Origin of the sequence: Shewanella sp. Isolate7 (assembly GCF_022398425.1) — a bacterium.
GTDB lineage: Bacteria > Pseudomonadota > Gammaproteobacteria > Enterobacterales > Shewanellaceae > Shewanella.
Genome location: NZ_JAKEVJ010000008.1, coordinates 1 through 57671 on the forward strand (window position 1 = coordinate 1; position 57671 = coordinate 57671).

56 protein-coding genes (1 of these 56 running past the window's edge) are annotated in these 57671 nt (G+C 55.0%); 14 read left to right on the forward strand and 42 right to left on the reverse strand.

Annotation, left to right across the window (positions count from 1 at the left end; genetic code table 11):
- The first annotated feature begins 72 nt into the window (after positions 1-72).
- The gene (locus L1D47_RS02920) at positions 73-963 is read left to right on the forward strand and encodes an aldo/keto reductase (protein ID WP_239882494.1); all 891 of its coding nucleotides are present in this window, start codon (positions 73-75) and stop codon (positions 961-963) included.
- Between the two features lie 121 nt (positions 964-1084).
- Here the strand turns inward: L1D47_RS02920 and L1D47_RS02925 are convergent, their stop codons facing one another.
- Positions 1085-1924, reverse strand: coding sequence for a MaoC/PaaZ C-terminal domain-containing protein (locus L1D47_RS02925; protein ID WP_239882564.1), 840 nt, complete (start codon positions 1922-1924; stop codon positions 1085-1087).
- A gap of 202 nt (positions 1925-2126) precedes the next feature.
- Between L1D47_RS02925 and L1D47_RS02930 the strand changes: the two genes are divergently transcribed.
- Positions 2127-2909, forward strand: coding sequence for a methyltransferase (locus tag L1D47_RS02930; RefSeq protein WP_239882495.1), 783 nt, complete (start codon positions 2127-2129; stop codon positions 2907-2909).
- Positions 2910-2917: 8 nt separating this feature from the next.
- On the opposite strand, the gene L1D47_RS02935 is transcribed toward L1D47_RS02930, so the two are convergent.
- Complete coding sequence (locus tag L1D47_RS02935; protein ID WP_239882496.1) at positions 2918-3550, reverse strand: chemoreceptor glutamine deamidase CheD; 633 nt, start codon at positions 3548-3550, stop codon at positions 2918-2920.
- A gap of 289 nt (positions 3551-3839) precedes the next feature.
- The gene (locus L1D47_RS02940; RefSeq protein ID WP_239882497.1) at positions 3840-4724 is read right to left on the reverse strand and encodes a TraB/GumN family protein; all 885 of its coding nucleotides are present in this window, start codon (positions 4722-4724) and stop codon (positions 3840-3842) included.
- A gap of 48 nt (positions 4725-4772) precedes the next feature.
- Between L1D47_RS02940 and L1D47_RS02945 the strand changes: the two genes are divergently transcribed.
- Positions 4773-5084 carry a hypothetical protein gene (locus L1D47_RS02945; protein ID WP_041510853.1) on the forward strand — a complete coding sequence of 104 codons (312 nt, stop codon included), beginning with the start codon at positions 4773-4775 and terminating at the stop codon, positions 5082-5084.
- A gap of 369 nt (positions 5085-5453) precedes the next feature.
- Complete coding sequence (locus L1D47_RS02950; RefSeq protein WP_239882498.1) at positions 5454-7226, forward strand: bifunctional diguanylate cyclase/phosphodiesterase; 1773 nt, start codon at positions 5454-5456, stop codon at positions 7224-7226.
- 14 nt (positions 7227-7240) lie between these two features.
- Here the strand turns inward: L1D47_RS02950 and L1D47_RS02955 are convergent, their stop codons facing one another.
- Entirely contained in the window at positions 7241-7762 is a 522-nt protein-coding gene (locus L1D47_RS02955) for a DUF3016 domain-containing protein (protein ID WP_041510851.1), read from the reverse strand.
- Between the two features lie 248 nt (positions 7763-8010).
- Between L1D47_RS02955 and L1D47_RS02960 the strand changes: the two genes are divergently transcribed.
- A complete protein-coding gene (locus L1D47_RS02960; protein ID WP_239882499.1) occupies positions 8011-8319 on the forward strand; it encodes a hypothetical protein in 309 nt (102 codons plus the stop codon).
- Between the two features lie 191 nt (positions 8320-8510).
- Positions 8511-8810: a hypothetical protein gene (locus tag L1D47_RS02965; RefSeq protein WP_239882500.1), complete on the forward strand. Its 300-nt coding sequence runs from the start codon at positions 8511-8513 to the stop codon at positions 8808-8810.
- Between the two features lie 21 nt (positions 8811-8831).
- Here L1D47_RS02965 and L1D47_RS02970 read toward each other — a convergent pair whose 3' ends face one another.
- Positions 8832-9341, reverse strand: a complete 510-nt coding sequence (locus L1D47_RS02970) for a DUF4240 domain-containing protein (protein ID WP_239882501.1) — start codon at positions 9339-9341, stop codon at positions 8832-8834.
- 144 nt (positions 9342-9485) lie between these two features.
- Here L1D47_RS02970 and L1D47_RS02975 point away from each other — a divergent pair, with 144 nt between their 5' ends.
- The 4 genes from L1D47_RS02975 to L1D47_RS02990 all read left to right on the forward strand — a co-directional run bounded on the left by L1D47_RS02975 (position 9486) and on the right by L1D47_RS02990 (position 11853).
- A complete protein-coding gene (locus L1D47_RS02975) occupies positions 9486-9896 on the forward strand; it encodes a hypothetical protein (protein ID WP_239882502.1) in 411 nt (136 codons plus the stop codon).
- Between the two features lie 251 nt (positions 9897-10147).
- The gene (locus L1D47_RS02980) at positions 10148-10420 is read left to right on the forward strand and encodes an HU family DNA-binding protein (protein ID WP_011864236.1); all 273 of its coding nucleotides are present in this window, start codon (positions 10148-10150) and stop codon (positions 10418-10420) included.
- 238 nt (positions 10421-10658) lie between these two features.
- Entirely contained in the window at positions 10659-11351 is a 693-nt protein-coding gene (locus tag L1D47_RS02985; RefSeq protein WP_239882503.1) for a TorF family putative porin, read from the forward strand.
- 328 nt (positions 11352-11679) lie between these two features.
- Positions 11680-11853 carry a hypothetical protein gene (locus L1D47_RS02990; RefSeq protein WP_011864234.1) on the forward strand — a complete coding sequence of 58 codons (174 nt, stop codon included), beginning with the start codon at positions 11680-11682 and terminating at the stop codon, positions 11851-11853.
- 39 nt (positions 11854-11892) lie between these two features.
- Here L1D47_RS02990 and L1D47_RS02995 read toward each other — a convergent pair whose 3' ends face one another.
- From L1D47_RS02995 to L1D47_RS03020, 6 genes are all read right to left on the reverse strand, one after another.
- Positions 11893-12840 (reverse strand): methyl-accepting chemotaxis protein, encoded by a 948-nt coding sequence (locus L1D47_RS02995; RefSeq protein WP_239882504.1) that lies wholly within the window; start codon positions 12838-12840, stop codon positions 11893-11895.
- Between the two features lie 6 nt (positions 12841-12846).
- On the reverse strand, positions 12847-13350 hold the full coding sequence (locus tag L1D47_RS03000; protein WP_239882505.1) for a hypothetical protein: 504 nt from the start codon (positions 13348-13350) through the stop codon (positions 12847-12849).
- 413 nt (positions 13351-13763) lie between these two features.
- Positions 13764-14363 carry a chalcone isomerase family protein gene (locus L1D47_RS03005; protein WP_239882506.1) on the reverse strand — a complete coding sequence of 200 codons (600 nt, stop codon included), beginning with the start codon at positions 14361-14363 and terminating at the stop codon, positions 13764-13766.
- A 129-nt stretch (positions 14364-14492) separates the two neighbouring features.
- Positions 14493-15353, reverse strand: coding sequence for a hypothetical protein (locus tag L1D47_RS03010; RefSeq protein ID WP_239882507.1), 861 nt, complete (start codon positions 15351-15353; stop codon positions 14493-14495).
- 73 nt (positions 15354-15426) lie between these two features.
- Entirely contained in the window at positions 15427-16608 is a 1182-nt protein-coding gene (locus L1D47_RS03015) for a DUF5692 family protein (RefSeq protein ID WP_239882508.1), read from the reverse strand.
- Between the two features lie 62 nt (positions 16609-16670).
- Positions 16671-17576, reverse strand: coding sequence for a hypothetical protein (locus tag L1D47_RS03020; RefSeq protein WP_239882509.1), 906 nt, complete (start codon positions 17574-17576; stop codon positions 16671-16673).
- 998 nt (positions 17577-18574) lie between these two features.
- On the opposite strand from L1D47_RS03020, the gene L1D47_RS03025 reads away from it, so the two are divergent.
- Genes L1D47_RS03025 through L1D47_RS03035 form a run of 3 tightly spaced genes read left to right on the forward strand, consistent with a single transcriptional unit; the run spans position 18575 to position 21589 of the window.
- On the forward strand, positions 18575-19528 hold the full coding sequence (locus tag L1D47_RS03025) for an HlyD family efflux transporter periplasmic adaptor subunit (RefSeq protein WP_239882510.1): 954 nt from the start codon (positions 18575-18577) through the stop codon (positions 19526-19528).
- Positions 19528-20505, forward strand: coding sequence for an ABC transporter ATP-binding protein (locus tag L1D47_RS03030; RefSeq protein ID WP_239882511.1), 978 nt, complete (start codon positions 19528-19530; stop codon positions 20503-20505). The genes L1D47_RS03025 and L1D47_RS03030 overlap by 1 nt, the downstream gene beginning before the upstream one ends.
- The gene (locus tag L1D47_RS03035; RefSeq protein ID WP_239882512.1) at positions 20492-21589 is read left to right on the forward strand and encodes an ABC transporter permease; all 1098 of its coding nucleotides are present in this window, start codon (positions 20492-20494) and stop codon (positions 21587-21589) included. The genes L1D47_RS03030 and L1D47_RS03035 overlap by 14 nt, the downstream gene beginning before the upstream one ends.
- Before the next feature lie 57 nt (positions 21590-21646).
- On the opposite strand, the gene L1D47_RS03040 is transcribed toward L1D47_RS03035, so the two are convergent.
- The 8 genes from L1D47_RS03040 to pmbA form a co-directional block, all read right to left on the reverse strand.
- Positions 21647-23020, reverse strand: coding sequence for a sodium:alanine symporter family protein (locus L1D47_RS03040; RefSeq protein ID WP_041510838.1), 1374 nt, complete (start codon positions 23018-23020; stop codon positions 21647-21649).
- A gap of 267 nt (positions 23021-23287) precedes the next feature.
- Positions 23288-23743: a CopD family protein gene (locus L1D47_RS03045; protein ID WP_041510837.1), complete on the reverse strand. Its 456-nt coding sequence runs from the start codon at positions 23741-23743 to the stop codon at positions 23288-23290.
- Between the two features lie 598 nt (positions 23744-24341).
- Positions 24342-24611, reverse strand: coding sequence for a PspC domain-containing protein (locus tag L1D47_RS03050; protein ID WP_239882513.1), 270 nt, complete (start codon positions 24609-24611; stop codon positions 24342-24344).
- 167 nt (positions 24612-24778) lie between these two features.
- The gene (gene arsJ / locus L1D47_RS03055; protein ID WP_239882514.1) at positions 24779-26026 is read right to left on the reverse strand and encodes an organoarsenical effux MFS transporter ArsJ; all 1248 of its coding nucleotides are present in this window, start codon (positions 26024-26026) and stop codon (positions 24779-24781) included.
- Positions 26027-26037: 11 nt separating this feature from the next.
- A complete protein-coding gene (locus L1D47_RS03060; protein ID WP_239882515.1) occupies positions 26038-27048 on the reverse strand; it encodes an ArsJ-associated glyceraldehyde-3-phosphate dehydrogenase in 1011 nt (336 codons plus the stop codon).
- A 41-nt stretch (positions 27049-27089) separates the two neighbouring features.
- Positions 27090-28124 carry an ACR3 family arsenite efflux transporter gene (arsB, locus tag L1D47_RS03065; RefSeq protein WP_239882516.1) on the reverse strand — a complete coding sequence of 345 codons (1035 nt, stop codon included), beginning with the start codon at positions 28122-28124 and terminating at the stop codon, positions 27090-27092.
- Between the two features lie 4 nt (positions 28125-28128).
- Positions 28129-28476, reverse strand: coding sequence for a metalloregulator ArsR/SmtB family transcription factor (locus tag L1D47_RS03070; RefSeq protein WP_239882517.1), 348 nt, complete (start codon positions 28474-28476; stop codon positions 28129-28131).
- 183 nt (positions 28477-28659) lie between these two features.
- The gene (gene pmbA / locus L1D47_RS03075; RefSeq protein ID WP_345778747.1) at positions 28660-30000 is read right to left on the reverse strand and encodes a metalloprotease PmbA; all 1341 of its coding nucleotides are present in this window, start codon (positions 29998-30000) and stop codon (positions 28660-28662) included.
- A gap of 145 nt (positions 30001-30145) precedes the next feature.
- Here pmbA and yjgA point away from each other — a divergent pair, with 145 nt between their 5' ends.
- The gene (yjgA, locus tag L1D47_RS03080; protein ID WP_239882518.1) at positions 30146-30688 is read left to right on the forward strand and encodes a ribosome biogenesis factor YjgA; all 543 of its coding nucleotides are present in this window, start codon (positions 30146-30148) and stop codon (positions 30686-30688) included.
- Between the two features lie 104 nt (positions 30689-30792).
- On the opposite strand, the gene L1D47_RS03085 is transcribed toward yjgA, so the two are convergent.
- From L1D47_RS03085 to L1D47_RS03195, 23 genes are all read right to left on the reverse strand, one after another.
- The gene (locus L1D47_RS03085; RefSeq protein ID WP_239882519.1) at positions 30793-31926 is read right to left on the reverse strand and encodes an ABC transporter permease; all 1134 of its coding nucleotides are present in this window, start codon (positions 31924-31926) and stop codon (positions 30793-30795) included.
- Between the two features lies 1 nt (position 31927).
- Positions 31928-33094 (reverse strand): ABC transporter permease, encoded by a 1167-nt coding sequence (locus tag L1D47_RS03090; protein WP_239882520.1) that lies wholly within the window; start codon positions 33092-33094, stop codon positions 31928-31930.
- Positions 33095-33106: 12 nt separating this feature from the next.
- On the reverse strand, positions 33107-34078 hold the full coding sequence (locus tag L1D47_RS03095) for a biotin/lipoyl-binding protein (protein ID WP_239882521.1): 972 nt from the start codon (positions 34076-34078) through the stop codon (positions 33107-33109).
- Entirely contained in the window at positions 34068-35471 is a 1404-nt protein-coding gene (locus tag L1D47_RS03100) for a TolC family protein (protein ID WP_239882522.1), read from the reverse strand. The genes L1D47_RS03095 and L1D47_RS03100 overlap by 11 nt, the downstream gene beginning before the upstream one ends.
- A gap of 160 nt (positions 35472-35631) precedes the next feature.
- Complete coding sequence (gene tldD / locus L1D47_RS03105; protein WP_239882523.1) at positions 35632-37080, reverse strand: metalloprotease TldD; 1449 nt, start codon at positions 37078-37080, stop codon at positions 35632-35634.
- Positions 37081-37121: 41 nt separating this feature from the next.
- Entirely contained in the window at positions 37122-37952 is an 831-nt protein-coding gene (locus L1D47_RS03110; protein ID WP_239882524.1) for a carbon-nitrogen hydrolase family protein, read from the reverse strand.
- Positions 37876-42252, reverse strand: a complete 4377-nt coding sequence (locus L1D47_RS03115; protein WP_345778748.1) for a YhdP family protein — start codon at positions 42250-42252, stop codon at positions 37876-37878. Before L1D47_RS03115 ends, L1D47_RS03110 begins: the two co-directional genes overlap by 77 nt.
- On the reverse strand, positions 42252-43754 hold the full coding sequence (rng, locus tag L1D47_RS03120) for a ribonuclease G (RefSeq protein ID WP_052813792.1): 1503 nt from the start codon (positions 43752-43754) through the stop codon (positions 42252-42254). Before rng ends, L1D47_RS03115 begins: the two co-directional genes overlap by 1 nt.
- A gap of 99 nt (positions 43755-43853) precedes the next feature.
- Entirely contained in the window at positions 43854-44441 is a 588-nt protein-coding gene (locus L1D47_RS03125) for a Maf family protein (RefSeq protein WP_275661365.1), read from the reverse strand.
- A gap of 2 nt (positions 44442-44443) precedes the next feature.
- A complete protein-coding gene (mreD, locus tag L1D47_RS03130) occupies positions 44444-44932 on the reverse strand; it encodes a rod shape-determining protein MreD (protein ID WP_041510821.1) in 489 nt (162 codons plus the stop codon).
- Positions 44929-45810, reverse strand: coding sequence for a rod shape-determining protein MreC (mreC, locus tag L1D47_RS03135; RefSeq protein WP_239882526.1), 882 nt, complete (start codon positions 45808-45810; stop codon positions 44929-44931). Before mreC ends, mreD begins: the two co-directional genes overlap by 4 nt.
- A gap of 134 nt (positions 45811-45944) precedes the next feature.
- Entirely contained in the window at positions 45945-46994 is a 1050-nt protein-coding gene (locus L1D47_RS03140) for a rod shape-determining protein (RefSeq protein WP_011864209.1), read from the reverse strand.
- A 502-nt stretch (positions 46995-47496) separates the two neighbouring features.
- The gene (locus L1D47_RS03145) at positions 47497-49671 is read right to left on the reverse strand and encodes a DUF6701 domain-containing protein (RefSeq protein ID WP_239882527.1); all 2175 of its coding nucleotides are present in this window, start codon (positions 49669-49671) and stop codon (positions 47497-47499) included.
- Between the two features lie 535 nt (positions 49672-50206).
- Positions 50207-50644: an MSHA biogenesis protein MshP gene (locus L1D47_RS03150; protein ID WP_239882528.1), complete on the reverse strand. Its 438-nt coding sequence runs from the start codon at positions 50642-50644 to the stop codon at positions 50207-50209.
- Positions 50634-51431, reverse strand: a complete 798-nt coding sequence (locus tag L1D47_RS03155; RefSeq protein WP_239882529.1) for a type II secretion system protein — start codon at positions 51429-51431, stop codon at positions 50634-50636. The genes L1D47_RS03150 and L1D47_RS03155 overlap by 11 nt, the downstream gene beginning before the upstream one ends.
- On the reverse strand, positions 51431-51982 hold the full coding sequence (locus L1D47_RS03160; protein ID WP_239852881.1) for a type II secretion system protein: 552 nt from the start codon (positions 51980-51982) through the stop codon (positions 51431-51433). Before L1D47_RS03160 ends, L1D47_RS03155 begins: the two co-directional genes overlap by 1 nt.
- Entirely contained in the window at positions 51972-52421 is a 450-nt protein-coding gene (locus L1D47_RS03165; protein ID WP_239882530.1) for a type II secretion system protein, read from the reverse strand. The genes L1D47_RS03160 and L1D47_RS03165 overlap by 11 nt, the downstream gene beginning before the upstream one ends.
- Positions 52422-52564: 143 nt before the next feature.
- The gene (locus L1D47_RS03170; RefSeq protein ID WP_239882531.1) at positions 52565-53047 is read right to left on the reverse strand and encodes a type II secretion system protein; all 483 of its coding nucleotides are present in this window, start codon (positions 53045-53047) and stop codon (positions 52565-52567) included.
- Between the two features lie 16 nt (positions 53048-53063).
- Positions 53064-53570 carry a type II secretion system protein gene (locus L1D47_RS03175; protein WP_239882532.1) on the reverse strand — a complete coding sequence of 169 codons (507 nt, stop codon included), beginning with the start codon at positions 53568-53570 and terminating at the stop codon, positions 53064-53066.
- 86 nt (positions 53571-53656) lie between these two features.
- Positions 53657-54283 (reverse strand): type II secretion system protein, encoded by a 627-nt coding sequence (locus tag L1D47_RS03180; protein ID WP_239882533.1) that lies wholly within the window; start codon positions 54281-54283, stop codon positions 53657-53659.
- A 73-nt stretch (positions 54284-54356) separates the two neighbouring features.
- The gene (locus tag L1D47_RS03185; RefSeq protein ID WP_239882534.1) at positions 54357-54848 is read right to left on the reverse strand and encodes a hypothetical protein; all 492 of its coding nucleotides are present in this window, start codon (positions 54846-54848) and stop codon (positions 54357-54359) included.
- Between the two features lie 44 nt (positions 54849-54892).
- Positions 54893-56110: a type II secretion system F family protein gene (locus L1D47_RS03190; RefSeq protein ID WP_239882535.1), complete on the reverse strand. Its 1218-nt coding sequence runs from the start codon at positions 56108-56110 to the stop codon at positions 54893-54895.
- A gap of 2 nt (positions 56111-56112) precedes the next feature.
- Positions 56113-57671, reverse strand: partial view of a type II/IV secretion system protein gene (locus L1D47_RS03195; protein WP_239882536.1) — the 3' portion only. 202 nt of this gene lie beyond the right edge of the window; 1559 of the gene's 1761 nt are visible here — the last part of the coding sequence; its start codon lies off the right edge, out of view — the gene reads right to left on this strand; it ends in the stop codon at positions 56113-56115.

The following is a 57671-nucleotide window of genomic DNA, read 5'->3' on the forward strand; positions in this document are numbered from 1 at the left end:
AATTAAGGATTTATGAATCTAAATCAATAAAATGATTATTAATGGAAAAAATTAATCCAAACGGAGCGGCCCATGAGTCAGCAAAGCTTTACATTCTCTCCCTTTATTGCCGGCTTCTGGCGCCTCGATAGTTGGCAACAGACGCCGCAGCAAACCCTGGCGTTAATCCAGCACTATCTCAGCCTGGGCGTGACCTGTATGGATCATGCCGACATCTACGGCGAGTACAGCTGCGAGACGTTATTTGGCCGCGCCCTGGCCCTCGAGCCCTCGCTTCGACAGCAGATCCAGATAGTCACTAAGTGCGGTATCAAGCCCGCCTTTGGCTCCACGCCTGAGCGCTACGTCAATCACTATGACACCGGCTACCAACACATTCTCACCAGCGTCGACAACTCGCTTAAGGCGCTGCAGATAGAGGAGATAGACCTGCTGCTCATTCACAGGCCCGATCCCCTGATGAATGCCGATGAGGTCGCCCAGGCCTTCGAACAGCTCTATCAGACCGGCAAGGTGCGCCACTTTGGCGTCTCTAACTTCACCCCGGCCCAGTTCGACCTGCTGCAGTCCCGCCTGGATCGCCCCTTGGTGACCAACCAGCTAGAGATCTCTCCCATGGCCATGCATACCCTGAGTGATGGCAGCCTAGATCAGGCGCAGCAGTATCGCTGTCCTCCCATGGCCTGGTCTTGTCTCGGGGGCGGTGAGATCTTCCACAGCCAGAGCGAGCAAGCCGTTAGGCTACGTAAGACCCTGAGCCAGATAGCCGCCAACCATGGCACGGACGATATCAGCCAGATCATCTATGCCTGGGTGATGGCCCTCCCCAGCCAGCCAAAGCCCATCATAGGCAGCGGCAATCCGGCGCGCATCAGCGCCGCCGTGGCTTCTAGCGAGATCACACTGGACAGACAAGAGTGGTTTAGCATCTGGCAGGCCGCCACCGGCCACAGCGTGCCCTAGGGCCTATTGACAGCAACAAAAAAGCCAGCAATCCGCTGGCTTTATCATTTCTAACTCAATGCATGAGGCTCAGGTTTGAGACTTGAGCAAAAGACTTAGTCGTAAAACTTGGTCCTGACACTTAGTCGTGAAACTTCACCTGTCCCGTCAGATGAGGTCTGCGTCCCTTGACGTCGCGCAGTTCGAACATCAGGCCTTCGGCACTCTCGGTGTCGAAATCGAAGCTCACCTGAGCCGGCATCAAGAGGGGTAACTTAAAGGCCACCTCTATGGTACAAGGCTTGTCGCCGATCTCTGGCATCAGCTGGGCGACACTTCTCGCCTTAGACCACATGCCGTGGGCCAACACGCGGTCGAAACCGAAACGCTTGGACAGCACAGGATGTAGGTGGATCAGATTATAGTCGCCCGACGCCTTGGCATAGCGACGGCCGAGATCTTCACTCAGCTCCCAGCTTACCGGATTAGACCAGCTCATTGGGGTCGCCTTAGGTGGACGGGCGCGCTTACCGCTGCCCTCGATACGATAGAGATAGGTCGATAGCGACTCCCACACCAGCTCGCCGCCGACGAAGGCGCGAGACACCAGCTCAAACTCCAGCCCAGAGTCGGTCATCTGGCTGCTGGTCAACTCACACTCGAGATCGTAACGTTCATCGACACCCGTGGTGCGATAACGGGTAATGCTGTTCTTGAGGTGGATCATCCCCAGCAAGGGGAAGGTAATTGCATCTAAGGTAAAGATGCTGGCATGCAGACGAAACACCATGACATAGAGATAGGTCAGGGGCAGCTGCTGGCCATCGAACTCGAAGCCACACACCTTGGCATATTGGGCGACCTTGTCACTGCGCACGGTCACCTGTGGACAGGTCACCTTAACATGGGGCAATGGCTGCTCATCCCAGCCTGGCTTTCGGCCAAAAAAGATCTTGCGATAAAGCGATAACAGCGACGGCATCGCCTTAAGTTCAACACAAATTTCTTTATTCACGCTATCCAAACCCTTCACACTTTACTCAGCCTAAAAATTGCAAGCCCGCGAGTATACCCCAAATTCACGCTTTTTACCTAAACCTTAAGTCTGTTTAATGCGCGCCGCCCGTGCCTATGGCAAAATAGCCCTCCTAATTTCAGTCAGCTTTTCCCATGGGCTTCACTCAGTGCAAGACAAAAACTTCGATGCATTAGCCGGTAAATTTGCCAAAAACATCTACGGTACCCCTAAGGGCGAGGTTCGCGCCGCCGTGCTATGGCGAGATCTCTCCCAGGCCCTGACTCAGCTGCCCGAGGGGCCTCTGCGTATTTTGGATGCCGGCGGCGGCTTCGGCTTCTTCAGCCAGAAGCTGGCAAAGATGGGTCACAGCGTCACCCTGTGCGATATCTCCAGCGAGATGTTAGCTCTGGGTAAGGCGCAGATTGCAGTCTATGAGGAGAGCAGCGGCGAGAAACTGGATATCACACTGCTGCACGCGCCGATCCAATCTCTGACCCGAGACGGTCTTGGCCAGTTCGACCTCATCCTCTGCCACGCGGTCGCCGAGTGGCTCAGCGATGCCAGGCAGACGCTGGCCGATCTCACTCAGCTGTTAAAACCACAGGGCCTGTTCTCCCTCATGTTTTACAACAAGGAGGCGATGCGCTTTCACAGCCTGATCTCCGGCAACTTCGACTATGTGGCGGCGGATTTTAAGGTGAAGAAGAAGGTGGGGCTGACCCCTAGTTATCCCCTGTATATAGAGGATGTGCGGGCCTGGGTGACAGATTGGCAGATGCAGCTGGTATCGGAGTCGGGCGTTAGAGTGATCCACGATTATCTCAAGACCCACCAGCCCCCCAATGCCGATTTTAGCCAACTGCTTGAGATGGAGCTGCAATACTCGACTCACCCCGCCTACATAGGCCTGGGGCGATACGTTCACTTCATTACCCGTTGGCAAAGATAGCTAGCTCACTAATCGAACAGCTCCACCTGGCTCTCGCCCTGAGCGGTGACTATCTGTTTCAGATAGCGCTGCTCTTCGCTCATCATCTTAGTGATCCGCTCCGGCGACAGACGCATCAGCTTGACCTTGCCGCTATTGGGATGAAACAACACCTTACGCGGCCAGGGGCCACCGAGATCTTCACTCACTATCTCTATCTCCTCTGTCTTGAGGTAGTTTTTTACGAAGCTGATGTTGGACTCGCCCACGTTCAGCACGCTGGACGTGGTCATCTGAGCACCGCCAAACACCTTGGCCTTTAGACGACTGCGCATGCCACCCAGGTTCAATATGCTGTTGATCAGCTGCTCCATGGCCCAGTTACCATAGCGGCAGGTATAGCTGGTTAGCTGGTGCCAATCTTCATGGAGTTGCCGCTCGGGCAGCAGGAAATGATTGAGACCGCCTATCCCCAACAGAGGGTCCCAGATGCAGGCCGCGACGCAAGAACCCAGGCGGGTGAAGATCAGCTCATCGTGGGCGGTGACATAGAAGTTACCAGGATCGACACGGGCGACCACGGCGTCGTGGCGGGTATCCCACTGACGGGGGATAGCCTCAAACTCGGGTCGAACGGGGTAAAGGGGCGCCTCTGCCTGCATCTTGCCTCCCTGCATCGATGGACTTTGCGCCCATCGATATTTTGGCCAATATTTATACCAATCGTAATAAATAATTGATCATTCTAGCTTGTTAAAACGCTCGATAACTGTATTAGTATTTTTAATTGTAGAATAACTACTTATCTAAAAATCCTGCTTTGTTCTCAAGCGTTTTTCCTGCGCTATTTCTGATCACATGTTTACTGTGATTGGTATTATCCTGCCTAACAGTATAGCTAAACGGCAGACATTGATGCCCTAAGGCGTGGCGCCGAGTTTAAAAAGGTAATTAGTTGCAGGCCGTCTGCCAGCAGTTTTGAACCTTGGCCCCTTCAATGGCGGCAAACTTGGCGGGTATCCCCTTGTCGCCCACCACATGGCCGGCACCCACCACCACAAACAGCGGCGATGGGCCGTCTTGCTGCATCATCAAGGCGCGGATCTTGGCGGTCATCTGCTCGTTGCGCTGCCAGAGCATCTTGTCGATAAGCTCCTTATCGCCATCATGCAGCATCTGTCCCTGCATCAAGTCATCCAGGGCGGCCTCATCGCCGCTGCGCCAGGCGCTTACCAGCTGCTCCATCTCCTCGTCAGGGGCATCGATCGCCTCGAGCACCATCTCCCACTGGAGCTTAGGACTGAACGAGGCCATCAGCTCAAACTGAAATTCGGTACTCTCCAGTTCAATCACGGGACGCTCACCATTCTTGCTCTGCAGCACCTGGTCTACGCCCCACTGCGCCTGGTAGCCCAGGGACGCAAAACGCATCACGCTAAACTGCATCGCCTGCATCCAGGGCGCATAGGCTTGCATTGGGGTGCAGATCTCGCTGCGGCTACGGCAATATTCAGCCAGGCGTGCCTGGGTCTTGGCATCTGCCGCCATCTGAGTCAGGCCATATTTGCGGATCAATCCCATGATGTCTGCCTTGCTGGTATCGGCCTCGACCGCCAGGGCTCCCGACTTGGCGAAGGCCGTTTCTATCTGCTCAGCCATGGGATAAAAATCGGCCTGACCGATGTGAATGGATCCCAACAGATAGGTCTGTTTGCCTTGATAACTGAGCTTATAGAAGGGCGGTTTGTCGTCGCTCGCGGCCATCGCGCCGAGTGACATGATCCCTGTCAGTAATAAAATCCCTATGGTGAATAAACGCGGTCGACTTGTTGCCATCAGGCTTGCCCCTTATAATTCGGCTAAATTTTTCAACACGAGGCAGTTATGCCACATAGTCACCTCATTGAGCAACTTAAAGAGAACTTGCAGCTGGCCTATCGCCAGGCCATCGACGCCGATGCCAAACTGGATGAGTTAAAGAAGGCCGGCCACGGCAAGTTCACCACCATCTTCACCCAGGAAGAAGGCTTTAGCGCGCGCAGCAACCGCTTCGGCCCCTATGTACAGGAGCTGGCCGACGACATGACCAAGCTGCCTAGCCAAGGCGATGGCCTGGCGCCGGCGCTTGAAACTTTCGTGCGTAAACTCGGGGTGCTGCTGCAGACCCTGCAGGCGTTTAAAAGCCAGGCCAAGTAACTAAAGCAACTGAATGAGCGGGTAACCTCATACTTTAGTGTCATATTGCTGTCATGGGCTGGTCCTAGAATCGCCCTACTTTTCGTAGGAGGCGGACTTAGGGAAGGTGCGAATAAGTCCCGTGCTTGCTCTGCGTGTGCTAAAAGTGGATAGATGCAAGGCACAGTTTGCAGCGAATGGCCCTAGTCCTTCGCAAGAACTGTAACCTAGAAAATACCGCTGTAAGCCTCGCCCTGCGGGGCTTTGATAGCAACACCATTTCGGCGTTATTCAACTTCATCAGGCCTCGGCATGCCTCAGTTGAATGCCTTGAACTGTCGCTGCTGTCAAAGCCAGAGCTGTGCGACGACTTGTTCGCACCTTCCTTAGATGACAGCAATCGACCTGAGCAGTGAACTGGATAAAATCATCGAGCATGAGAAGATCCATGTACTGTTTCAGCCCATCTTCAACATCGCAAGCAATAAGCTGCACGGCTTCGAGGCCCTGAGTCGAGGTCCAGAGCATAGCGCCCTCTTCTCTCCTGTGCCCCTGTTTCAGACCGCTGCCCATGAGGGGCGTCTGTCACAGCTGGAAGAGATCTGCCGTCGTCACTCCATCAGGCAATTTGACGCCCGCGAATTGCCGGGCAAGCTGTTTATCAACATCTCGCCAAAGGCCCTGTTGGAACCCAGCCACGCCAAGGGACTCACCTTAAGTTTGGTGCAGGAGCTTGGGCTGTCGCCGGATCAGATAGTGATAGAGCTGTCGGAGCAATACCCCGCCGATGATATCGACCTGCTCAAGGAGTGCCTCAACCACTACCGCAGCCAGGGCTTCCTGACCGCCATCGACGATCTGGGTACAGGCTATTCGGGATTGAGGCTCTGGTCAGAACTGGCGCCAGACTATGTCAAAATCGACCGCCACTTCATCCACCAAATCGACCAATCGCCGGTGAAGCAGGAGTTTGTCCGCTCCATCATAGATCTCTGTCAGAGTCTGAGTTGTAAGGTGATCGCCGAAGGCATAGAGACACAGGCCGAGTTGGCCCTGCTGACCCAATTGGGGATAGTCTATTGCCAGGGCTACCTTTTGGGGCGTCCCCAGACACAACCGACGCAGACCCTGGCGGCGATGGCGCCCCAGGACACCCGCCAACGCCAGACCCGCTACGCCGAATCGGCCGAAAGCCTGTCCACCCGTACCATATGCGTCTCCCCACAGACCAAGCTAAAGGCGCTGAGCGCCCGCTTCGCCCGCTCGCCTCATCTGCAGGTAGTCGCCATCGTCGATGCCAAGCAGCTGCCACTGGGCGTGGTCGACAGGGCGCAGTTGATGGAGCTGTTCAGCACGCCTTATGGCCGCGCCCTACACGAGAACAGCCCTGTGGCTGAGGTAATGAACGACAAGGTGCTGAAAGTACCCGCCTGCATGCCGATCTCCGAGGTGAGTCAATGCCTGACCGCCGAACATGGCACTGTGGCGCAACATTTCTTGGTGATGCGCGGCCAGCAACTGCTGGGGATAGGCCACACCAAAGATCTGCTGCAACAGATCACCGAGCAGCGGATCAAGATGGCCCGCCACGCCAATCCACTGAGCGGCTTACCTGGTAACATCCCCATCCAGGAGGAGCTGCAACGCCTACGCCAGCAAGGCAGAGCCTTCTACCTGGCCTACTTCGATCTGTGCCACTTCAAGCCTTATAACGATCTCTACGGCTTCTGCCGGGGAGATGAGGTGATCCAATCCCTGGCAAAGCGTTTGCAGCAGCAACTGGGCGCCGACCATTTTGTCGGTCATGTCGGCGGCGATGATTTTGTGGTGATAGACACTAGCCAGGCGATCGTCGATGAGTGTCGTCGCCTGCTCCTCAGCTTCAACCAAGCTAGGGAGGCCTTCTACAGTCCCGACGACTGGCTGGCCCAGAGTGTGATGGCCGAAGACAGACAGGGACAGAGGGTGACTCATCCCCTGATCAGCCTATGTGTCGGCCTGCTACCGCCAGAGGTGACGCGTTACTGCGACGAGCAGGAGCTGTCGGCCTATAGCGCGGCGGCAAAAAAACAGGCCAAAGCCGCATTGAATGGCTTTAGCCTGTTTACGCCCGCGCCCAATGGCGGGGCAATTGCTATGTATCGGCCGCTTAAGTTAGCTTAAGGGACAGCCCAGCCTTAAAGCTTGGGCTCCACCGTCTTCTTCAACCAATCGCTGAGCATCTTAGACTCATATCTCAGCGGCTTGTCATTCATGGTACCCGTGGTGTGCATGAAACTCATGTCTCTGAGTTTCTCGTCGCCGGCAATCACCACCTGCTCACCGTCGAGTACCTGATAACTAAAGGTCATGCGCGGCGGATAGATGTCTTTGACCACTCGGATATCGTTTGGGGTCGCACCAAAGGTAGGACGCACGTCGCCGGCCAGATCCACATCTGTCACCACCAGCTCCAGTTTCTGGTTGGGCTTGAGCGTCTTCTCGGCCGCCTTGTTGAGATTCTTCGTCAGGGTCTCGAACACACGCAGTTCGTAGCGAGATTGAATATCGCCTACCGCCTTCACGTCACGATAGCTGTCCACATCCTGCCAAGAGATCTTCACCACTCCGGCCTCGGTGACCGGGTTCTCCTTGGCTTCTTCGGCGGCAAGGTTTAGCGACACCAGCGCCCCCACCAGGAGTAGAGATTGAAACTTCATATTTTGCCTCCTTAATCGCCCAAGCTTGGGACACCTATTGAGTCTTGTTACAACACTGAGTGTACAAAAGCTAACCTGAATATAGGCTTAATGTAAAACACTGGCGAACCTTTTCGCCGCCTTTTTACCTATTGGACAATCACGATTAACCCTTTTCTCCCGGGCCCACAGTTTTTGGCAGCCTTTGTATCAATTTGCTGCACCCCTGAGGTAGACTCTCAGACTCGGCAAGTCTACTAAGGTAAATCATGCAAAATCGATCCGCTCTGCTGTTCGTCGTCATTATCTTCTCGCTGTTGGCAAGCGCCCTCTATTGGATCACCGCAGAAGAGACCCAGCAAACGCCAGAGACCTGGTCGGCCTTCGTCTATGCCCACGGTTACAACTCGGGCCGCTACAAGAAAACCGATGACTTCGAGGACTATGAAAGCTGTAAGACCTTCGCCACCGAACAGGCTAAGGCGCTTGGCGATGTCTTGTGGGAGTGTGGACTAAGGTGCCGCTTCGACAACAGCCGTCAGGGCTTTCAGTGCGAGACCATGAAGAATCAGGAGTAAGTCGGCTCCCTTTTCTCCAGAGATCCGCAGACCAACTACAGCTGTTGGTTTTTTATTCAGTTCCTGTTCAAGCAATTGTCATTAACATAGGCATCAATTAAACCGCAGGGCCAGTCTGCAAACGCACAACAGGGCGCAGCATGGCCCGGTCAGCGGCAATCGAATTTAAGATACTGACAGGAGCTATGACAATGAGCCAACCCACCCGCACAAGATTCTCAGGGAAATTCGCCCTATTGGCCTCGCTAATCCTTGGTTTCGCCTTTATCTCGGGCGTTAACGCCAATGAACTGACCGACAGCGAACGCGCCGCGGTAGCAAAACACTTCCAGATTCTGGATAAACAGCAAGAAGCGAGCGACAACCAGAGGCTCGACAGCTTCCAGGCAGAGCTGGACAACCAGCTTGACCAGGCCGAGGAAGCCTTTATGGAAGACGCCTGCGCCGAACATGAGCTACAGTTCGACAACGACAGCCAGGTCTGCTTCTAAACCTGACTCGCCGAGACGCCGCTAAAAGGGAAACAACTGAAACAGCTGGGGGTAAGTCGCCTTCAGCTGTTTTTTCTTGTGCGAAAACTTCTTCCCCTGAGGCGTCGCCTGGCCAGAAGGCACAAAGGGCAACTCCTCGCCGGTGCGATCCTCATAGATCTGCCCGGCAAGCAGATCGTAATCTTCCACGAAGGGATAGGCATAGCCGTCCTTCTCCGGCCAGGCTGGCAGCTGCGCCAAGGCATCTGGCTCCAGCAGTATCCGCTCGAACCACTGCTGGCCCAGTGAGATTAAGAAAGCACGAAACTCGGCAAAACCATACTCGCTGTCGCAGCCCGTGACGATATAAGCCGCCCCCCAGAGCGACCAGAGATAGGCCCTGCGCATCTGCTGGGAAAACAGCTTATCGAAGGCCGCCAGCTCCTGGTTACTCAACTCGGTCAGCTTGGCCTTAAGCTCGGCTGCCAGGCTTTCCTGATCCTGCAGAGGTTCGCTGCGGGTCACTAACTGCCAAAATTCACTCTCTGTCATGGGGTTCTCACGCTATCTAAGTCCGCCACATCTTACCCTAACCGGCAACGCTGAGCAGCATAGACAGGCAAATTAGGCAAAGCATTGGACTAAGTTGCACCATTTTTCTACACTGCGGGGCAAATCATTCACCCAAGAGCCAAGATGAACCGACCGACTCCCAGCATACTGCTACTGATCGCCCTCTATATCGTTATCGCCATTCTCGCCGGCTGGCGCGCGTTAGACAGCCAGAAACTGGATCTCTTTACCCTGGGCGTGATCCCTGTGCTGATCGGGCTGATCGCACGCACCAACTGGGCTAGCCTGGTGCTGAAGATCTATATTGGCATACAAACCCTGGGGTTCACGGCGCTTGGAGCCACGGCGGTGATCGCCTATCAGATCACCCCTGAAGACGTTAAGGTGGTGGTGCATGGACAGGAGCTGCCTATCTGGGCTATCGCCCTGGTGGTCACCATACTCTTGAGTTTTCAGTGGTATATGGCTTTCTCTAAGAGCATGAAACAGTATCTGCCACAAGCGGCGCAAACGAGCGATAAGCGCGAGGCTTAAATAATCCCCCAGGCAAATCGGCCAAATAAGGCCCAAGCCTTGTCTGGTGAGCCTTTCAAGCCAAGAGTGGGAAATATCGGCCGCTTTTTGCTGCCACTAAGGTAAATTTTTACTGAATTTGACTGAAAGCACCCTTTGGGCGCATAAAACCGCTTTCATTATAGGGATGCTTGTGGCATGTTAAGTCCAGCAATTGCAAGTATCTAATGTAATTGGTATTACTAAATCTACGGAAAGAAGAGACTATCCAAATGAATAAAACTGAACTTGTTGCAAAAATAGCGGAAAGCGCTGAACTCACTAAAGCTGAAGCTGCTCGCGCCTTAAAGTCTTTCGAAGAAACGGTAGCGGAAGCGATGAAGAACGGCGAAAAAATCTCTATTGTAGGTTTTGGTTCTTTCGAGACCACTAGCCGTGCAGCACGTACAGGCCGCAACCCACAGACGGGCAAAGAAATTCAGATCCCAGCGGCTGTAGTACCTAAGTTTAAAGCCGGTAAGACGCTAAAAGACAGCGTAAACTAAATCGGTATTTAATCCGTCGAAAAACCTCCGCCATGGAGGTTTTTTTATGCACCTTCCTAGTGCATGCTCTGCCTCATTTTTAATCAACCGCTTGCCTACCTCTGACGCAAATATAATAACCAATTGAAAAATAACCAATAAATATTTGGCACACTCTTCGCTATAGCTTGTACGCGGCCTGACAATACTCATAACAACAGGCAAGGCCGCTCCCATAGACCAATAAGAAGGAATGAGTATGAAACAAGCATTGCGAACCCTAAGCCTACTCGCGGGCACCTTGATGGTGGCCTTACCTGCCAGCGCTAGTGTCACGGGCAACATTGGTGCGACCTCCAACTACTTGTGGCGCGGTGCCACCCAGACAGGAGACGCACCTGCGGTTCAAGGCGGCATAGACTTCGAACACGATAGCGGCCTCTACTTAGGCACATGGGCTTCTAATGTGGATTTCGGTGACGACACCAGCTACGAGATCGACTTCTACGGCGGCTATGCGGGCAGCGTGGGGGAAGATTTTGGCTATGACATCAGCTATCTCTACTACGCCTATCCCGACAGCGGTTCGAGCATAGACTTCGGTGAAGTCACCCTGGCCCTAAGCTGGAAGTGGTTTAGCCTCGCCTATTCACAGGTAGTCAATGCCGATAGCGATGTGGCAGCCGATCCTTTCGATGAGAAAGATCTCAGCTACATCAACGCAGGTGTCAGCTTTCCGCTGTCGGAAACCCTGTCATTCTCGGCGCACTATGGCTACTCCAGCGGCGATGTGGTCAACGCCTGGTTCGATACCGACAACTATGCCGACTACTCCCTCTCTCTGGATAAGGAGACCGACTTTGGTACCATCTCCTTCTTGGTCAGCGATACCGACCTCGACGGTGACGATCCGAAAGTGGTGGTAGGCTACAGCTATAGTTTCGATTTGTGATCTAAATTTAAATGAGTTGCCGCTAATTTAGCTGGCAACTCACTATTGCTCTGCCATTATTCCGTTTAAAAACAATAAATTAAAATCCACACATTCACCAAGCCTCTCAGCTTTTGTCGAGAAAGTCGACAAATACAAATGTGTTAACTCGATCAAACAAAAATTGAAAATCCCCTGCTATTTTTCTCATTAGCGCTCGCTAATGTGCCCAGGCCTTAGGACGCTAAACTAGCTAACGCTTTGACTCAGTTAACTTTATGTTAAAGCGGCTCAGTGCTAAGCAGCACCAAATGAGTGCTCAAGCACTTTATTTGACGAGGATTTCAATATGGCTCAGTTACTCGATGTTATTCCGAACGATGCTGAAATCGAAGCGATCACAGCACCCAAAAACCCTAAGGCCGCCTGTGAGCTGCAACACAGACGCGAAGTCAAACGTCGCCTGGAAGAGTTACTCGAAGAGGCGGCCCTCAAACGCGCCATGGGGGGCGATTTCTACTGAAAGTTAGCGATTAGGGTAGGTCATCCCTACCCTTAGATGCTAATCCGCCTGGCAGTGAACAACCTTAGTCAGGCTATTGGCTAACGCCTGCAGCTGCTCAACCCGCCTGGCCAACTGCTCGCCCTCAATAGCAACCGATTCGGATACTTGGTTAGTGCCCACCACACTGCTGGCCACTTCGCTACTGGCACTGTTTAGCTGCGTAAGCGCCTCTCCTTGCAGGGTCATTAACCCCGCCAGTTGATTAACGTCATGGACCACACTGGCAATCTGGTCGATGATCTGCGTCAGCTCCTCCGCACTCTGCTCTATCACTCTTTGTCCTTGAATCACCTCGTCACGGCTGTTGCCGAGCAGCTGACGTATCTCTATCGCAGAGCGGTTACTCTTAGCCGACAGCTCCCTGACTTGTTCCGCCACCACGGCAAAGCCTCGTCCATACTCGCCGGCCCTGGCCGCCTCAATTGCCGCGTTTAGCGCCAGTAGATTCGTTTGCTCCGCCACTGAGGTAATGAGATCGGCGACCGAGACGATCTCCTGATTGCTTTTCAGTATCGCCGCAATCGCATTGGTCGACGCCTCTAAGGATTGGGCGCTATTGGCCGCCCGGCGATCGATAGATTGGCAGCGCCCCTTTAGCTCCTCCATAAACTGTTCAGATTGACGCATGTCTTGGGTCATCTGCGATACTTGCTGACTCATCTGCTCGGCCGCACTGGCCTGAGATTCACAGTTCACATTAAGCTGAGTCACCTGCCGATGAAGTGTCAACGCCTGGGTGTCCAGCGCGGTGGCGACGCCCGACAGGGCCGAGGCATCCTCACTGGCCTGAGTCAGCACCTGCCCGAGGCGCTGCTCGCCCGCCTGCGCCTTGGCGGCGCTCGACTGCATATTTTGCTGGGCTTCGGCCTGCGCCTGATTGGCCTTAAATCGTGCCGCGCAGCTATAACCCTGTGCGACGACTATGACCACAAGCGGGAGTATCATGCCACTCTAGGCATCTATGGCCTCCCCGGCTTCAGACAAAGCTATGGTCACCACTATCTGCTGCTGCAATCCCTGCTGCACCATCACGGCCGACAGGGCGATAACGACCAGACTCCAAAGGGTCGCCATGACTAAATTGCCGGTGAGATAGAAGGCGATAATCAACACCGCGACCCAGAGGCTCTGGCTGGAGGTGAGTATGCCACCTCCCTGATAAATAACATTGAGGGCATGCAACACCATGCCAAAGAAGCCCAGGTTTAACGCCAGATTTATCTGCCGCAGAAAGCGAATCGTCGCGGCGGCGATCACCTCGACGGAGATTAAGATCATCGAGGTGATCATCAACAGGGTATGGGGCTGCTGGGCCCACTTCATCAGGCTATATAACCCGGTAAATAGGCAAAGCAGCGTGAAGAACAACAGGGTGTCGACTAAACGAACTTGATCATCATTCCAGCAATGGCGCTTTGGGAAAAACAACTTGCGCCAGATAGCGAGAGGGGTCATAGGCTTTGCGCTCCTGCCACGTTAGGACTCAGGCTCGAGTTAAGCCAGCCTGTCGCTAATCAGCATGACGTTGCATTGCAACCACCGGGTGAACAGGAGTGGCTCATCGACACTGGCTCTTTTGCTAGAGGCAAGTCTGATGGCACATCAAATGCTGACCGCAACAGGCCGACTTAAAACTTACCCTTTAAGCATCTCTTTCTTTAGGGAAGGTGCGAACAAGTCGTCGCACAGCTCTGGCTTTGATAGCAGCGACAGTTCAAGGCATTCAACTGAGGGCATGCCGAGGCCTGCTGAAGTTGAATAACGCCGATATGGTGTTGCTATCAAAGCCCCGCAGGGCGAGGCTTACAGCGGTATTTGCTGCGTTACAGTTCTTGCGAAGGACTAGGGCCATTCGCTGCAAACTGTGCCTAGCATCTATCCACTTTAAGCACACGCAGAGCAAGCACGGGACTTATTCGCACCTTCCCTAGCCCTTTATCCGTCGGATTGTCACCCAACCAAATCGCGAGCACGGCCTTACGGAAATCTTCACCACTGGTCACCGACAGCTGCTGACCATTTTTATAGCTAACAATCCCAGTACCCGGCACGCTCACCAAGGTAAATTGATCACCCTCTTTGATCGGCTCGGCAAAGGTTGCAATAAAGGACTTGATGCTATCGGCAATGGCGCTGGTGTCTCCATCGGTCGCGCGATCGAAGCCATCATGCATCGCCTCGGTCATCTTCTCTGAGGTGATCATGCCCGAGGTGATGTTGAGTCGAATCGCGGAAATTTGTTCGCCATCGACCACATTGGCGGCCTGCTCGGTAGGAGCAACCGTATAGAGGGACCCCACATAGAGATCCATGAAGAACTTACTGCGAACACCTGCACCATTAAGTTGCAGCACCTGCTCCTGAGAGGTCATGGTGTCGGCAACATCGACCCCCGCCACCTCGACTGCCGACACTGCTGAGGTGCTCAACAACAGCACACTCGCCAATAATAAACTCTGTTTTTTCATTTGTGACCCCATCGAATTCCAAGCCGTGGCGGGCGGCTAGGCCGCTCATAGCGAGCCTTCCGCACACGACATAATAAAAAGGCACTAGCGCCGAACTGGGGAGCAAAACGCTAGCGCAAAGGGCACCAGCTAGAATGCGTGGTTGTACTCGATCCAGTAGCTGTCATCCGTGCTGTCGCTATTGTCCGTCTTAAAGTTCACACGAATGTTTTGACGCTTATTCATCTGATAGGCCACCGAAATTTCACCATTGAAACTGGCCATTTGTAATCCGCCATCCATGATGTCATCGCTCCAGCCCTTACCCTGAATCTCATCGGTATAAGAGGCGCTCACCAGGGTCCACCAGTGATCGTTAAAGGCATAACGGGCGTAAACCATGCCGGTCAGAATGAGTGACGGCACATCGATGCCACTGCTCGATACCGCGGTGCTAGCGGCCATATCAGGCGGCAAGATCTGCGACATGTTATCTTCAACTACCACGGCGCCGGCATAGAGAATCGGCCAGATATAGAAGCTGTCTGTCACTGGAATCGTCATCACGGGACCCGCCTGGATCACCGCCATGTTGCCGTAGAAGGGATGATCCGCCAGGATGGCATCGCTCGACCAGCCTGTGCCGTTGGTCGTGTTAATGGTGCCGTAGCGCATACGATATGAACGCTTGCTGGTCTCGTCGTTAAAGGTTGGGATCATGCCGTAATCAGGGTGAGCCACCATGCCTGTAAACTGCAGCGTCTTGTCTCCCTCATTGAAGATGTTTTTCGCCTCGAAGATCACCCCTGTTTTTTGTCCCGAGGTGGCCGTCTTTTCAGACAGCATCAACTGCGCCTTAAAATTTGCACCTTCACTACCATAGGAAGCCCCCAGGGAGGTATACACATCCGTTGGGTTAGACATATCGATATCGGCATCATCTGCCGCCATCGCGCTGAAACCACAAGTCATTGACGCTACAACCGCAACACTTAAAAGATGCTTTTTCATAATTGACTCCATCGTCATCATTTGATCTATTTGTTATAAAAATCGGTTTTAATCACTTGTCGCATTACGGCGGTTAACTTGCCGCAGCTAGTGCCTGACGACGCTTCCACTTGCCAGTAAAGAAGACATAGGCATATGCACTGTTAATCACGAAACTTGCCAGCCCGGCGGCGAGCATGAGTTCATCGTTACGTAGCATTGGCACCACATTGCTCTCGTACATGAATGGGCAGCTGAAGTAATACATGAAGGAGCCAGCCAGCGTGAAAGCACGCGCCTGCAACCAGGTACCCTTCTTGATGAACAGCGCGGGCAGTGTCGCGGCGATCAACACCATCATCTGCGCCGTAGCTGAACCCGGGAAGTTGAGGTAAACGAAGACGATGTTCCAAACGTCGTAGGCAATGATCCAGAAGGTGGTCATGGCGGGCCAGATCATGTCTTGCTGCTTAGACTTGTCGGCAAAGATTTGCGCCCAGCCCGCCAGCGTGATGATGGACAACACACCGCCAATGGCGTTGAGGATGTTAGCGAGGTTACCCATACTAAAATCCTGCATAACGGCTTCTGAAATGTTGATGGCGAGGAAGGCGGCCGCGCCAAACTTGGCCCACTTCATATCCCCTATCTTGGTAAAGCGGATCAAGGTAAATAGCGCGGCGGCGCCCACCACAGAATAGAGCTTGACCCACTTGAACCAATAGGTCACACCATAGCTGGACCATAATGGAATCAATACGATGGGCAGAATAAACCACAGCAGGTAGTTGCTGTACTTGAAGCGGCGGCATAGCTCGTTGAGCAGCATCAAACCAATCAGCACCAAAAGCACGTGTCCGAAGGCGCGGTTTTGATACCACTTGTGGATGTTAAAGCCATCGCCATCCAGGCTAAAACGCATGGTCTCGGCTTCTACGAAGCTGATCTTTGCGCCATCGAAGTCGGTGATCAAGGCGCCTGGCTGACTGGTGATCGTCAGGTCATGACCCGACAATGCCCAGTGCTGAATTTCGCTATGGTTAAAGCCACCCGACTGCTTAATGACCTGAACCGTATCATCGCTGCCAAATTCGAGGCGATAGAACAGGCTGCCTTCACCCGGCTTACCGTCTCGCGTTCCCTGCCAAACCTGCCCCTGAATATTGTCCAGATGCGATGTCGCATCTAACGCGTCGTCTGCGTAGCTAACTGAGCTGCATAGCATCAGTAACATGGCAAACATAGTGCTAAATATCTGTTTCACCCTGAGTTTCATAATTTCACTCTCTCAATCGTGATGCTTAGATGAGGGGCGCCACCTTGCGGCGCCCTAAGGTCTTAAGCCGTGGTTAGTTGTTGCTGTTTTTCCGGCGTATCTTTGTAGTACTCATTCAGCATCGGCGGCTCGTTGTTCCCGGTAGGCGGCTCGCCTGTTGGGCTAGTGCGTTGCTTATTGAAGTACCAGATGGCAAATGGAACGTGCAGACACAGGTTGATCGCGCCCCACACCCAGAGCATTGTGTCGTTGGCCCAGCTGGTCGAATCCATCACAGGCGTGAAGATGTCGGCATTGGCGCGAACCAGAATGTGGAAGGCTAAGGTGTACACTCGAGCGATGATGTAGAGCTCGGGGCGCCCCTTGATGATGGGATACAGCTCTGCCGCCATTAAGATACAGAAGGAGCTGGCGAAGTAGCCTGGGTTCTCACCAAACACGAAGGCCAGGTTCCATGTGGTGTAGAGGAAGTTCCATGCCGCAGTCGAATAGAACAAGAGATCATTGGGCTTGTCTCGACCAATCACCCAATACATGCGCTGGCCGTTCTTGTAGCGAGGGAACGGAATGGTGATACACAGAATCACACCACAGATAGCATTGAAGTAATTAGCGGTCACAAAGTCTTTAGCCGTTGCCTCGGCAATGTTGAGGAACAACACGGCGTACAACACCTTGAGTACCCAGTCACCCCTGAAGAACGCCAGCACCCTATTAGGATTGTCGTAGTAGAGATAAGCGATGCGAGCGCCGCCCACCACGATAGCGGTAGGGATCAGCACACTCACGGTTTTCGCCCAACGGAACCAGCCGTCGAGGTTATCCGCCCATAAGGGCGCGGTCAGTAATGACAACAGCCAAAAGGCTGCCGTTAATCGAGGTGTACGGCGCATGCCCTCCACCAACACGAGCAAGAACACTATGTATCCGCTCATCGAAACAACATATTGCCAGACAGGTATGTCCATAACGCCTCCTGAGTTAACTTGATTCAGGCTGACGCTTACATCGACGCTAACCTGAACAACTTATAGAGCAACTACCCCAAACTAGAGTCTTTGCTCTAATTTTTCTTTTTCGCACTTAATGAGAGCGGCCTCACATTGCGATCAAGTTCAGGGGGCTAAATGTGAACATTTTGCAACAAGATGTGATCCCGATAACAAAGTCGATAAGATTTAATTAATGGATAACAGGCAAACGCAAACGAACACCCGCCTTAGAAAGCGACAAAGAGGAAAACTCAAAACAGATAGCAATGAGGCGACATACAAACAAAACAAAATACATTTAAAATCAATTGTTTACACTACAAACAGATTGACAAACAATAAGATACACGCTAATTGCGCCAACCTCTCACAGGAAAGTGTGGCGCTCACATTACTTTTACACACTCTTGGCGAAATGCGGTCAACCTAGAGGAGAAACCAAAAGAAACGCCTTGATATCACCCACCAAGACACTGAGATGTTAACAAACCGGTAAGTGACAGCCTTGCACCAAAGGCGCCTAACCAAGGACTCAAACCACTTAAATACATTACAAAAGGCTCGCCACCAAGCCTAATCACAACCTGGATAGCGAGGTTATCGCCCATCTATTGTTGTCATCTCTCCTGCAAAAATTGTTCGATACAAAGAAAAACAGCCTAGCGCCATAGGTCGAAGGCACTCACCACTTAGCCCCTGCAAGCCTAGCAACTAGCTCCAAGAATCATCTATCTCAAACACAAAAAATAGCGCCCTCTTAGGATGCTCTTTGTTGTTCTGCACAGGACTTGCCGTCTGGCTTAGGCTCAAGCTTAGGCTTAATCTTGCTACGTCTTAAAGTGGCTTCGCAGGTCGAGCCGAGGGCTTGTTAAGATTCCCCTTCTCCACTGGCTAAATTGGTGTAAGATTAAATTCAGCACATAACTTATTGATAGTCATAATTCTTCCGAGCAGTTTATCTGCAAGAGGTCATCATGACGCTAAGCAAATCCTTACGCCTTATCGCCCCACTTCTCCTGCTGCTAAGCGGCTGTCAGGGATCCGAGCCGCCCCAGGCTCTAGGCACGTTAGAGCGCGACCGGGTACTCCTGCGCGCCACCACCTCTGAGATCATCACGGCGTTACCTAAACGCGAAGGCAGCCTGGTCACCGAGGGCGACTTGCTACTGCAATTCGACACCCGCAAACAGACTGCACGCGTTGCCAACGCCCAGGCCCAGTGGCAGAAGGCGCAGGCCTACCTGCTCAGGCTCACCAACGGCGAACGCCCAGAGGATATCGCCAGCGCTCAGGCCAATCTGGAGCGTGCCACCGCCGCCATGGTGCAGGCGGAGAAGACCTACAGGCGCATCGACAAGCTCAAGCGACAGAACCTGGTGAGCCAGCAGGAGCTGGATCAGGCCATTGCTAGCCGGGATCAGACCATCGCCGAACATAACGCCGCGAACGAGGCCTTGAGTAAGCTGATTGTCGGTGTGCGTCAGGAAGATATTCAGCAGGCCCAGGCGGCACTGGATGCGGCGGCCGCCGAGCTGGATCTGGCGCGCCAGCTGTTGGACGATCTCAGCATCACGGCGACCCGCAGCGGTCGCCTCGACAGCCTGCCCTTTAACCTCGGCGAACGAGTGCCTGCTAACGCCGTAGTGGTGGCGATTCAGGCCGACAAGGCCGCCTATGCCAGGGTCTATATCCCCGCCCCGGCCATGGCCAAACTCACCATAGGAATGCAGCTTCAGGTGCATATAGACGGTCAGGATACCCCCTTTACCGGCACGCTACGCTGGCTCAGCAGGGAGCCGGCCTTCACGCCATATTACGCTTTGAATCAACAGGATAGATCTCGTCTCGTCTATCTGGCCGAGTTCGATCTCGACGAGACGGCCCAGCCTCTGCCCACGGGCATCCCCGCCCAGGTGGAGCTGCCCTGATGTCTCTAGGTGCGGAGCTGGCCATAGATGCCCGCGGCGTCGATAAGCGGTTTGGCGACCTCTTGGCGGTTGCCGAGCTGGATCTGCAGGTGCAGAAGGGGCACATCTACGGCTTTCTCGGCCCCAACGGCTGTGGCAAATCTACGACCATCCGCATGCTCACCGGCCTGTTAACCCCGACTCGGGGTGAGATAAATGTCCTGGGCATGGCGATCCCCAAGCAGGCCGAGGCTCTCAGGCGACACATTGGCTATATGACACAGAAGTTTTCCCTCTACGAAGATCTGAGTGTCAGGGAGAACCTGCAATTTATCGCCGACATCTATGGGCTGGGCGCCAGGGAGAGCAAACGTAAGATAGATGAACTGACGGCCACCTATCATCTCGACGCCCAGCGCCAGCAGCTCGCAGGCACCCTTAGCGGCGGACAGAAACAGCGCCTAGGACTAGCCTGCGCCTGTATCAACGAGCCGGAGCTGCTGTTTCTCGACGAGCCCACCTCGGCGGTGGATCCCCAGAATCGCCGCGACTTCTGGGAGCAACTGTTCGATATCTCCGAGCGCGGCACCAGCATCTTAGTCACCACCCATTACATGGATGAGGCGCAGCGATGCCACCAGCTGGCGATCATGGAAAGCGGCCACATTCGCGCCAAGGGGAATCCTCAGGCGCTGCTCGAGGAGATGCCACTGCACGTCATCGAGATCGCCGGACACAGGCTGCGACAGCTAAAGTCACACCTTAGCCAATTCGGCGAGATCCCCTCCACCGCCCAGCTAGGCGATCGCCTACGGGTCCTAGTCGACAAGCAGATAGCGGCGCCTATTCCCTGGCTGCTGGAGAAGAGCCGCGCCGTGGCAGGCCAACTGACGCCACAGCAACTGACTCAGGTCGCCCCCAATCTGGAAGATCTCTTCGTGTCGGTCACCGGTAAGGGGCTCAGCCCATCGCGGGAGGCGCAAGATGCTACTGGCTAGCCTGAGGCGCATAAAGTCGATCACCACCAAGGAGATCCGCCAGCTCAAGCGCGACCGCATCACCTTCGGCATGGTGGTGATGATCCCGCTGATCCAGCTACTGCTGTTTGGCTATGCCATCAATACCGATGTGCGTAACGTGCCCGTGGTGGTGGATCAGAGCCACTCCGCCGCCGGTCGCTGGATAGTCGAGGCGATCAAGGTGACTCAGGTGGTCAGCATAGAGAAGCACTACGCCAGTGCCGAGGAGGCCGAGGCCGCCATTACCCGGGGCGAGGTACGCGCGGCGCTGATCCTGCCGCCCAACCTCACCCAGAAGCTGGCCAATGGCGAAACCCTGGGACAATGGGTGGTCGACGGCTCGGATACCATGGTTGCCTCGGCGATCAGCCAGCTGAGAAACATGCCGCTGGATCAGATCACAGGGCAAGACACACAGAGGCTGCCCACCTTCGAGGTCGCCCTCTTCTATAACCCAGAGCAGCGCTCGGCGGTCAACATAGTACCGGGGCTGATCGCCGTGATCCTCACCATGACCATGCTCCTCTTTACCTCGGCAGCCATAGTACGAGAGCGCGAGCGCGGCAACCTGGAGTTGCTTATCACCACGCCCATCAAGCCGCTAGAACTAATGCTGGGTAAGATAGTGCCCTACATCTTGGTGGGCTTGGTGCAGATGACCATCATCCTCGGCCTGGGGCATCTTATCTTCGACGTGCCCATCAATGGCGCCATCGCCCAGCTGCTGATGGGCACCCTGCTGTTTATCGCCGCCAGCCTCACCCTGGGGCTGATCATCTCCACCATCGCCAAGACGCAACTGCAGGCGATGCAGATGACCATCTTCATCATACTGCCGACGATATTATTGTCGGGTTTCATGTTTCCCTTCGAGGCCATGCCCAGGCCGGCCCAATGGCTTGCCGAGCTACTGCCCGCCACCCACTTCATGCGCATCATACGCGCCATAGTGCTGCGGGGCGGCACCCTGAGTGACATGCAGTTCGATGCCCTGTGGCTTATCGGCTTCACCCTGGTCGGCATCCTGGTGGCCTCGCTGCGCTTTACTAAGCGCCTCGACTAGCCATATGAGCAACAAAAAAAGCGCCCGAGGGCGCTTTTTTATCTCATAACAGACGGTTTAACTACTGGCCTCGGCCTCTTGCTGACGCTTCTTGATGAAGTACTCGCGAGTCAGGCCGAACACCACAGGGCTGAGCAGCGCCAAGGCGATCAGGTTAGGGATTGCCATCATGGCGTTCAGGGTATCGGCCAGTAACCAGATGAAATCAAGCGAGCTGACGGCCCCTAACGGCACCACCACCACCCAGATGGCTCTGAATGGCTTCACCGCACGCACACCAAACAGATACTGCACACACTTCTCGCTATAGACGCTCCAGCCCAGGATGGTAGTGAAGGCAAAGATAGAGAGGGCGATAGCCACGATATAGTTACCCATAGGCAGGGCGTGAGAGAAGGCATAAGAGGTCAGCGCCGCGCCATTCTCACCCGATGTCCAGGCACCGGATACCACAATCGCCAGACCGGTAATGGTACACACCACCAGGGTATCGATGAAGGTGCCGAGCATGGCAACCAGGCCCTGAGCCACAGGGTTATTGGTCTGCGCCGCCGCGTGAGCAATGGGCGCACTCCCCAGACCCGCCTCGTTCGAGAATACGCCACGGGCCACACCGAAACGTACCGCGGCCCACACCGCCGCACCGGCAAAGCCGCCCTGGGCCGCCACAGGATTAAAGGCACTGTGCACGATAAGGGCGATGGCATCGGGAATGTCGGCGAAATTAACCACGATCACCGACAAACCGGCGGCGATATAGAATACCGTCATCAGGGGCACCAGCTTACCCGCCACATCGGCGATACGCTTGATACCGCCCATCAGCACAGCGCCCACCAACACCATGAGCACCACACCAGTCACCCAGGTGGGCACGCCGAAGTTACTGCTCAGGGCGTCGGCCACAGAATTGGCCTGTACTGTGTTGCCGATGCCGAAACCGGCGAAGGAGCCAAACAGGGCAAAGGCTGTACCCAGCCAGGCCCACTTACTGCCCAGACCATTCTTGATGTAGTACATGGGGCCGCCGATATGGTTGCCGTTATCGTCAACTTCACGGTATTTCACCGCCAGCACCGCCTCGGCAAACTTGGTCGCCATGCCGACTAAGGCGGTACACCACATCCAGAACAGGGCACCTGGGCCGCCGATAAAGATGGCGGTCGCCACCCCTGCGATGTTACCCGTACCTATCGTGGCCGACAGCGAGGTCATCAGGGCATTAAAGGGGCTGATCTCCCCCTTCATCTGCTTATCTTTGTCGGGAATACGCCCAGACCAGAGCAACTTAAAGCCGGTACCCAGCTTGAGGATGGGCATCAACCGCAAGCCAAAGGAGAGAAAGAGTCCTACGCCTAAGATCATCACGAGCATGGGAGTACCCCATACGAACCCGTTGATCGTACTGACAAACTCAGTAATAACTTCCATTCAAACCTCTTCGTTTTTATCGTTATTTTGGTGATCTACACCACGCTTTGTTGATTGCATCCCAGAGTACAACGAAAAGCGCTCAAAATGAAAGCAGCGATTGTTAACAAATTGAAACAAAGAGAGTTAGTTAAGAGATGGGCTATGCCTAGGCAGGCCTAGCAAATCATGGGAAATAGAAAGTGATGGATGGTCGAGAAGTTAAGGCAGACAACTTATCCCCAGCCTCGTCTGCGAGCACAAGCCTGATGAGCCTGTCGCCCACATTTAAGAGACGAGGTAGGCCAATCCCCCCAGCTTGAAGGAGACACCAACCAATACGAACATGATTGATAATAAGGTTACCGGGACAATGTGGAGCGCCATATCCGTCAGGTTTGACGGTGACAACTTAGGAATGACCCTGAACCTAGCATCTAAAGCCAGAAGGAAAGTGAGCCCGAGTAAGGTTAATTTCGCCGCAATGCCATGAGCCAAGGGAACCGACATGTCGAACCACAGGCTAACATCTGGCAACAGCCGATACGCTAACATCAGGCCGGTTATGATCTGGATAACCAAGGCGGGCATGCCGATTTTTTCGTAGACGGATTCAAATTCCAATAAGCGTTGAGGCGATCGCTCTTTGAGTACGCGAGGCAGTACTACCACCGAAAGCACTATATGCCCACCCGTCCAGATGGTCGCCGCCAAAATATGTAGCGTGAGAATTAAACCATACATACTTAGGTAATCTCCTGTGAGTTCCAACACTTCTCATAAGGGTTAATTTTCTAAAACCTGTGGCGACCGTCTTTAAGCCAAGCGACATCCCCAACACAAAACTACGCTCACACCATGGGGTTGCTCATCGATAGGAAATCTATATTACACGACTTAGACACTGCATAATGCCCGTTGCGATCAATAATGAGACGCAAAAACACCTTAATTCTCTTGTCACTCTGATGGATTGCTCAACGACTCCTCACACCTCTATCTCTCGGCACTTGAACTAAGAGCATCTAACTAAGGAAGAAATCGGCTAACTGAGATATGTCTAGCCTCGATACAGATAGCCACTACCCCGCAACTCAACGGGGTTGACTAGCCTTGCGCTGCAGCTGACGGCGCATCGCCTGGGTTGTGGGATATTTGGGCAACACTAACCAGCACACCAGGGAAGGTGCGAACAAGTCGTCGCACAGCTCTGGCTTTGATAGCAGCGACAGTTCAAGGCATTCAACTGAGGGCATGCCGAGGCCTGCTGAAGTTGAATAACGCCGATATGGTGTTGCTATCAAAGCCCCGCAGGGCGAGGCTTACAGCGGTATTTGCTGCGTTACAGTTCTTGCGAAGGACTAGGGCCATTCGCTGCAAACTGTGCCTTGCATCTATCCACTTTAAGCACACGCAGAGCAAGCACGGGACTTATTCGCACCTTCCCCAGATAAACCAAGACAGGAAGGAAGAAAAATAGACTGGTTAAGACAAAAGCAATTCGCAACCCATTGACTCTTAGACCATAATAGTCGGCTAAACCAGAACAGACACCGGCAATAACCCCCTTATCACCCCGGGTTAATATCTTAATACTCTCTAAATCTGTCATGAAAATCCCTTTTAAATTCAGATTACTATTAACAAACGGTCACGTTTGAACCTAGAGTCACTATAACCAAATTATCTTGATTTTGTTACACCAAGAGTCTAAGTCTTGGTATATGAGTTCTTAAGCAGTTCCCGCTGTTGCTAGAATATTTAGCAACCTCAAAGTATTCAGTCTTCATTACAAGGCTCGCGCTTCGGCAGCCCCACGCTAATCACTGCTGTTAGCCCGAGCAGCGCCGTCGAGATCCATAAGCAAGCCGCCAGCCCATAGGCCTGATAGACCCAGCCCGAGAGGATAGTGCCCAATAGCCGTCCCATGGCGTTGGCCATGTAGTAGAAACCGACATCCAAGGAGACGCCATCGTCACTGGCATAGCTAACGATCAGGTAGCTATGTAAGGAGGAGTTGATGGCAAACACGGCGCCGAAGAGCAAGAGGCCGGCAAGCAAGGCCGCCTCTTGGGCCATCGCCGACGCAAGCCCGAGCTGTCCAGTCAGGGCCAGCGCGATCGCGGCGGGGATCAGGGTCAATCCACCCGCCCATAACATGGCACTGCGGCCATCGGGCACCAGGCCGCTGGCCTTGCCGGTGATTCTGGGCGCCAGGCTCTGCACCGCGCCATAACCTATGACCCAGAGTGCCAGAAAGCCCCCCACCCGATAGTGGTCCCAGCCGAACTGACTGGCAAGATAGACAGGCAGCGCCACCACAAACCAGACGTCACGGGCGGCAAACAGACACATGCGCGCCGCGGATAAGATGTTGATCGCCCGGCTCTTAGAAAAAAGCTCGGTAAACTTAGGCTTGTTCTTGGCCTTGCCCAAATCTTGTTTGAGTTTGATGATGCTAACCAGCCAGACGATGCTAAGCAGGGCCGCCATCAGGCCGATAGCCCCCTTGAAGCCCAGCAGCGCCAGCAGGGCGCCGCCGAGGAAGAAGCCAGCTCCCTTGAGAGCATTCTTAGAGCCTGTCAGCACGGCGACATACTTGTACAGCCTACCCTCTTCGCCCTTGGCCACCAGCATCTTGACGCTGCTCTTGGCGCTCATCTTATTGAGATCTTTAGCGATCCCAGACAGAGCCTGGGCAGCCATCACCCAGGGCACGGTAAGCCAGGCACTTGGCACTAACAGCATGGCCAGTGCCGCAACCTGCAAGCCGAGGCCGATGTTCATGGTGCGATTGAGCCCCAGGCGGGCGCCAAGATAGCCGCCCACCAGGTTAGTCACCACGCCGAAGATCTCATAGAAGAGAAACAACATGGCGATCGACAGCGGCGAATACCCTAGCTGGTGAAAATGCAGCACCACCAGCATGCGCAGCGCACCGTCGGTCAGGGTGAAGGCCCAGTAGTTGCCGGTCACCAGCAGATACTGGCGCATCTCACTCGGTAGGGCGCGCAGGCTAGTAAGCATGCCGGCGTACCTTAGGCCTTATCCAACCGGCCGACCATACGTGCCAGCTCGGCCGTACGGTTGGCATAAGCCCACTCGTTGTCGTACCAGACATAGAGCTTGAGCTGTGTATCGTTGATCACCATGGTCGACAGGGCGTCGACTATGCTGGAGCGCGGATCTGTCTTGTAATCCACCGACACCAGCGGGCGCTCCTCGTAGCCTAAGATATCTTTCAGCTCCCCTTCGGCTGCCTGCTTGAACAGGGCATTCACCTCGGCCTCGGTAACGCCACGCTGCATCTCAAACACACAGTCAGTGATAGAGGCGTTGGCCAGCGGCACACGCACCGCATGGCCATTGAGCTTACCCTTAAGCTCAGGGAAGATATGGGTAATGGCGGTGGCCGAACCTGTGGTGGTCGGGATCAGCGACTGACCACAAGCGCGGGCACGGCGTAGATCCTTGTGGGGCGCATCTAAGATGGTCTGGGTATTGGTGATGTCGTGAATGGTGGTCATGGAGCCATGCTTGATGCCGATCTGCTCATGCAGCACCTTGACCACGGGGGCGAGACAGTTGGTGGTGCAGGAGGCCGCCGTGACTATCGGATATTTGTCCTTGTCATACAGCTGATGGTTGACCCCCATGACGATGTTGAGCACGCCCTCTTCCTTCACCGGCGCGGTCACCACCACTCGCTTGACCCCTTGGTCTAGATAAGCCTGCAGCAATGCCTTCGACTTCATCACCCCCGAGGCCTCGATCACCAGGTCGCAGCCCGACCAATCGGTGTCGGCGATGGCGCGGTTAGCGCTAGTTGCAATGCGCTTATCACCTATGACTATCTGATCGCCTTCGGCAACAGCCTCATGCGCCCAGCGGCCATGGATGGAGTCGAAGGTGAGCAGATGGGCCAGGGTGGCGGCGTCGCCCGCCGGGTCGTTAATCTGCACAAACTCGATATCGTCCCACTCCCAGGCGGCGCGCAGCGCCAGACGTCCCATGCGGCCAAAGCCGTTGATGCCTACTTTGATTGTCATCTTATTGTCCTATTCTCTCGATTCGCTGTTTCTGTTGCCGCCTAGGCCTTACCCAGGCCGCGCAAATAATTGGTTTTATCCCGATTGACGAAGGCCACCAGGGAGAGCATCACGGGCACCTCCACCAGCACCCCCACCACTGTAGCTAGCGCCGCGCCTGAGTGCAGGCCAAACAATGAGATGGCCACGGCCACCGCCAGCTCGAAGAAGTTAGAGGTGGCGATCATACAGGCGGGCGCCGCCACCTCCTGTTCCAGCCTGAGCCGCTTAGCGGCGAAATAGGCGATGAAGAAGATGCCATAGGTCTGGATAAGCAAGGGTATGGCGATCAGCAGGATATTCTGCGGCTGTTCCAATATGGTGTTGGCCTGCAGGCCAAACAGCAGCACCACGGTCGCCAGTAGTCCCAGAATAGACCAGGGCTTGAGGCGAGCGACAAAACCCTCGACGCCCAACACATGACCCTTTTTATTCAATAAATTACGGGTGATCACGCCGGCGACGAGCGGCAGTACCACATAGAGCACCACTGAGATCAACAGCGTCTGCCAAGGCACCTGGATGTCGCTGACGCCCAGCAGAAAGGCGCAGATAGGCGCGAAGGCAAATACCATGATGATGTCGTTCACCGACACCTGCACCAGGGTGTAGTTAGGATTGCCCTTGGTGAGCTGACTCCAGACAAACACCATGGCGGTACAGGGCGCCACACCCAGCAGGATCATGCCGGCGATATACTCGCTGGCGGTCTGCGCGTCCACCCAGGAGGCAAACAGGACTCTGAAGAACAGCCAGCCCAGTAGCGCCATGGTAAAGGGCTTAACCAGCCAGTTCACCACTAGGGTCAGCAACAATCCCTTGGGACGCTTGCCCACATCCTTCACCGCCGAGAAGTCGATCTGCACCATCATGGGGTAGATCATCACCCAGATAAGCAGGGCGATCAGCAGATTGACGCTGGCATATTCAAAGGAGGCGATTAGGGCAAATTGCGCCGGCAGCAGATAGCCCAAGGCGACACCGGCCACTATGGCCAGCCCTACCCAGACACTCAGATAACGTTCAAATAGTCCCATGGATTTATCCTTTACAACAGACTTGTACCCGCTCGGGGCGCTGACCCATCTTAGCCAGACGGGCCTGGGCCTGACGCAAGAGTTCAGGGTTGCCCGCCAGGGTCTTTTGGATCACCTCGCCAGCCCAGGCGGGTAGCTCGGGGTTGATACGGTAAAACACCCACTGGCCCTGACGACGGTCACTTAACAGTTCTGCCTTACGCAGCTGCGCCAGGTGACGTGAGACCTTGGGCTGGCTCTCGTTCAGCGCCGCCATCAACTCACACACACACAGCTCGCCCTCTGCCTGGATCAACAGCAGGCTCAGCAGGCGGGTCTCATCGGAAAGGGCTTTAAAGATTGCGACGGCCATTGGCACTCCCACACATAAACATATGGCTAAGCATATATATGGTTTTCCGTATATTCAAGTCTTGTTTGCCACGCTTGTAACACGCCCCCCAGCCGACGAGCAGACACAAAAAAGCGAGCCATCGGGCTCGCTTCCTAGCATTTAAAATATCAGTATTTAAAATCTCAGTCTGAATATGCCAGATTAGTTACCCGCAATCTTCATCTCATCGAGCAGTATGGCACCGATGCGGATGGAAGAGCGCAGATCCCGCTCCTTACCCACGGCCACCATGTTGCGATACATATCCTTGAGGTTACCGGCTATGGTGATCTCTTCCACGGGGAATTGGATCTCGCCCTTCTCCACATAGAAACCGGCGGCGCCGCGAGAATAATCGCCGGTCACGCCGTTGACCCCCTGACCCATTACCTCGGTGACAATAAGACCTGTATCCATCTGCTTCACCAGCTCATCGAAGGTCTGCCCGGTATGAGAAAGCGTCCAGTTATAGATACCTCCGGCATGGCCCGTGTTAGTCAGGCCGAGCTTGCGCGCCGAGTAGCTGGTCAACAGATAGGTAGAGAGAATGCCGCTGTCGATGATGTTGCGATCGATTGTCGCCACCCCTTCGCTGTCATAACAGGCGCTGGCCAGTGCTCCCTTGAGGTGCGGCTGCTCGGCGATGGTAAACCACTCGGGGAAGATCTGGGTATCTATGGCATCGAGCAGGAAGCTCGACTTGCGATACAGGCTGCTACCGCTGATGGCGCCTACCAGATGCCCCATGAGGCCGGTGGCCACGTCTGGTGCAAACAGAATCGGCAGCTTAGTGGTGGCTATCTTGCGAGCCCCCAGACGACTCAAAGTCTTCTTGGCCGCCTGCTTGCCCACCGCCTCGGGCGTCCATAGGTCTTCGAAGCGTCGGGCGACCGTGTAGTCGTAGTCACGCTGCATATGACCGTCTTGCTCGCCGATCACCACACAGCTCAGGCTGTAGCGTGAGCTGACATAACCGTTTAAGAAGCCATGGCTGTTGCCATACACCTTGGCACCTGTGTGCGCATTGGCACTGGCACCGTCGGAATTGATGATGCGGGCATCGCTATCTAACGCCGCCGTTTCGGCACTTGCCGCCAGGGCTTCGAGCTCGGCAGGCGCAGCCTCGTGAGGATAGTAGAGTTCGAGATCTTCTATCTGCTTGGCCATCAACTCGGCATCCGCCAGACCATTGAAGGGATCTTCCGAGGTGAAGCGGGCGATATCGTCGGCGGCCTTCACGGCGCGGCGAATAGCCTCTGGGCTCAGATCTGAGGTCGATGAACTCCCCTTGCAGCCATCCCTGAACAGTGTGATCCCCAGCGCACCATCTTTATTAAACTCAACGGTCTCAACCTCTTTCAGGCGCGTGGAGACTGAGAGTCCCTGCTGCTTGCTGATGGCCACTTCGGCCCCCGAGGTACCCAATTTGGCGGCATATTCCAATGCCATAGACACGGCGTCTTTCAGTGAATTCAATTCGGTTTCGATGCTGGGAGAAGGCACAAATCTACTCTTTTGTTATCAAACGTGGCCGTAGCATAGCAAACCCGTCCGGCTTTCACATTAAATAACTGAGCCGTTTCGTAGGCGATATTGGCCGGAAATGATATCATTAGGGGAGTTATGGCTTAGACCCCAGAGAGTTTTAATGAATAATATTGTTGGTGACTCAGAACACTTTAAACAGCCCTTCGATCATGACGATGATTACGTCAGCAGAGCCGATATAAAGCGCGAGATTGCCATTTACCAAGAGCTAGGTAAGAAACTGGTCTCCCTCAGCAAGAGTCAGCTGAAGAAGCTAGAGCTGGACGAGCTGCTGCACGACAACATCTTGAAAGCCAAGACGATCCGCATCAATAGCGAGGCCCATCGCCGCCAGCTGCACTATGTCGGCAAGCTGATGCGCAACGTAGATATCGACGAGCTGCAGGCAAACCTGAAAAACGTGCTCAACCAGAATCGTAACGAAAGCTCTAAGCAGAACGTCGCCGAGAAGCAGAAAGATCAGCTGCTAAGTGGCGGTGATGAGGCGATTCAGGCCCTGCTCGAACAGCATCCGGGCCTAGAGCGTCAGAAGCTGCGTCAACTGGTGAGACAAGCCAACAAGGAGCTGACCAAGAAGCCCGACGAAGCTTCTAAGTCTGCCGCCGAATTGGTCAAGTATCTGCGCACCGAGACCGGCGAATAGGCACTAATCCCTAGAAAAGATAGTCCCTCGAAAAGATAGCCCTGCGAGCGAATAGCCTTTCGAACAAATAGTCTTTCGCCAAAATAGCCCGCCATCAGCGCGGGCTATTTGCTATTTAAACGGTAGCTGACGCCCAGATAGGCTAGTAGAAGATAGACCAGGGCCAAGCCCCATAGCTGCCACCAGAAGCCGGCAACACTGCTCCAGCTGGCCCCCATCTGATTTAACTGCAACATGCCCTGTATGCTAGGAATGGCGGGGATCACCTGGACGATCCAGATAAGCGGCGACGGGATCAACTCAAACGGCCAGATAAACCCTGAAACAAACAGGATCGGCATAGAGATAAGCAGCAGCACCTGGGTCGGCAGATCACGCCTCGTAAACAGGCAGCTAAAGGCGACACCGGCAATTGCCGTACAGATAACGAAGGGCACCAGGAACAGGACCACCTGGGATAACACTCCCTGTACGCTGACCCCATACCAGTAGTTACAGAAGCCCACATAGAAGCTGGTAAACAGGCTGTAGATAAGAGCGAACACACTCACCCGGGCAAAAATAAGCTTCATCGCGGGCACCTGCTGCCAGTAGCCCTCTCTTCCCCATTGCCCCGCACCGAGTATACCCGCGCCAATAAGCAGGGTCTGGTGCAGCACCAATAACAGCACACCAGGCACCACATAAGGGGTGTAGCCCAGGCTCGGATTAAAGGCGGGTACGCTATTGAGCTTAATCGGCTCCAGGTCATGTTTCACCTGTTTGGCCGAACTCCCCCTGGCCAGCAGACCATTAAATTGCACATATTTGCCCGCATCTATCCCGGCAGACACTAGCCCTTCGAGCACGGCAGAGTAGATCAAGAAGTAGTTGGCATCGCCGCCGTAGGCTAAGGTCACCCCTTTTTGACGAATCAGATCCCGCCTGAATCCTTCAGGGATCACCATATAGCCATGGGCTCTACCCGAGGCGATCCAGTCCTCCGCCTGGTTAATATTATTCAGCTCAGCGACGACCTCGAGCTTGGGGCTGGCATCGGCATGGCGAATCAACTGACGGCTCAGGCTCGAGTGATCCCCGTCGACGACGACTATCTGTTGCTTGGTCGGCACTTCATGCAGATAAGGCAGAGGATAGAGCACAGAATAGAAGAGCACTCCGCCAAACAAGGTGATAGCGATCGCCTTGTCTGTCACGATCGACTTAAAGTCTGCCCACATCAAAGACCAGAAATCCATATTAAGGCGCCTCATTCATCGGCTGAGTGCTGGCTTCGGCAGGCCATTCCCGCCTGACCCGGCGAGCCAAGATCACAATCACAGGCACCAACAACAAGAAGCCCCAATAGCTAGTCACCTGCTGGGCAAAGACAGAAAAATCCTGGCCATAGCTCACCACACCAACATGGGTATCTATGTAGTGGCTCGATGGCATCAGCTTTCGCCACCACTGGGCCAACTGGGGCATCTCCTGGGTTGGAAAGGTGATCCCCATAAAGGGAAATGCCGGAGCAAACAGCGCGGTGCAGAAACTGATCGCCCTGGCGGCGTCTTGCAACAGGAAGAAGATGGTGAGTACCAGCAGCCACACCGCCAACAACATCACTATCTGCGCCAACAATAGCTGACCGAATACCCCCGCCAGCGGTAATCCCAGGTATTGATATAGCAGGGTCAGGATCAGGCGCCCCTGCAGCACGATCAAGGGCGTATAAACCAGCATCTTAGCCCATAACACGCGCCGCGTGCCCAGGCTAAACCACTCGGTCATGGTCTCCTGTCTTAGCTCCCGATTAAGAGAGTTGGCAAACACTAACATGGCGAGCAGTTGCCCCAGGGCGAGCAGTATCGGTGGCAGCAAGAACACCACATAGTTGCTGTTGGCATTATAGAGCGCACTAACCTGGGTCTTCACTAAGTTAAGGTTCACTTCGGCCTGCGCCATAGGCACACCCGCGGCCAATTGCTTCAAGAGCGCCTTGCTCTTGAGTCCATCGGCCAGGCTGAGCTGGATCTGGCTCGATAACAGCTTACCGACCAAGAGGTATTGGCTGTTGTAACGTATATCTATGGTTGGCTGATGACCCGTGAGTAGATCGCGATTGAGCTGAAACGGCAACACCACCATGGCATAGGTTTCGGCGCTCTCCATCGATGCCTTGGCACTATTGATGTCTTGATAATGAATTGGGGTGATCACAGAGTTAGCCTGTAGCCGCCTCACCAGCATACGGCTGATCTGACTCTGATCCTGATCGACGATCGCCACGGGCAACTCACGTGGCAGACCGGCACTAAATAGCCACCATAAGCCGAATATCCCCACCAAGGGGATATAGCTCACTAAGGCGAGTTGCCATGGGTCATTCCACAAGGCGATTAACTCGCGTTTAATTAGCTGCTTCATGGTGGCCAAGGCTTAACGCACCAGCAAGGTTGTCATGCCCACTCTCAGATCGGCGATCGGGGCGTCTGGCCGCAACTCCATCTCGAAGGTGCGCATATCGAAGTCGTGACCGCTCTCGGTAGAGCGCCAGGTCGCAAAGTGGCCCATCACGCCAATATGCTTGATGGTGAACGGATAACTGGCCCCCAATGCCGGAATCTCGACCTCGAGGGTGTCGCCTATCTTGTAGTTTTTAAGCTGATCCTCACGCACCTGGAAAACCGCCCAGGCATCCTGCATGTCGATAATACTCACCACGGGGAATCCGCTCGGCGCCAGCTCACCTGGCTGCAACAGGACTTCGCTCACCTCGCCGGCTCTGGGCGAGCGCATCTGGCTGTCGGCCAAAATGGCACTAACCTCTTTCACCGCCCCCTCGGCCATACGGGCATTGCCTTCGGCCGCAGCCTTGGTCTCTTCGCGAGCGCCCTCCTCGGCCATCTGATACATGGCGTAGGCCGCCTGCTCGGTATACTTGGCTGCCTGCCACTGAGTAAAGGCCTCGTCGCGTTTTTGGCGCGCCAGCACCCCTTCGCTAAACAACACCTCTACGCGTTTATAAGTGGTCTCGGCCAGGGTCGCCGCCGCCTTGGCTTTCAACCATTGCTCTTTCGACGCGGCAACCTGCTGCTTACGGGCGCCATTATCCGCCTCCTGCTGCAAGGCCTTGGCAGCATCGCGGCCCCCCTGGGCCTGCATCAGCTTGGCGTTGAGCTCGGGACTGTCGATGGCAAATAACAGATCCCCCTCGGCCACCCGATCGCCTCGGCGCACCAGCACCTCGGCGACCCGTCCCGGCACCTTGGAGGAGATGTTGTATTCCCTGGCCTCTATCTGCCCCTGTAGTCGTTCGGGCTTAGGGGTATGGGCTAACTTTAATCCGTACCCGAGTAAAGCCACCAACACCAGTAAGGCGACAACGGCTAAGACTCTATTAGTTCGCATTGACTCTCTCCTGGGCACTCGATGAGCGACCGATAAATTCATCTAACTGGCCACTGATGGCCATCAATCTGGCATAGGCCTGCACATAGCGGTACTGGGCCGCCAACTGTTGGGTCTGCACGCCGCTCAGCTTGAGCTCGGCGTCAACTTTCTCAATCGAAGTGGACAACCCCTGACTGAAGGCGAGATCCCTCAGGCGTTTATTCTCTTTGGCGAGGGCCAGCGATAGGTTGAGTGACTCGGTCTCCTCCCTGGCCTGCTCGAGCTGGCGATAGCTCTGGTCCAGCAAGAGGCTGAGATCCTGCTGGGTCTGCGCCTTGGTGTAACGTGCCTGAAGCAAGGCACTGCGGGCGGCTTCGACCTTACCGCTGCGTCCGTCGCGACTGATCAGCGGGATCTTCACCCCGACGCCGACCATCCAATCGGGCTCCATCTTCGCCAGCAGGCTATCGTCCTCATACAGGGTGTAGTTGCCGTAAAGGAAGACGGTGGGGTAATAACTGCCCTTCTCCACATCGATAAGGCCATTGGCCTGGACTTCCTTGGCTTCCAGCAGCTTGAGCGCCGGGTGTGTCGTCAGGGTCAGCTGGCTTAATTGGCCTAAAGAGGGCGAGTTTTCCAGCATGAATAGCCTGGAGGCGGTATCGATATTCTCCCGATGCAACATGCGCGACAGGGCGATCTGAGTCATCTCCAGCTGACGCTTGGCACTGGCATAGTCCACCCGGGCATTTTCCAACGCCACCTGGGCGTTGAGACGCTCGACCTTGGCGATCTGTCCCTGCTCTTCCAGCTTGACGGCATGCTCGGCATGCTCACTCAAGGCGTCCACCAGCTGGCCTCGGGTGGTCATCAGGGCATGACTCACCGCCACCCCATAATATCTGTCCACCAGCTTGATGAAGAGATCCCGCGTCGATAGCTGATGCTGCTGCTCCTTCTCGGCGACTTGCGCCTCATGGATCCCCTGCGCGGCGCTGATACGGCCACCGGTATAGATAGGCCACATCGCCTGCAGGCTGGAGCGGAAGACATCCTGCTCGGTAAAAGGGGTAATAAACAGCGAGCCAGGAATAGCGCCCAGGGCGGCGCCGAGCGCCGGAGGCAGACTCGCGGGATCGAGACTGGCTAAGGGATTGAGATCCCTCAGGTCCAGCTCCAGGGGTTTCTCTAAGCGTGTGTAGCTGCCGTTGATCGACAGCGAAGGCAGGTTGAGATCCTCCCCGGCGGCTCTTTCGGCCTGGGCACGGTTGACCTCCTGCTGACTGGCCTGCAACTTGTCGCTGACCTGTAGCAGCTGCTGCCAGGCCTCGCCAAAGGCGAGTTCTTGCGCCTGCGCCGCATGCCCCGCCAGGGTCAACAACGACAGCCAAATAACATGTGAATATCTCATCTACACCTCTAGAGCTAATACTCTACTTCCTTGGCAAATGTTAACACCCTATGGAGGCGTTGAGAAGCAGGCCTTGTTGACAAGCTTCTCTAGCGCCTTATCGGCAGCCTTCCCAGCAATCGCCGGATCTCGCTTTCTACAGACAGCGAGATCCGGCTAACTAGGCCGTGCCGCCCACCGTCAAGCGGTCGAGTTTCAGGCTAGGCTGGCCCACACCCACGGGCACGCTTTGACCATCTTTGCCACAGACACCGACGCCCTTATCGAGCGCCAAATCATTCCCCACCATGGAGATCTGCCCCATGGCCTCGGGGCCATTACCAATTAGGGTCGCCCCCTTGATCGCCTGGGTGATCTCGCCCTTCTCTATGAGGTAGGCTTCGGACGCCGAGAACACAAACTTGCCCGAGGTGATATCGACCTGGCCGCCGCCAAAGTTAGGTGCATAGATCCCCTTGTCGACCGACTTGATGATATCTTCAGGCGAGCTGTCGCCGGCTTCCATATAGGTATTGGTCATGCGCGGCATCGGCAGATGCGCATAAGACTCACGGCGACCATTACCGGTTGAGGCCTGGCCCATCAGACGGCCGTTGAGCTTGTCTTGCATATAGCCCTTGAGAGTGCCGTCCTCAATGAGCACTGTCTTCTGCGTCGCCACCCCTTCATCGTCTATGCTCAGTGAGCCGCGGCGATTTTCCAGGGTGCCATCGTCCACCACGGTCACCAGGCTTGACGCCACCTGCTGTCCGACCAGGCCACTAAAGGCGCTGCTGCCCTTACGGTTAAAGTCACCCTCCAGGCCATGCCCCACCGCCTCGTGTAACAAGACACCGGGCCAACCGGCCCCCAGTACCACAGGCATCTCGCCGGCGGGTGCATCTATGGCGGTCAGATTGACCGAGGCCTGACGCACGGCTTCGCGGGCAAAGGCAAAACAGCTGGGCAGACCGTCGTCGCCCGACTCGAAAAAGACTTGATAATCATGGCGTCCGCCGCCACCGCTGGCGCCGCGCTCGCGCTTGCCTTCCTGCTCCAGCACCACACTACAGTTAAAACGTACCAGCGGGCGAATATCCGCCGCCAGGGTGCCGTCACTGGCCGCCACCAGGATCTCCTCATGCACGCCAGAGAGGCTGATCACCACCTGTATGATGCGCGGGTCCAGGCTGCGTACATAGGCGTCTGCCTGCTTGAGCAGTTCTATTTTCTTCACCTCTTCCATGGCGGCGATAGGGTCGGCGCTCTGATAGAGCGGCGTGACCTTCTGCTGTTTCCAGGCCTGTACACCACCGCTTTTGCCCGCCGCCGAGATGCCGCGAGCCGCCTCGACCGCCGCGCTAAGCGCCACGGGGGTGATCTCATCGGCATAGGCGAAGCCTGTCTTCTCGCCACTGATGGCACGCACGCCCACGCCGCGCTCGATATGGAAGCTGCCTTCCTTGACTATGCCATCTTCTAACACCCAAGACTCGTGGCGACTGCCCTGAAAATAGAGATCGGAAAAGTCCACCTGATGCTGATGAATGCTATTGATATAGCCTTGCAACTGATCCAGCGACAATCCGTCTTGCAAGAGGCTCTGTTCTACTTGGGTTAAAAATGGCATTAATTCTCTCTCTATGGCGCCTGCATGAAGACGCGATTTTATTATCTCTTTAATTTGGGTGGCTCGAAACGATTGTGAGCGACCACTGGGATGTTACGACGTATCCCTTCTAGGGTCGCCAGGTCTATCTCTGCCGACAACCAGCCACAACCTTCGGGCTGAATAGCCTGCACCTCCCCCCAAGGAGAGATGACGCAGGAGTGTCCCCAGGTCTCGCGCTTGCCCTGATTGTGCTCGCCCCATTGAGCGGCCGCAAACACAAAGCACTGGGTCTCTATGGCTCTGGCCTGCAGCAGAGGCAGCCAGTGCACCCGCCCGGTCACCCGGGTAAAGGCCGCCGGCAAGACGATGATCTCCGCCCCCTGCAGACGCATGGCCCGAAATAGATCGGCAAACCTGATGTCATAGCATATCGCCATCCCGACCTTACCGAAAGGCGTATCGATAACGCTTATCGCCTCACCGGGGCAAAAGGTATCGCTTTCCCGGTAGGACTTGGTGCCGTCGTCCACATCCACATCGAACAGGTGCAGCTTGTCGTAATGGCCTAAGGTCTCGCCGCTGTCGTCAAACAGATAGCTGCGGCTAAACACCCGCCCCTCATCCGCCAGGATAGGAATGGTGCCCGCCACCAGATAGATGCCATACTGCTTGGCCAAGGCGGCCAGGGTCAGCTTGAGTTCGCTGTCGGCATCATTGCCGGCATAGGCCAACTGCTGGCGCTCGTGACCACCAAACAGCAGACAGCACTCTGGCAACACCACCAGATGGGGGCGCTCACTACTCTCTAGCAGATCAAGCTGCGCGCGAATAAACTTGAGGTTCTCCTCGACGTCGCGACCACTCTGACATTGTAATAGGCTGACCAGCATCGCTTGGCTCCTTGTTCACCGGCTTTTCCTGTGATTCTTGCTGTTGCGGCGCCTGAGGTTGTTGCTCGACGGGCTGCAGGCCGGTCGGCGTCTCTTTAAACTCGGGCATGGCTTCGACCGCATTCTTAGGGATAGCGACACCCGATGGCATCACCTGCTCATCTACCGAAACGGCCTCGGACTGAGTCGTCGCCGCAGGCACTTGTTCGGCCCCGGCCTCTGGCTGCTCCGCAGACGATGACTGTTGCGCCTGATTCTGTTGTTGCTGCTGTGCTTGTTGAAGCTGTTGTTTTGGCTCTTGCGCCTTTTCCTGTTTCGGCTCTTTCGATTCGCTCTGGGGCTTAGTCTCTGCGCCAGGCTGCTGTTCTGGTTGGCGAGGCAAGACAGACTCGGGGATCTCTATCTCCTTGCTCTTACGCTCCAGCTCCTCGAGCTTAGGCTCTGACATGGTGCCCGTCAGTCTGAAGCGAATTTCCGAGATCACCTCGATCACCGGTTCCAGCACCTTGGTCAGGGCAAACGCGCCTAGGCCTAGGGTCCAACCACCGGTGCTGAGCAGCACCACGGTCGGCACGCTGGAGGCCAATTGCGGCACGAAACGTATGTCATAGTTGAGGCTCTCTGTGGTGAGATCGGTATAGCCCCGCACCTTCATGTTACCCGCCACCGCATCCATCTCGGAATCTGTGGTCTTCACCACGCCGTTGTCCAGCTTGAGGGTACCGGTAAAGGCGTTAAAATAGAGCCCCTTACCGAAGACATCGGAGAAATCCAGCGACAACTTACGCAGCAGGGAATCCAGGCTGAACAGGGAGAAGATACGCGCGCCCTTGTCGCTCACCTCTGACAGATGGCCCTTACCCAGCTTATAACTTATCTGGCCGTTGAGGGTCTCCAGCGAGAAGGCGTGGGGTGCTCCCTGCCAGGACAGCTCGGCCTGCAGATCCAGCGGCGCCTCCTTGAGACCCGGGTCTATACCCAGACGCTCGGAGACCTCATCGAACTGCTTGGCCTTGAGATCCACCTCAAACTCGGTCAGGTTCTGCCCCTCACTGTTCGACCAGGCCCCCTTGCCCTTGAGGGTGATCCCGGGCGTGGTGATGGCGATTGTCTGAATCTGATAGTCGCCATTCTTGGGGGTCGCCTGCAACACCAGGTGACCGAGAGACTTGCCGTGGACACTAAACTGATCCACATCCACCGCCAGCGGCGGCAGTATGCTTAGCACCTCGTCGCTGGCTAACTCAGACTCGTCGCCTTGTGTACTTTCGGGGGCAAAGTTAAACCGGCTCGCCACCAGCTTTAACCCCTGGGTCGACCAGTCGGGATAGAAATCGACCCGGCCGCTAAATTCGTTTGCGTTACCCTCGAAGCGCCAACCATGCTCTGTGGGATAGGCCTCCAGGCTCAACTCGGTCAGCGGCTGCCCATAGAGATTTAACTGGCGTACCTGGCCATCCACGGCGATCAAGGGCGGGAAGAAATGGCTCTTCTGAGGCGCTTCTTCTGCCTGTACCAGCGGGGTTTCTGGTGTCTGCTCTTCAAGGGCCTGACGCATGGCGGCATTTAGGGAGGATTCCAGCGCGGCGTCCCCTATGAATTCCTTGATGATGGGTAGCCAGGGAGCAAACTCGGTGGCAGGCATGTCCAGCTGTAGATGGCCGGCCTGACGCTTGAGTTGATCGCCGGGCTTAAACAGGCGTCCCAGCAGCAGGTCGAAGTGCGCCAGATGGTCGCCCGACTGCTCGTCGAAACCGCCCCAGAACTCCATCTGATCCCCAAGCTTGGCGCCCAGAGAGGCCTGCTTGTTATCGCCGATAAGCTCGAAGGAGAGCGCTCGCTGACTGTCCGCCGTCTTGGCAAACTTACCCGGCAGGCTAAGCTCGACGCCCTGCATGTCGCTCTTCACCTGCGCCTGAATACGATAGCCTAGCTCATCGAAGATCAGTGTCATGGCGCCCTGCCAATCCAGCTCGCCGCTGTAGTAATCCTTGAGCGGATTATCCAATGATGGTGGGAGCGAGGCCAGTGCCCACTTACCCTGCATATCCAGGTTCAGGCCATAATTTTTGTTGCTCTTGCCGGTATCGAAGCTGAAACTCACGGGTTGCTCAAACAGACGCGCCTGTATCTCCTCGCCCGTCACCACATCGTTGGCAAACTGCACCACACCGGTTACGCCCTCGAGCTGCACGCCCGGCTGAGTAACATAAACGGGGGTGTCGTCGAAGCTTACCTGCCCCAATATCTGCGCTTTGCCGCCATGATAGAGAGGGATACTCAGATCCAGCTTGCCCGAGACATCACCTTGCACCTGCACCACCTCGAGTGTCGCGCCAACCGTATCGGCCAGGGGCGAGCGCAGCAACACCTGCTTGGCGGCCTCCCCCTGAGTGCGAAGATCCGCCCTCACCGTCAGCAGAGTCTCATGACTCATACGCGGAATGGCCACATGGGCACCGTCGGCGGGAACATCCATTAACATCCCCTTGTTCACCCAGATATCCATGGCCGCATTTTCAAACAAGGCATCGAGACTCAGCTCGGTCACCTCGGGCCAATCGGGCTGAAACTGATAGCGAGCCTGATTGAGGGAGAAACCGGCCTGGAATACGCCGCTGTTGTCGTCATAAGGAAAATGCTTGAGGGCGCCGTTCCACACCACTTTGGCATCCTGGCTCTGTCCCGCCTTGATGGCGCCGCTGAGGTAATCGACAAGCGACTCACTCATCCCATGTTTCGGAAAATAGTATTTGGCCCTGGCGGCGTTTTTCACTTGTACATCAGCCAGCAGATTTAGGCTTGCTTCGCCTGAAAAGCCAAACTTCATCGCCGCGTCGAGATCCAGATCGGCGTTATAGAAATGCAGCTTAGGCGCAACCAGCGCCGCCTCGCCCATGGCGTATTTAAGCGTAAAGGCATCACCGTCGAGCGACAGTGGCGCCTCGAAGCCGCCATCAAAATCCAATCTATAATGCTGCTCTGGCGCAGACAGATAGAGATCGCTGTCCTGGATGCCGAGCATAAGATCGATCGCCTCGGCCCCCGGAATGGAACCACTCGCCTGCCAGGCAAACTGCGTTAACTGCGCCGACAGGGCAAAGCCCTGCTGCTCGCCATAACCCAACTTGAGCTGCTCTATGGTGCCACTGGGGTCCATTGTCTGCCACAGGTGGAGGCCATCGAGATCCATGCCGGGCACTAGTGGCAAGAGGGGCAGCAATACCTTGGCATCGAGTTGATTGATATTGGCCATCAACTGGTCGTCACGCTTACGCGCGCCAATATGCAGCACCGGCCAGGCCTGGCCATTGGTCACAAAGGCCAGATCTGAGCTAGTCAGTTGCCAACCCGAGACTTGCGGCTGCCAGTTGAATTGCCCGCCCTGTATCTCAAATTTTTGCTGCTCGCCCTTGAGCTCCCATTGCAACCAGCTCGGCTCGAAGGCGACCGTCGCCGCGGTAAAGGCTCGGTTGGAAAATTCGGCCCAGGCCTGCAGGTTCACCACGCCTTCTAGAGGCAGCTTCTTACCCGAGGCATAAGGGTTTTCCTGGCGCGATGCCCATTCGCCGAGATCCAGTGAGTTGGCCGCCAGATAGAGCTGACCGGTCAAAGACTCGGGGCTATGACCATCGCCGCGAATATCGACGGCGAGAGAGAGACGCTCGACCTCTGAGGCCCGCTCGTCGAGAAACAGCGCCCCCTCGGCCCTGTGTCGCCCGGCTAAGTTACGCCAGCGCAGGTCCCTGATATGAATAGGCCTGAACTTATGGGAACGACTGATCAGCTGCATGGTCACATCTGTGATGGCGAATCGATCGAACTGCTCCAGCATCAGGGCATAAAGCCAATCGGTATTCTGCTCCACCACAGGAGCATCGCTGCTCTGCTCGCCCTTGCTGCCCTGGCCGACGCGATCCAGATCCAGGGCAATCTTAACCCCTTCGAAGATCACATTCTCAATTTGCGGCGAGGCCGAGACCAGACTGTCCCAGAAATCCAGCTTGAGATGGACATTATCTATGATGAAGGTGACCGGCAGATTCTCCTGCACGGGCAACACCAGATGCTTGATGGTCACCGCCGGGCCGAACGCCTGCCATTCGGCGGTCAGCTCTGACACTTCGACCTTCACCTGATACTGTTGGTAGATATAACTCACCAGCTCCTGGCGAACCTGATCCAGCTTAGGCAGCAGGCCTCTGAACAGGCTGACACTCAGGGCGAAGAGCACCACTATGATGGCGATCATCTGCCAACATAGGCGGCCGAAAGTGCGGGGACAGAATGGGCGGGACACTACATTATCACCACATCGAATTTGTTTTGCGCGTACATGGGCTCGTTTTGCAGACGCACATGCTTGCCGATATAGGCCCCTAGCTCTGCCACCAGATGACTCTCCTCGCCGGTGAGGCTGTTATAAACCGTGGGGGCGCAGTAGACCAGGAACTCGTCGGCATCATAGCCGCGGTTGAGGCGAATGATCTCGCGGAAGATCTCATAGGAGACGGTTTCGACTGTCTTCAGACTCCCGGTACCGAAACAGGCCGGACACTCGCCACACAGCACATGCTCCAGGCTCTCGCGGGTACGCTTACGGGTCATCTCCACCAGGCCTAGGCCCGAGAAGCCGCTGACATTGGTCTTCACCCTGTCGTTGGCCAGTGCCGCCTCCAGGGTACTGAGGACACGCTTCTTATGATCTTCATTCAGCATGTCGATAAAATCTATGATGATGATTCCCCCCAGATTACGCAGGCGCAATTGGCGGGCGATGGCGTGTGTCGCCTCCAGGTTGGTGTTGAATATGGTTTCTTCAAGGTTGCGGTGGCCGACGAAGGCGCCTGTGTTGATATCCACAGTGGTCATGGCCTCGGTCTGATCTATGATCAGATAGCCGCCAGACTTGAGCTCCACCTTGCGCCCCAGGGCGCGCTGTACCTCATTCTCCACATCGTAGAGATCGAAGATGGGTACCCGGCCGGAATAGTGTTCAATCTTGTCGGCGATCTCGGGCATAAACTCCTGGGTAAACTGTAGCAGCTCCTCATAAGTCTGACCCGAATCCACCTGGATCTGATCCAGCTCTGTGCCGACGAAGTCGCGTACGATACGCACAGGCAGGGCGAGATCTTGATAGAGCAGCGAGACGCCGGGACGCTTACGACGCTCACACACCTTGGCCCAGACCCGGCGCAGGAAGGCCGCATCCTGAACCAGCTCCTGCTCGCCGGCATTCTCGGCGGCGGTGCGGATAATGAAGCCGCCATCTTCGTCGACGAAGGGCTCGGTCAGCCCCTTGAGACGGGCGCGAACCTCTTCTGACTCGATCCGTTGCGACACGCCCACATGGCTGGAACCCGGCATGAACACCAGATAACGTGAGGGTAAGGTGATATCTGTGGTGAGGCGCGCGCCCTTGGTGCCCAAGGGATCTTTTACCACCTGCACCATGATGTCCTGGCCCTGACGAACCAGCTCGGCAATATCACGCACCACGAAGTTGCCCTTCTCGATATCCGCCACACACTCGGTATGAGGCACGATATCTGAGGCGTGAAGAAAGGCCGCCTTGTCCAGGCCGATATCCACGAAGGCTGCCTGCATGCCTGGCAGCACCCGGCTGACCTTGCCCTTATAGATATTGCCAACCAGGCCACGCTTCATGCGGCGCTCGATATGCACCTCTTGCAGGATGCCATATTCCACCAGCGCTACCCGCGCCTCGGTCGGCGTCACATTGATCAATAACTCAGAACCTATCTTTTTCTGTACTCTGTTTTTGACTATGTGACTCATGCTTACTCACTTAAATATGATTAATGCATTAACGGCCCCAGTGGACCGTTAATTTTAGAACAATTTACACCTAAATGGCTCAATCTACTGGGTAAAATGCTAAATGGATAACAGCTTCATCTCGGTCAGCAGCGCCCGGGTTTCCACCAGGGGTAGGCCCACTACCGCCGAATAGCTGCCATCTATGGCCTCGACGAAGCAGCCGCCCAGGCCCTGAATGCCGTAGGCACCGGCCTTATCCATAGGCTCGCCGGTGGCGATATAAGCCAAGATAGCCTGTTCTGTTAGGCCGCAAAATTGCACTTTAGTTTCAACTAATCGAGACAGGGTCCGCTGACCATCGGTCACCGCCACCGCCGTCATCACACTATGGCGCTTACCTGAAAGCGCACTAAGCATCTGCCTGGCGTCTGCTTCATCCTTAGGTTTACCTAAGATAGCCCCCTCTAATACCACTATAGTATCTGAGCCCAGCACCACGGCATCCGCTTGCCCCCACAGCGCCAATCCGGCATTGGCCTTCTCGATCGCCAGACGCACCACGAACTCTGCGGCACTTTCCCCGGCCCTATGGCTCTCATCGATATCGGCGGCCAGCGCCTCGAAACTAAATTCAGCTTGGCCCAGGCCGACCTGCAACAGCAGCTCACGACGACGGGGAGAGGCAGAGGCTAATACCAGTTGCATGATTATCTCACTTTATAAATACGACGAATGCGTCTCAGCATCCAAAATACCCAAGGCCAGATGATCAGGCTCGACAGGGCTGGCAGGAACAGGCTGGCATCGAAGCTGGCCACATTCACCACAAACTGTGTCCAGAACACCAGCAGATGGTGCAGACACACCAGGCTAGCCACCATCAGGGCCTGTTGCCACATGGGGAAGTTACGCAGCCGCTGGAAATGCAGCACCACCACATAAATCACCAGCGACATGGAGAGCGCGCGTATGCCAAGATGTGCCCCCAGCAAGATATCCAGCAACACGCCCAGTAACCAGGCAGATAAGATGTTATAACGGTGCGGCAGTGCCATCGCCCAGTAGATCATGACCAGCAGCAACCAGTCGGGACGCCAGGGTTCGACTAGGCCGGGCAGCGGCATGATCTGAAACAACATGGCCAGCAGGAAGCTTAGCCAGACCACCCAACGTCCGTGGGGAATATGCATGCTCATGGCGTCTCCTCCGCTTTAGGCTCGTCGGCTTTCGGCTCGGCTTGAGGCTCGCTCAATTCACTCTGGGTGCCGTCTGGCCAGATCAACAGCAGATAACGAATACGGTCCAGCGCCGCCAGGGGCTGGGCGGTTACCGTGGCATAGCTCTGGCCATCATCACGCTCGACTTTCATGATACGCGCCACCGGGTAGCCCTCGGGGAAACGTTTACCCAGGCCTGAGGAAACCAGGAGATCGCCGACCCTGAGATCTGTGCTCTTCGCCACATGGCGCAGCTCGAGCTCATCGAGCTCACCTATGCCTTGGGCAACCAGGCGGACATCGTTGCGGGTCACCCGTACCGGAATCGCGTGAGTCACGTCTGAGATCAGCAGTACCCGACTGGTCAGCTCGCTGATCTCCACCACCTGGCCGACGACGCCGTGGGCATCCACCACCGGCTGACCGACAAATACGCCGCTACGGGCGCCATGGTTGAGCACCACATAGTGACGAAAGGGGTCGCTGGCCACCTCCATCACCTCGGCAACCATCTTCTTGGAGTCCATATGCACCGGAGAGCCAAGCAAGGCGCGCAGACGATCGTTTTCCTGTCTCAGGTGCTCGAAACGCTGCAGACGCTCGCTCATCAAGAGTTGCTGCCTGAGCAGCTGCTTGTTTTGCTTGGCCAGCATGTTGCGGGTAGCGATACTCTCGGCCGACCAATCCAGCACGACACCGGGAATATTGGCCACGTATTGTAAGGGGCTGAGCAAAGAGGAGATAGATTGGCGAACCGGCTCCAGCCTATCGTTGGCCACCACTAAGATCACCGACAAAACAATTGCCAATGTGAGCCTGAATTGATTCGAAATACCGCGGGCAAAAATAGGTTTCATAAAACACTTAAGGCAGCGAACCCGGTACCCACTTCTACCCTTTCACCTTGTGGTGTCGGGGCGGCGAGCCATCAGTTGCTGTGTCTCGCCCGGAGGATAACCAGAGTCTTGCTGCCTATTTTATTTGGGCCGAATTAGTTTTCGTCAGAGAAGAGATCGCCACCGTGCATGTCGATCATCTCAAGCGCCTTACCACCGCCACGGGCCACACAGGTCAGCGGGTCGTCGGCTACCATAACTGGGATGCCAGTCTCTTGCATCAACAGACGATCAAGGTCACGCAGCAGGGCGCCACCACCTGTCAGTACCATGCCGCGCTCAGAGATATCTGAAGCCAGTTCTGGTGGAGACTGTTCCAATGCAACCATCACGGCGCTGACGATGCCAGACAGTGGCTCTTGTAGTGCCTCGAGGATCTCGTTGCTGTTCAGGGTAAAGCTACGTGGTACCCCTTCGGCCAAGTTGCGGCCGCGCACTTCGATCTCCAGCACTTCGTCACCCGGATAGGCGGTACCTATGGTGTGCTTGATACGCTCGGCCGTGGCTTCACCGATCAGGCTGCCATAGTTGCGGCGCACATAGTTGATGATGGCGTCGTCAAACTTGTCACCACCGATACGCACAGATGATGAGTAGACCACGCCGTTTAGCGAGATGATAGCCACTTCGGTAGTACCACCACCGATATCCACTACCATAGAACCTGTCGCTTCCGATACCGGCAGACCGGCACCGATTGCCGCCGCCATCGGCTCTTCAATCAGATAGACTTCACGAGCACCTGCGCCCATGGCCGACTCACGAATCGCGCGGCGCTCAACCTGTGTTGCCCCCACTGGCACACACACCAAGACGCGTGGGCTTGGACGGAAAACGCTGTTGTTGTGCACCTGCTTGATGAAATGCTGCAGCATCTTTTCGGTCACATAGAAGTCGGCGATCACGCCGTCTTTCATTGGGCGTATGGCCTGGATATTGCCCGGCGTACGACCCAGCATCTGCTTAGCTTCTGTTCCCACGGCGGCAACCGATTTTTGGCCGCCGCTGCCGCGTTCGCCTCGAATTGCAACAACCGAAGGCTCATTTAACACTATGCCCTCTTCGCGAACGTAAATTAAGGTGTTAGCCGTACCCAAATCGATCGAAAGATCGTTAGAAAAAATGCCACGCAGCTTCTTGAACATGTAACCAGCCTGTCTCAGTGGAGTCGGAAAAATAAAAATCAGGTAACTTTATCAATGCCCCCCGCATTCCACAAGGATATTATGCTGATCCTTAGATAAATATCTGTTCATCATTGGCCCTAGGGCCTGTTGATCTTTGCCGTTTGTTTTTGCAGCAGTTTGAAGGTGATTTATACAAGGCAGAGCCTGTGTCGTGTAGTCTTCTACACAAATTGGCGATAACGCCGTAGCAAATGACCTACAAACGCTGCCCAACGGGTTCATCTAAACGCGCGCTGCACTTTATGAAAGGCTTCCTGCCTTTCACCGCAGGCGGTCAGCTACGCTGTTAGAAATCGTTCCAGACGATTTCTTTGTTGTTCGCCATTCACATAGAGTAACTATGCTTCATGGCTCTCGCCTCGCGCAAAACGCGTTTAGATTGAACAAAAATTAAACTTGAAATATCAACAGGCCCTAGTGTCAGCCTAAGTGAACACTCGCTCAGCAATTGGCTGACAGGCTATTTCACTTCCCGCCAATAGATGATCTTATCGTGTCCACGATAGGTGCCAAAATAGGCGTTTGCCCTGGGATCAAACAGGGTATCAGCGGCATTACCTGGATAGTTCCAGTATCCCTTGAGCCAAGGCTCGACATGCAGTTTCAGGGGCACCTCGCCGGCCTGATTGGGGATGGCAAAGTAGAGGTTAGCGACGCCGTTAACCAAGGCGCCACTGCGCAGCGACAATCCGCTATCGCTGTAGGCCTGAAGATCGGGGAAGCCCGAAGGTAGGACGCGATACAGACCAGTGGTCGCCGTCTCACCGGCGTCGAGTAATGTCAGGGTATTAAATACCGAGCAATTGTCGTCACCATTGAGTGTCCAGGTAGGCACGCCGTCGGTCACGCTTGAAACATACTCGCTATGCAGTGGCAGCCGCAGGCTCTCCGACTGTGGACCATAGCCGTTTTCCAGCACCATGCGGCCATAACGCAGCTCGAAGGCCCTACCATCACCGATATCGCTAAAGCTAAAGCCGCGGCAGGCGGCCGTGGCGGTGTCACGATAACAGATGCCATCTTCATCGCTGACATCCAACGCCGACAAAACCAGATCGAACTTGGCGTCGAAGGGCGCCAGTGGCGTCTGGGTACGCCGATAGCTAGGCTCGGCGCCGATTAACTCGGCGACATTTGGGGAACTGAGATAATTGACCGTGCCAGAGAGTGCGGGCGCCTGACTATCGACGACCACAGCCAATCCGGTGCCATCTTGATAGCTACGCTCAACCCACTGGTTACGCTCGACCTCATCCCTATGTTTGTAGCGCCACCAGTCGCCAATCTGATAGTTGCTGGTCACCTTATCCTGGGCATTAAAACCCGTCACCTGGATACGAGGCTCCAGGCCTGTGGTAAAACCGAAGGGCTGATCCAGATAGGTGAAGCTGCCACAGGCTAGCGCGGCTTCAGGGGTATTGCCCGTGATGCCTAGATAGGCCGGCGTGAAACGGCCAAACACCTCGCTGCTGGACTGGCTGGCAGGGATGGTCACGCCCTCGAAGCTGACATCACTGCCAAGCGCCACCTTCATGGTGCCCACCTCGCTCCAGCTTTGATCATCGACGATCTGGGCACTGGCGCCTGATGACAGTGAGAACGCCAGACTATCACGGCCTAACAGGCCATTGACCCCTGTCTCGGGCGCCACCACCTGAGAGACCACAGACAGGCCAGCGTGTTCGAAATTTTGCAGCGCCGTGTTGTCACCGAAATCCTCGTCATCATCGCTCTGCCAACAGGCGGCCGTTACCTGCATGCTAAAGGCCTCACCTGCTACGGCCAGCACCTTACAACCTGCATCATAGGGATCGCTGGCATCACAACGCGAATTTGCCGCGACATTGGCAAAATGAAAACCTGCGGGCGCAGAGGTAAAGCTATCGCTATGGGTGAGCACCAGAGTCTCTGTCCCGCCCGACGGCCGATTCACCATGTGCCGGTATTCGGCGAGGAGCTTCACCAAACCCGCCTCGGGATAGTTGGCCGACAGGCTCGCCACCCCTTCGCTATTGAAATGCACCTGCATTGCCTGAGTGCCGCCACCATCAATCGCTACCGTATCCGTCGGGGATAACAGGCTGTTCAGGGTAAGCAGGGCCGGATTGTTCACCGGTGCCGGACGCAGATAATCGAAGCCGAAGTTAATAGCCTTGGTCTGGTTAGCAAACAGGGGCTTACACTGCTGCGTCTGAGTATCCTTGGTCACCGCAAACAGGTTGAAGCTGCTGCCCGTCTTACAGGCTGTACCATCGGGCACATCGAAATAGAACCCGGTATCGGCAAAATTGAGCAGACACAGGTCATTGTCCACCAAGGCGCCGTCGATATAGCAACGGTAAGGCGCGGCTGGCGCCGTGGCACCTAAACCGAGTAGCACACTGCCACCATCAGGGTGCCACACCTGAGCCTGCTGCGATCCGGTAAAGCCTACATCAGCATATTTCACGCCATCCTTGGTCAGCTCCACGCTCGAGGAGACGCTCGCCTGAGTCGAACAGTCATCGTTGACACAGGCCCGCAGCAGTATGTCTTTGGCCGCACAGCTTAGCGCATCCGAGGTAAATTCGAGTCGGTAATGATCGACACTCACCCCGCCCTTATCACACATGCCGCCGAAGTCGGCGTTGTCCACAGCACCCAGGTCGACATCCGCACTACCATTGCCATTAATAACTATCGCGCCGCCTGAAGCTAATGCACCGTCAATAGAGGCATTACCAGTTAAACTAACAGAACCAGCAACATAAACTATGCCATTAATAAAATTCTGACCCGCAATTGATAGACTACCTCTCACATAAATAATTAAATCTTCCGAGTTACCTGTCTGATTCAAGCTAGCCTGATTTAAAGTTAAACTGTCAAAGTAAAGCCTTGTTGTGATGCCATTAGTTCTTACATAGCTGCCTTGACTAAAGCTCCCATCAGAAAAATTAAAATCCCCAGGCGAAAAGTTGTAATAACCGGGAGAACAAGAAGTTGTTTGCCCTCGCTTGCTGCATGAAAAATTTCCACGACTCGGCTCCAAGTTTGCAGGAGGTTGCATACCATTGGGAAAGTGATTTCCCGAGGGTGGGTCGGTAAAGATCTCATCACACTGAGGTACGGCGAAAACAGCCGTAGAAAAAACCAGATAGAGTAGGCAGCCCAAGAAGCACTGAAATATTTTAGTCACGGGCCTCTACCTCCACCTTACGGTTAACACGCAGACAGGCGTCGCCATCACAACTGCCCACGGCGCAGGTCGCATCACTGCCGATAAGATACTGGGTCACGCTGTCGCTCCCCGCCCCCACAGTGGTCTGACTGCAGCTTAATACCACGCTACAGCCATGAAACCCCACCACATTCGGCGGCGTCCAGCTCGATGACACACTAGCGCAGCCCACCACTGTACCGCTTAAGGGAAACAGCTGCGCCAGGGCGGCATCGGCGCCGCTATTAGCCGCGGCGAAGGCACGGGTCGCCAAGACCTCAAGGTTTACCCCCTCGTCGGCATCGCTGACGATATTGATCAGCGCCGCCGCCATCAAGAACATCACGGTAATGATGAAGATGCCAATCACTAGGGCGCTGCCTCGCTGCCTGACTCGATTAGGGAACATTGATCACCTGCACCTGATGTTGATATTGAAAGGTCTGGCCATTCACCTCGAAACGGGGCGATAGCTGTACCACGGCATTGTTAACCAGTGTACCCGGCGTGTATTGAATCGGCGCCTCGCTGCCGAGATTATTCACCACATGCTGGCCCATCAGGGCGCCCTTTCCCATCTTTACAAGGGTCGGCTGGCTGGTCTGAATCCCATAGCCATCGTAACGCCTAATATCGCCGCTGCTTAAGAAGCAGTAACTCACGGCACCATTGACCATGAAATAACGCCGCTGGGGCGATGCCTCATCGAAACGCAGCGCATTATTAAACTCGAGCCGATTACCGCTCAACTGCTTGATAGCGAAGATACGTCCCTGAGTCGTCGAAGGCGTGTCTTGATAGAGCTGAGCGGGCGATAACGGATACACCACTATCTTATGGGCCAGGTTTACTCCCTGCGCCGGCAACATGATGCTGCCGGTATCGGCCGCTGCCTCAGGCGCAATCGGCAAGCTGATATAGCTGGCGCTGGCGGTGATCGGCATAAACTCTATGCACTGGCCAGCGCTCGTGCTCGCCACTCGAATGCTATTTGGGAGGGCATTACGCAGCTCACGGGTCATGCGCTCAATCACGAAACGGCTCTGGCTCAACACCTGATCCACAGAGCTGGACTCGACGAAGATACGGGTGCCCAAGATGACGAAACTGCTCACCCCAACTACCAAGATGCCGAGTATGATGATGACGGTCACCATCTCCACCAGGGTGAAGCCCTTGTTAGTTTGCAGCTGCATCAGTAGTTACTCCGCAGTGCATGGTAGGTGATCACCTCGCCACTGGGGGTGGTCACATTGATCGCCACCAGCTTACTGTTCTTGTCGCTGCCGGGATAGGTCACGCTCACCGACAGTTGATAGTTGAGGTACTCCTGGGCATAGGTGCGATCCGAGTTGAGCATCTTGCTAGCCTGGGTCAGGCCATGGTAGTCATCCACGTCACGATAGGCGTTGCGCGTCAGGCCGTCAGGGCCAAAATCAGCCTGGTCGGTACAAGGCAGTCCGGCGGGCAAGCCAAGATCTGGCCGCGCCGCAGCGCCGCAGGCGGGCACGCCGCCATTAGGGTTGGCATTCTGATCGTAGCGCTTGCCCCAGATCTCGTTAAGCAGGGAGTGAGCCAGCTCGGCAGAGCGTACTCTATGTAGTGTCTCGGCGGCGCGATCCGCCTGGGGGAACAGCATGCTGGTGAGCATGACCAGGGCGACGCCTAGGACTATCATGCCTACCACCAGCTCGATCAGGGTAAAACCAGAGGCGCGCCTTGATGCCTTGAATCTACTAGCGTCCATGAATATACCCCTGGCTCTCGATAGTAAGATCTAAGGTTTCATCGGCGGCGACCTTAATGGTACAACCCGACGCGCAGCTTCCTGTCACCCGACCATCGCGATCGAATGTTAGGGTAAAGCTGTTCGCCCCTCCTAGGCTCAGACCTGTCTGCTGGGGTAGCGACTGGGCATTGCCTGTGACCGTCAGGCTACCACAGTCGGCGCCATAGATATCGGCGCGATAGGCCGCTTCTGTCACACTCACCTTGTAGCAGCGATCCAGATTATTCAGCGCCATCAGCTGTACCCGTCTGAGCTCACTAATCAGTTCGTCTCTGAGGGTATAGGCGCTGTAGCTTGAGGCGGTAAAGAAGCGCGGCAAGACCACCACAGAAAGAATGGCAATCAAGATGATGGTTGTGACCAGCTCTACAAGGGTAAAACCTTGTTGTTTATTCATCGACACCCCAGCTGCAACACGCTGATAGCGTTAAACTTTCTAATAACCTACAGAGTATGGCAAATATTGCCATCGATTTCAGTAATTAGTCTCACTCTACAGACAAAAAAGGCCTGCATTGCAGGCCTTTAGAAGTGTAATATCTAGCAATCACTTGCCGCCGGAATAGCACCATATATAGGTGGTGTCGATGCGTCCTTAGCCTGAGTATAAGTAAACTTACAAGCAGTAGGAGCCCCTTTTTGTGAAATCTCGATTGCTGGTGCCGCAGGAGGCGTAACTGAAACAGCTGTAAATGTCCAATCGGCTTCAGTGATCTCTAGTGCTTTAGCAATCTCAGCTTGAGTCGCCTGAATGTAACCATAATTTAGGTTTACACCTTCAACAAGAGTACCCGTTGGAGGAGTTCCAGCTGTTAACACTTTTTTCTCAACTCCCGCAATAGCAGCCTTGGAGTAATAAAGTGAGTTAGCCCCCTGTAATGCACCTTTTACACCTTGCAAAGCCGAAACACGCGCATCACTCTGCAAGTTGATAAACTTAGGTGCGGCGGTCACCGCCAGAATCCCTAAAATGATAATAACCACCACTAATTCGATCAGTGTAAAACCTTTCTGTTGATTCATTTAATATTCCTATAATTTAACAATTTGAAGTCGTTGGCATGGCAGCAAATGTAGGGCCAGCACTGGAACTTGTCGCTTGGGTATATTCCAACTTACAGGCTGCTGGGGCCCTTTTTTGCCAAATAGTCACTTTTGAGGTTTCTTCCTTGATAATCCATTCATCGGTTGCCGTTGTGGATGTTGGCTTACCATCAGCACCAGCAGCGAAAGTAACGTCTAACCCATTCTCAAAATCTGTTTCAGTTGCTTTCATGTAACCATAAACGATATTTATATCTGTTCCTGTACCTATATCTAAAGTTTCAGCACCACCAGTGCCCCCTTTTTCTTTTCCGGCAATAGCTGCTTTGGAATAAACTAAAGAGTTGGCACCTTGGATAGAGGCTTTCATCCCTTCTAACGCAGAAAGGCGCGCATCGCTTTGTAAGTTAATGAATTTAGGCGCTGCGGTCACGGCCAGAATCCCCAAGATGATGATCACAACCACTAACTCGATCAGTGTAAAGCCGTTTTGCTTCTTCATATCGTTCCCTTATTATTGCCGCTTATGCTAGCTTTTAACTTTAATTAAAAAACTTTGCCTACCTCGCCCTAAGGCAAGACTCAAGATTAGTTGGTAAAACTCAACACCTGGCCGGTACCTGGGTTATAGAGTATCCCTTTAGCGTTGGCAGTAGCCAGATCTGGAGCTGGCGTTGGCACCCCTGTCGATGGATTTAATGCCAGAGAAGATACCTGATGATAGACACAGAGATCTAAGTTAGTCACCTGAGTGCCATCGATCGCCACCCCATTGCCACCAGCGCCAGCTAATACTCGCGCGGTAAAACGTTGATTACGGGCATCTTGATTAAAGAGCACGTTACGCGGCGCGTTTTGTAAAATATTATCGAAAACTTCCTGGCAAGCCACATCTGTCATGCCTGTCGCACTGACAATACCACTGCCCGAGGTCAGTCCCGTCGGAAACCCGAAGCGGGTATCGAGGGAGATCTGGGTGCCATCTAACACCACATTGGCATTGTTACGTCCATCGACTTCCCACTGTGAGCGCACGAAGCTTACCGCCGTGGCCAAGCCACCGGCTACACCATCTACGCTAGCATCTTCGGCATCGTCGGTCACATTTAAAAAACGGGGAATCGCAGTAGCCGCCAGAATTCCCAGAATCACAATCACGATCACCAGCTCGATCAGAGAGAAACCACTCTGCTTAATTGAGGCTCGCATTTTCATAAAAATCTCCCATAGATAATCCTGATAATTCTAGCAGTTACAGCAAATTATAAAACCTCAGAAATGACTAAATTCACTGATCTGTCAAAAAAATTACTCGCCCGCTATTGAGTTGGTAACTCAAACGATCACCATTGTTAGCAATATAACTACAAACCTCTCCCGCTCGGTCTGCCTGTGTAACAATTTTGACTAAATCATCCCGGCCACCCAATAGCTGCCACCAGAGTTTTTTGCAGCCCTCCTCAGTGACTTGCTCCAAGGTTGGCCAACCCTGCTCGCTCATCTTAATAAGGGGCTGTTCACCTTCTCGGAGTTCCATGGCCGTGGACCAATCGAGATGCATCTCAGCAGGACGCCCCTGCACCAACCATTGCGATCGCACCATAGCCAACACATTCAGCAGACGGCTATGCTCCAGCCTCAGCCCTTGAGCGGAAACCTGATCGACCTTGGCGAAATAACCGTAACCCAGCACACTCAAGATGAGCAAGAGCACCACAATGGCAAGCATCTTGCCGTAGGCCTGCATCAGCTCGCTGTCGACTCGCTGTTGATTCTGCATCAGCGAAGCTCCCGGTCCATCTGCCGATTCATGGTCATCACGAGCTACCCCCCTTTGACCACATTGAGCATATCCCACATCGGCAGGTAGATACCCAGCGCCAGGATGAGGACAATCACCGCCACTATGCCAATGAGAATCGGCTCCAGCTTGGCGGTCAGGTTCTTAAGGTCATAATCGACCTCGCCCTCATAAAAATCGGCGGCATCGTTAAGCAGTTGATCTATCTGCCCCGTCTCTTCCCCAACAGCCACCATCTGCAGCACCAACGGGGTGAAAAGCTGACTTTGGTTCGATACCCGCAGCATCGACTCGCCCGATTCGATGCCCCGGCGCATGGCCACGATGCGGTCATGCATGTAGGCGTTATCGACGGCATCGGCCACCAGGCTTAACGCCTGTGTCATGGGCACGCCCGCACTCAGCATCATGGAGAAGCTGCGGCAATATCGTGACAGGGTCGAGCGCTCTATGATGCTCCCCACCGCTGGGATCTTCAGCTTCCATCTGTCCCACTGCTGCTCGCCCTTCTCTGTGTTGTGCCAGTAGCGGATGCTGACGAATCCCGCCACCACAGCGATAAGCAGCAGATACCAGTAGTTGACGAAGAAATTAGAGGTGCCGATCAACAGCTTGGTGGCCCAGGGCAGATCGGCGCCGAAACGGGCGAACAGATCGGCAAACTTAGGGATCACCATGATATTGAGTACCACCAAAGCCAGAGCCACAGCCATCAATACGAAGATGGGGTAGCGCATTGCTGCTTTAATGCGCCTGCGGGTCTCCTGCTCACGCTCGATATAGCCAGAGAGCTGGATAAAGGCATCTTCCAGCTTACCCGTGTTCTCCCCCACATGGATCATGGAGACAAACAGGGCGTCGAACACATCTGGGTGGTGGTTCATCGCCGACGACAGGGGGCGACCCGAGATCAACTGCTCTGAGATATCATTCAGCGCATCCTTCATCCGCTTAGAATGAGAGCTCTCGGACAGGCCGGCAATGGCACGCAAAATAGGGATACCTGAGCGGGTGAGCGAATACATCTGCCGGGTAAAAATCTGCAGTTCATCCAGGCCTACCTTGCTCTTAAACAGGGTGCCAAACTGAAACTCCCGTGCGACCTTGGCCTCCACCAGCTCAAGGGGGATAACGGCGCGAGACAGCAGCTGATCGGCGGCGGCGCTCTGGGTGGTCGCATCGAGTCGACCACTAACCGCATTGCCCTGTGCATCTCGTCCCTTGTACTGATAGACAGGCATAGTTAGCCCTCAATCTCATGTTGATGGATCATCTCCTGAGAGATAGGCACCTGGGCATCGCTGGCATCTTCGATAAGCTTGGCCACCTCTTCCATAGTGGTCATGCCTTCGGCCAGGTAGTTGAGTGCCGACCCCGCCAGCGGGGTAAAATTAGGGCTCTGGTAGGCAGCCGTGGCAAACGCCTGGGGATTACCGCTACGCATCGCCTCGATCATTTGCTCGTCCAGCTCCAAGATCTCAAACACCCCGATACGGCCACGATAGCCACTGCCGTTACAGCTCTGACAACCTGTGCCGATACGGAACCTGGCCTGGCTAAAGTCACGGCCACTGATGCTACTCAGCCAAGCGTGATCGGCGGCGCTGGGCTCGAAGGGCTGGGCACAGTTATGGCAGACACGGCGCACCAAGCGCTGGGCGATGATCACCCTAAGCGCGCTGGCCACCAGGTAACTGGCGGCCCCCATGTCCAGCAGACGCAGGGCCGAGGTGACCGCATCGTTGGTATGCAGGGTCGATAGCACGAAGTGACCTGTCAGTGCGCCCCTAAGGCCAATCTCCACCGTCTCCTGGTCACGCATCTCACCCACCATGATGATGTCGGGGTCCTGACGCAGGGTGGTGCGCAGTACATTGGAAAAATCCAATCCTATCTTATGGTTAACTTGTACCTGATTGATACGCGGCAGCTGGTATTCCACAGGATCTTCCACCGTGATGATCTTGCGATCTGCGGTATTAAGCTCGCTCAGCACGCCATATAGCGTGGTAGTCTTACCGCTACCCGTCGGCCCGGTAACCAGCAGCATGCCGTGGGGGCGCTTGATCTGTTTACGCACCCGCGCCAGCATCTCGGCAGGCATGCCCGTCTCATCCAAGGTCAGCAGGCCCGCGGATTGATCAAGCAGACGCATCACCACAGACTCGCCATGATAGATAGGCATGGTCGACATACGCACATCTATCTTGTGTCCCTTGACCTCCATGTGGAAACGGCCATCCTGGGGCAGTCGCTTCTCGGAAATATCTAAACCTGCCATCAACTTGAGACGCAGCACCAACGCCGAGGCGATGTTCACTTCCTGCAGGGTATTTTCCTGGAGCTGACCGTCGATACGCTGGCGGATCCGTAGCACTTTATCGCCGGGCTCGATATGAATATCCGACGCACGCATCTGCACCGCATCTTCGAAGATCGACTGCAGCAGCTTAACCACAGTGGTTTCGTTATCGCTGTCGGCATCGGTCAGGCTGGCCAGGTCGAACTGATCGTCGGCGGCATATTCCTCCTCCAGCTTACCGGCGATCTGCGCGATCTCACCGGTGCGGCGGTACAGGTTATCGAAGGCCTCCAGCAGCTGGGTCTCGGTGACAACGGCTATCTGGATCGCCTTAGGCGCCAGCAACACCTCGATATTATCCATCGCCTGCAGGTCCGCAGGATCACTCATGGCCACCAGCACATGGTCGCCATTATCTTCCACCGCCAGGGCGCGATAGCGACGGGCCTGCACCTCGGGCAGAAGATTCACCACCTGTGGTGGAATCGCCCGGCGACTGA

Bases quoted from the DNA above. Each gene is read 5' to 3' on its own strand.
- L1D47_RS02985 (WP_239882503.1), top strand. From the start codon at position 10,659: ATGAAACAAGCATTGCGAACCCTAAGCCTACTCGCGGGCACCTTGATG.
- L1D47_RS03060 (WP_239882515.1), bottom strand. From the start codon at position 27,048: ATGACAATCAAAGTAGGCATCAACGGCTTTGGCCGCATGGGACGTCTG.
- L1D47_RS02960 (WP_239882499.1), top strand. From the start codon at position 8,011: ATGCAAAATCGATCCGCTCTGCTGTTCGTCGTCATTATCTTCTCGCTG.
- L1D47_RS02990 (WP_011864234.1), top strand. From the start codon at position 11,680: ATGGCTCAGTTACTCGATGTTATTCCGAACGATGCTGAAATCGAAGCG.
- L1D47_RS03045 (WP_041510837.1), bottom strand. From the start codon at position 23,743: ATGTATGGTTTAATTCTCACGCTACATATTTTGGCGGCGACCATCTGG.
- L1D47_RS03035 (WP_239882512.1), top strand. From the start codon at position 20,492: ATGCTACTGGCTAGCCTGAGGCGCATAAAGTCGATCACCACCAAGGAG.
- L1D47_RS02925 (WP_239882564.1), bottom strand. From the start codon at position 1,924: ATGCCGTCGCTGTTATCGCTTTATCGCAAGATCTTTTTTGGCCGAAAG.
- L1D47_RS02920 (WP_239882494.1), top strand. From the start codon at position 73: ATGAGTCAGCAAAGCTTTACATTCTCTCCCTTTATTGCCGGCTTCTGG.
- mreC (WP_239882526.1), bottom strand. From the start codon at position 45,810: ATGAAACCTATTTTTGCCCGCGGTATTTCGAATCAATTCAGGCTCACA.
- yjgA (WP_239882518.1), top strand. From the start codon at position 30,146: ATGAATAATATTGTTGGTGACTCAGAACACTTTAAACAGCCCTTCGAT.
- L1D47_RS03000 (WP_239882505.1), bottom strand. From the start codon at position 13,350: ATGACCCCTCTCGCTATCTGGCGCAAGTTGTTTTTCCCAAAGCGCCAT.
- L1D47_RS03050 (WP_239882513.1), bottom strand. From the start codon at position 24,611: ATGACAGATTTAGAGAGTATTAAGATATTAACCCGGGGTGATAAGGGG.
- arsB (WP_239882516.1), bottom strand. From the start codon at position 28,124: ATGGGACTATTTGAACGTTATCTGAGTGTCTGGGTAGGGCTGGCCATA.
- mreD (WP_041510821.1), bottom strand. From the start codon at position 44,932: ATGAGCATGCATATTCCCCACGGACGTTGGGTGGTCTGGCTAAGCTTC.
- L1D47_RS03110 (WP_239882524.1), bottom strand. From the start codon at position 37,952: ATGCTGGTCAGCCTATTACAATGTCAGAGTGGTCGCGACGTCGAGGAG.
- L1D47_RS03140 (WP_011864209.1), bottom strand. From the start codon at position 46,994: ATGTTCAAGAAGCTGCGTGGCATTTTTTCTAACGATCTTTCGATCGAT.
- L1D47_RS02935 (WP_239882496.1), bottom strand. From the start codon at position 3,550: ATGCAGGCAGAGGCGCCCCTTTACCCCGTTCGACCCGAGTTTGAGGCT.
- L1D47_RS02995 (WP_239882504.1), bottom strand. From the start codon at position 12,840: ATGATACTCCCGCTTGTGGTCATAGTCGTCGCACAGGGTTATAGCTGC.
- L1D47_RS03125 (WP_275661365.1), bottom strand. From the start codon at position 44,441: ATGCAACTGGTATTAGCCTCTGCCTCTCCCCGTCGTCGTGAGCTGCTG.
- L1D47_RS03005 (WP_239882506.1), bottom strand. From the start codon at position 14,363: ATGAAAAAACAGAGTTTATTATTGGCGAGTGTGCTGTTGTTGAGCACC.
- L1D47_RS02940 (WP_239882497.1), bottom strand. From the start codon at position 4,724: ATGGCAACAAGTCGACCGCGTTTATTCACCATAGGGATTTTATTACTG.
- L1D47_RS02945 (WP_041510853.1), top strand. From the start codon at position 4,773: ATGCCACATAGTCACCTCATTGAGCAACTTAAAGAGAACTTGCAGCTG.
- L1D47_RS03025 (WP_239882510.1), top strand. From the start codon at position 18,575: ATGACGCTAAGCAAATCCTTACGCCTTATCGCCCCACTTCTCCTGCTG.
- arsJ (WP_239882514.1), bottom strand. From the start codon at position 26,026: ATGCTTACTAGCCTGCGCGCCCTACCGAGTGAGATGCGCCAGTATCTG.
- L1D47_RS02950 (WP_239882498.1), top strand. From the start codon at position 5,454: ATGACAGCAATCGACCTGAGCAGTGAACTGGATAAAATCATCGAGCAT.
- L1D47_RS03155 (WP_239882529.1), bottom strand. From the start codon at position 51,431: ATGCAGCTGCAAACTAACAAGGGCTTCACCCTGGTGGAGATGGTGACC.
- L1D47_RS02970 (WP_239882501.1), bottom strand. From the start codon at position 9,341: ATGACAGAGAGTGAATTTTGGCAGTTAGTGACCCGCAGCGAACCTCTG.
- L1D47_RS03100 (WP_239882522.1), bottom strand. From the start codon at position 35,471: ATGAGATATTCACATGTTATTTGGCTGTCGTTGTTGACCCTGGCGGGG.
- L1D47_RS03170 (WP_239882531.1), bottom strand. From the start codon at position 53,047: ATGAATCAACAGAAAGGTTTTACACTGATCGAATTAGTGGTGGTTATT.
- L1D47_RS03070 (WP_239882517.1), bottom strand. From the start codon at position 28,476: ATGGCCGTCGCAATCTTTAAAGCCCTTTCCGATGAGACCCGCCTGCTG.
- L1D47_RS03030 (WP_239882511.1), top strand. From the start codon at position 19,528: ATGTCTCTAGGTGCGGAGCTGGCCATAGATGCCCGCGGCGTCGATAAG.
- L1D47_RS03180 (WP_239882533.1), bottom strand. From the start codon at position 54,283: ATGAAAATGCGAGCCTCAATTAAGCAGAGTGGTTTCTCTCTGATCGAG.
- L1D47_RS02965 (WP_239882500.1), top strand. From the start codon at position 8,511: ATGAGCCAACCCACCCGCACAAGATTCTCAGGGAAATTCGCCCTATTG.
- tldD (WP_239882523.1), bottom strand. From the start codon at position 37,080: ATGCCATTTTTAACCCAAGTAGAACAGAGCCTCTTGCAAGACGGATTG.
- L1D47_RS03085 (WP_239882519.1), bottom strand. From the start codon at position 31,926: ATGGATTTCTGGTCTTTGATGTGGGCAGACTTTAAGTCGATCGTGACA.
- rng (WP_052813792.1), bottom strand. From the start codon at position 43,754: ATGAGTCACATAGTCAAAAACAGAGTACAGAAAAAGATAGGTTCTGAG.
- L1D47_RS03095 (WP_239882521.1), bottom strand. From the start codon at position 34,078: ATGCGAACTAATAGAGTCTTAGCCGTTGTCGCCTTACTGGTGTTGGTG.
- L1D47_RS03010 (WP_239882507.1), bottom strand. From the start codon at position 15,353: ATGAAAAAGCATCTTTTAAGTGTTGCGGTTGTAGCGTCAATGACTTGT.
- L1D47_RS03175 (WP_239882532.1), bottom strand. From the start codon at position 53,570: ATGAAGAAGCAAAACGGCTTTACACTGATCGAGTTAGTGGTTGTGATC.
- L1D47_RS03020 (WP_239882509.1), bottom strand. From the start codon at position 17,576: ATGGACATACCTGTCTGGCAATATGTTGTTTCGATGAGCGGATACATA.
- L1D47_RS03160 (WP_239852881.1), bottom strand. From the start codon at position 51,982: ATGGACGCTAGTAGATTCAAGGCATCAAGGCGCGCCTCTGGTTTTACC.
- L1D47_RS03190 (WP_239882535.1), bottom strand. From the start codon at position 56,110: ATGCCTGTCTATCAGTACAAGGGACGAGATGCACAGGGCAATGCGGTT.
- L1D47_RS03165 (WP_239882530.1), bottom strand. From the start codon at position 52,421: ATGAATAAACAACAAGGTTTTACCCTTGTAGAGCTGGTCACAACCATC.
- L1D47_RS03040 (WP_041510838.1), bottom strand. From the start codon at position 23,020: ATGGAAGTTATTACTGAGTTTGTCAGTACGATCAACGGGTTCGTATGG.
- L1D47_RS03150 (WP_239882528.1), bottom strand. From the start codon at position 50,644: ATGTTCCCTAATCGAGTCAGGCAGCGAGGCAGCGCCCTAGTGATTGGC.
- L1D47_RS03015 (WP_239882508.1), bottom strand. From the start codon at position 16,608: ATGAAACTCAGGGTGAAACAGATATTTAGCACTATGTTTGCCATGTTA.
- L1D47_RS02980 (WP_011864236.1), top strand. From the start codon at position 10,148: ATGAATAAAACTGAACTTGTTGCAAAAATAGCGGAAAGCGCTGAACTC.
- L1D47_RS03185 (WP_239882534.1), bottom strand. From the start codon at position 54,848: ATGCAGAATCAACAGCGAGTCGACAGCGAGCTGATGCAGGCCTACGGC.
- L1D47_RS03090 (WP_239882520.1), bottom strand. From the start codon at position 33,094: ATGAAGCAGCTAATTAAACGCGAGTTAATCGCCTTGTGGAATGACCCA.
- L1D47_RS02975 (WP_239882502.1), top strand. From the start codon at position 9,486: ATGAACCGACCGACTCCCAGCATACTGCTACTGATCGCCCTCTATATC.
- L1D47_RS02955 (WP_041510851.1), bottom strand. From the start codon at position 7,762: ATGAAGTTTCAATCTCTACTCCTGGTGGGGGCGCTGGTGTCGCTAAAC.